At 36.4% G+C, this 51017-nt stretch carries 59 protein-coding genes and 1 pseudogene; 17 read left to right on the top strand and 43 right to left on the bottom strand.

Translation table 11 applies throughout. From position 1 onward, the window contains the following. Positions 1-89: 89 nt before the first annotated feature. From D8S85_RS21350 to D8S85_RS21255, 17 genes are all read right to left on the bottom strand, one after another. On the bottom strand, positions 90-1307 hold the full coding sequence (locus D8S85_RS21350) for an IS256 family transposase (protein ID WP_127075809.1): 1218 nt from the start codon (positions 1305-1307) through the stop codon (positions 90-92). Between the two features lie 171 nt (positions 1308-1478). Continuing rightward, the gene (locus D8S85_RS21345) at positions 1479-2882 is read right to left on the bottom strand and encodes a mobilization protein (RefSeq protein ID WP_094389027.1); all 1404 of its coding nucleotides are present in this window, start codon (positions 2880-2882) and stop codon (positions 1479-1481) included. 282 nt (positions 2883-3164) lie between these two features. Then, entirely contained in the window at positions 3165-4277 is a 1113-nt protein-coding gene (locus D8S85_RS21340) for a DUF6371 domain-containing protein (protein ID WP_127075855.1), read from the bottom strand. 188 nt (positions 4278-4465) lie between these two features. Beyond that, positions 4466-5620 carry an AAA family ATPase gene (locus tag D8S85_RS21335; RefSeq protein WP_127075853.1) on the bottom strand — a complete coding sequence of 385 codons (1155 nt, stop codon included), beginning with the start codon at positions 5618-5620 and terminating at the stop codon, positions 4466-4468. A gap of 5 nt (positions 5621-5625) precedes the next feature. Next, positions 5626-6000 (bottom strand): helix-turn-helix domain-containing protein, encoded by a 375-nt coding sequence (locus D8S85_RS21330; RefSeq protein WP_007758558.1) that lies wholly within the window; start codon positions 5998-6000, stop codon positions 5626-5628. Between the two features lie 210 nt (positions 6001-6210). Beyond that, positions 6211-7041, bottom strand: coding sequence for a transposase (locus D8S85_RS21325; RefSeq protein ID WP_127075851.1), 831 nt, complete (start codon positions 7039-7041; stop codon positions 6211-6213). A gap of 241 nt (positions 7042-7282) precedes the next feature. After that, positions 7283-8401 (bottom strand): site-specific integrase, encoded by a 1119-nt coding sequence (locus D8S85_RS21315; protein ID WP_127075847.1) that lies wholly within the window; start codon positions 8399-8401, stop codon positions 7283-7285. 140 nt (positions 8402-8541) lie between these two features. Further along, positions 8542-9477, bottom strand: a complete 936-nt coding sequence (locus D8S85_RS21305) for a helix-turn-helix domain-containing protein (RefSeq protein WP_127075843.1) — start codon at positions 9475-9477, stop codon at positions 8542-8544. A gap of 350 nt (positions 9478-9827) precedes the next feature. After that, complete coding sequence (locus tag D8S85_RS21295; protein ID WP_240648967.1) at positions 9828-10097, bottom strand: hypothetical protein; 270 nt, start codon at positions 10095-10097, stop codon at positions 9828-9830. Continuing rightward, positions 10097-10711, bottom strand: a complete 615-nt coding sequence (gene traK, locus D8S85_RS21290; protein WP_127075841.1) for a conjugative transposon protein TraK — start codon at positions 10709-10711, stop codon at positions 10097-10099. Before traK ends, D8S85_RS21295 begins: the two co-directional genes overlap by 1 nt. 30 nt (positions 10712-10741) lie before the next feature. Further along, positions 10742-11764: a plasmid transfer protein gene (locus D8S85_RS21285; RefSeq protein WP_127075839.1), complete on the bottom strand. Its 1023-nt coding sequence runs from the start codon at positions 11762-11764 to the stop codon at positions 10742-10744. Beyond that, positions 11757-12413, bottom strand: coding sequence for a hypothetical protein (locus D8S85_RS21280; RefSeq protein WP_127075837.1), 657 nt, complete (start codon positions 12411-12413; stop codon positions 11757-11759). The genes D8S85_RS21285 and D8S85_RS21280 overlap by 8 nt, the downstream gene beginning before the upstream one ends. 1 nt (position 12414) lies before the next feature. Next, the gene (locus D8S85_RS21275; RefSeq protein WP_004295374.1) at positions 12415-13089 is read right to left on the bottom strand and encodes a hypothetical protein; all 675 of its coding nucleotides are present in this window, start codon (positions 13087-13089) and stop codon (positions 12415-12417) included. A 10-nt stretch (positions 13090-13099) separates the two neighbouring features. Further along, positions 13100-15940, bottom strand: a complete 2841-nt coding sequence (locus D8S85_RS21270; protein ID WP_127075835.1) for a TraG/VirB4 family ATPase — start codon at positions 15938-15940, stop codon at positions 13100-13102. Between the two features lie 5 nt (positions 15941-15945). After that, positions 15946-16245: a hypothetical protein gene (locus tag D8S85_RS22190; protein WP_004295371.1), complete on the bottom strand. Its 300-nt coding sequence runs from the start codon at positions 16243-16245 to the stop codon at positions 15946-15948. 1 nt (position 16246) lies between these two features. Beyond that, on the bottom strand, positions 16247-16561 hold the full coding sequence (locus D8S85_RS21260) for a DUF4134 domain-containing protein (protein WP_004295370.1): 315 nt from the start codon (positions 16559-16561) through the stop codon (positions 16247-16249). 19 nt (positions 16562-16580) lie between these two features. After that, positions 16581-16922, bottom strand: a complete 342-nt coding sequence (locus tag D8S85_RS21255) for a hypothetical protein (RefSeq protein WP_007559113.1) — start codon at positions 16920-16922, stop codon at positions 16581-16583. A 145-nt stretch (positions 16923-17067) separates the two neighbouring features. Between D8S85_RS21255 and D8S85_RS21250 the strand changes: the two genes are divergently transcribed. The 15 genes from D8S85_RS21250 to D8S85_RS21165 all read left to right on the top strand — a co-directional run bounded on the left by D8S85_RS21250 (position 17068) and on the right by D8S85_RS21165 (position 29016). Then, positions 17068-17661 (top strand): recombinase family protein, encoded by a 594-nt coding sequence (locus D8S85_RS21250; RefSeq protein WP_007559111.1) that lies wholly within the window; start codon positions 17068-17070, stop codon positions 17659-17661. Positions 17662-18084: 423 nt separating this feature from the next. Continuing rightward, positions 18085-19095 carry an ArdC family protein gene (locus tag D8S85_RS21245; protein WP_127075833.1) on the top strand — a complete coding sequence of 337 codons (1011 nt, stop codon included), beginning with the start codon at positions 18085-18087 and terminating at the stop codon, positions 19093-19095. Positions 19096-20473: 1378 nt separating this feature from the next. Beyond that, positions 20474-20689, top strand: coding sequence for a hypothetical protein (locus tag D8S85_RS21230; protein WP_007559101.1), 216 nt, complete (start codon positions 20474-20476; stop codon positions 20687-20689). Between the two features lie 71 nt (positions 20690-20760). Further along, positions 20761-21150 carry a hypothetical protein gene (locus D8S85_RS21225; protein ID WP_007559098.1) on the top strand — a complete coding sequence of 130 codons (390 nt, stop codon included), beginning with the start codon at positions 20761-20763 and terminating at the stop codon, positions 21148-21150. Between the two features lie 242 nt (positions 21151-21392). Further along, on the top strand, positions 21393-21584 hold the full coding sequence (locus tag D8S85_RS21220) for a hypothetical protein (RefSeq protein WP_007559094.1): 192 nt from the start codon (positions 21393-21395) through the stop codon (positions 21582-21584). Positions 21585-21596: 12 nt separating this feature from the next. Beyond that, positions 21597-21803 (top strand): hypothetical protein, encoded by a 207-nt coding sequence (locus tag D8S85_RS21215; protein WP_127075831.1) that lies wholly within the window; start codon positions 21597-21599, stop codon positions 21801-21803. 30 nt (positions 21804-21833) lie between these two features. Next, the gene (locus D8S85_RS21210) at positions 21834-22052 is read left to right on the top strand and encodes a hypothetical protein (protein ID WP_004295363.1); all 219 of its coding nucleotides are present in this window, start codon (positions 21834-21836) and stop codon (positions 22050-22052) included. Positions 22053-22076: 24 nt separating this feature from the next. Then, the gene (locus tag D8S85_RS21205; protein ID WP_008765228.1) at positions 22077-22388 is read left to right on the top strand and encodes a hypothetical protein; all 312 of its coding nucleotides are present in this window, start codon (positions 22077-22079) and stop codon (positions 22386-22388) included. Between the two features lie 33 nt (positions 22389-22421). Continuing rightward, positions 22422-22904, top strand: a complete 483-nt coding sequence (locus tag D8S85_RS21200) for a hypothetical protein (RefSeq protein ID WP_007559088.1) — start codon at positions 22422-22424, stop codon at positions 22902-22904. Beyond that, positions 22894-23106 carry a hypothetical protein gene (locus D8S85_RS21195; RefSeq protein WP_004295360.1) on the top strand — a complete coding sequence of 71 codons (213 nt, stop codon included), beginning with the start codon at positions 22894-22896 and terminating at the stop codon, positions 23104-23106. The genes D8S85_RS21200 and D8S85_RS21195 overlap by 11 nt, the downstream gene beginning before the upstream one ends. Positions 23107-23268: 162 nt before the next feature. After that, positions 23269-24426 (top strand): replication initiation protein, encoded by a 1158-nt coding sequence (locus D8S85_RS21190; RefSeq protein ID WP_007559085.1) that lies wholly within the window; start codon positions 23269-23271, stop codon positions 24424-24426. A gap of 1104 nt (positions 24427-25530) precedes the next feature. Further along, entirely contained in the window at positions 25531-25887 is a 357-nt protein-coding gene (locus D8S85_RS21180) for a plasmid mobilization protein (RefSeq protein WP_007557662.1), read from the top strand. 433 nt (positions 25888-26320) lie between these two features. Next, positions 26321-27883 carry a relaxase/mobilization nuclease domain-containing protein gene (locus D8S85_RS21175; RefSeq protein WP_007559083.1) on the top strand — a complete coding sequence of 521 codons (1563 nt, stop codon included), beginning with the start codon at positions 26321-26323 and terminating at the stop codon, positions 27881-27883. Positions 27884-27899: 16 nt separating this feature from the next. Then, positions 27900-28523 carry a ParA family protein gene (locus D8S85_RS21170; RefSeq protein WP_004295355.1) on the top strand — a complete coding sequence of 208 codons (624 nt, stop codon included), beginning with the start codon at positions 27900-27902 and terminating at the stop codon, positions 28521-28523. A 58-nt stretch (positions 28524-28581) separates the two neighbouring features. Continuing rightward, complete coding sequence (locus D8S85_RS21165) at positions 28582-29016, top strand: hypothetical protein (RefSeq protein ID WP_007557648.1); 435 nt, start codon at positions 28582-28584, stop codon at positions 29014-29016. Between the two features lie 291 nt (positions 29017-29307). Here D8S85_RS21165 and D8S85_RS21155 read toward each other — a convergent pair whose 3' ends face one another. The 13 genes from D8S85_RS21155 to D8S85_RS21095 all read right to left on the bottom strand — a co-directional run bounded on the left by D8S85_RS21155 (position 29308) and on the right by D8S85_RS21095 (position 38821). Continuing rightward, positions 29308-29694: a helix-turn-helix domain-containing protein gene (locus tag D8S85_RS21155; RefSeq protein ID WP_007559164.1), complete on the bottom strand. Its 387-nt coding sequence runs from the start codon at positions 29692-29694 to the stop codon at positions 29308-29310. Next, complete coding sequence (locus tag D8S85_RS21150; RefSeq protein ID WP_004295345.1) at positions 29687-31642, bottom strand: type IV secretory system conjugative DNA transfer family protein; 1956 nt, start codon at positions 31640-31642, stop codon at positions 29687-29689. Before D8S85_RS21150 ends, D8S85_RS21155 begins: the two co-directional genes overlap by 8 nt. Before the next feature lie 3 nt (positions 31643-31645). Then, complete coding sequence (locus tag D8S85_RS21145) at positions 31646-31870, bottom strand: hypothetical protein (RefSeq protein WP_004295344.1); 225 nt, start codon at positions 31868-31870, stop codon at positions 31646-31648. Positions 31871-32044: 174 nt separating this feature from the next. Next, positions 32045-32488 (bottom strand): hypothetical protein, encoded by a 444-nt coding sequence (locus D8S85_RS21140; protein WP_029429444.1) that lies wholly within the window; start codon positions 32486-32488, stop codon positions 32045-32047. Positions 32489-32498: 10 nt separating this feature from the next. After that, positions 32499-32771, bottom strand: coding sequence for a hypothetical protein (locus D8S85_RS21135; protein ID WP_004295341.1), 273 nt, complete (start codon positions 32769-32771; stop codon positions 32499-32501). Beyond that, a complete protein-coding gene (locus D8S85_RS21130) occupies positions 32762-33040 on the bottom strand; it encodes an HU family DNA-binding protein (protein WP_004295340.1) in 279 nt (92 codons plus the stop codon). The genes D8S85_RS21135 and D8S85_RS21130 overlap by 10 nt, the downstream gene beginning before the upstream one ends. Before the next feature lie 11 nt (positions 33041-33051). Further along, entirely contained in the window at positions 33052-33405 is a 354-nt protein-coding gene (locus tag D8S85_RS21125) for a hypothetical protein (protein ID WP_004295339.1), read from the bottom strand. Beyond that, positions 33402-34238: a topoisomerase C-terminal repeat-containing protein gene (locus D8S85_RS21120; RefSeq protein ID WP_127075827.1), complete on the bottom strand. Its 837-nt coding sequence runs from the start codon at positions 34236-34238 to the stop codon at positions 33402-33404. The genes D8S85_RS21125 and D8S85_RS21120 overlap by 4 nt, the downstream gene beginning before the upstream one ends. Continuing rightward, a complete protein-coding gene (locus D8S85_RS21115) occupies positions 34239-34946 on the bottom strand; it encodes a hypothetical protein (protein WP_005647345.1) in 708 nt (235 codons plus the stop codon). It abuts the gene before it with no gap. Further along, complete coding sequence (locus D8S85_RS21110; RefSeq protein WP_005647342.1) at positions 34927-35430, bottom strand: PH domain-containing protein; 504 nt, start codon at positions 35428-35430, stop codon at positions 34927-34929. The genes D8S85_RS21115 and D8S85_RS21110 overlap by 20 nt, the downstream gene beginning before the upstream one ends. Continuing rightward, positions 35427-36536: a toprim domain-containing protein gene (locus tag D8S85_RS21105; protein WP_127075825.1), complete on the bottom strand. Its 1110-nt coding sequence runs from the start codon at positions 36534-36536 to the stop codon at positions 35427-35429. Before D8S85_RS21105 ends, D8S85_RS21110 begins: the two co-directional genes overlap by 4 nt. Positions 36537-36540: 4 nt before the next feature. Then, positions 36541-38100 (bottom strand): DUF3945 domain-containing protein, encoded by a 1560-nt coding sequence (locus D8S85_RS21100; protein WP_127075823.1) that lies wholly within the window; start codon positions 38098-38100, stop codon positions 36541-36543. 1 nt (position 38101) lies between these two features. Next, on the bottom strand, positions 38102-38821 hold the full coding sequence (locus D8S85_RS21095) for a DUF4099 domain-containing protein (RefSeq protein WP_205702836.1): 720 nt from the start codon (positions 38819-38821) through the stop codon (positions 38102-38104). Positions 38822-38861: 40 nt separating this feature from the next. On the opposite strand from D8S85_RS21095, the gene D8S85_RS21090 reads away from it, so the two are divergent. Beyond that, on the top strand, positions 38862-39527 hold the full coding sequence (locus tag D8S85_RS21090; protein ID WP_127075819.1) for a M23 family metallopeptidase: 666 nt from the start codon (positions 38862-38864) through the stop codon (positions 39525-39527). 46 nt (positions 39528-39573) lie between these two features. On the opposite strand, the gene D8S85_RS21085 is transcribed toward D8S85_RS21090, so the two are convergent. The 12 genes and pseudogenes from D8S85_RS21085 to D8S85_RS22180 form a co-directional block, all read right to left on the bottom strand. After that, entirely contained in the window at positions 39574-40440 is an 867-nt protein-coding gene (locus D8S85_RS21085; RefSeq protein WP_008765240.1) for a zeta toxin family protein, read from the bottom strand. Next, complete coding sequence (locus tag D8S85_RS21080; RefSeq protein ID WP_005647331.1) at positions 40427-40687, bottom strand: hypothetical protein; 261 nt, start codon at positions 40685-40687, stop codon at positions 40427-40429. The genes D8S85_RS21085 and D8S85_RS21080 overlap by 14 nt, the downstream gene beginning before the upstream one ends. Before the next feature lie 21 nt (positions 40688-40708). Continuing rightward, positions 40709-41188, bottom strand: a complete 480-nt coding sequence (locus D8S85_RS21075; RefSeq protein WP_005647329.1) for a DUF3990 domain-containing protein — start codon at positions 41186-41188, stop codon at positions 40709-40711. Continuing rightward, positions 41185-41634, bottom strand: coding sequence for a DUF3791 domain-containing protein (locus D8S85_RS21070; protein ID WP_004295329.1), 450 nt, complete (start codon positions 41632-41634; stop codon positions 41185-41187). The genes D8S85_RS21075 and D8S85_RS21070 overlap by 4 nt, the downstream gene beginning before the upstream one ends. Before the next feature lie 1122 nt (positions 41635-42756). After that, a complete protein-coding gene (locus D8S85_RS21055; protein ID WP_008675920.1) occupies positions 42757-43398 on the bottom strand; it encodes an OmpA family protein in 642 nt (213 codons plus the stop codon). Positions 43399-43400: 2 nt separating this feature from the next. Next, positions 43401-44060, bottom strand: coding sequence for a hypothetical protein (locus tag D8S85_RS21050; protein ID WP_127075817.1), 660 nt, complete (start codon positions 44058-44060; stop codon positions 43401-43403). Between the two features lie 10 nt (positions 44061-44070). Further along, a complete protein-coding gene (locus tag D8S85_RS21045) occupies positions 44071-44574 on the bottom strand; it encodes a hypothetical protein (protein WP_005780944.1) in 504 nt (167 codons plus the stop codon). Positions 44575-44600: 26 nt separating this feature from the next. Further along, on the bottom strand, positions 44601-45359 hold the full coding sequence (locus D8S85_RS21040; RefSeq protein WP_229537829.1) for a hydroxylase: 759 nt from the start codon (positions 45357-45359) through the stop codon (positions 44601-44603). Between the two features lie 132 nt (positions 45360-45491). Continuing rightward, positions 45492-45719: pseudogene (locus D8S85_RS22185) on the bottom strand (hypothetical protein); the annotation flags it as partial. 18 nt (positions 45720-45737) lie between these two features. Next, positions 45738-46577 (bottom strand): conjugative transposon protein TraN, encoded by an 840-nt coding sequence (gene traN / locus D8S85_RS21030; protein ID WP_004295380.1) that lies wholly within the window; start codon positions 46575-46577, stop codon positions 45738-45740. A gap of 1 nt (position 46578) precedes the next feature. After that, complete coding sequence (traM, locus tag D8S85_RS21025) at positions 46579-47688, bottom strand: conjugative transposon protein TraM (RefSeq protein ID WP_127075813.1); 1110 nt, start codon at positions 47686-47688, stop codon at positions 46579-46581. Between the two features lie 565 nt (positions 47689-48253). After that, complete coding sequence (locus D8S85_RS22180) at positions 48254-48475, bottom strand: Abi family protein (protein ID WP_004356044.1); 222 nt, start codon at positions 48473-48475, stop codon at positions 48254-48256. 243 nt (positions 48476-48718) lie between these two features. On the opposite strand from D8S85_RS22180, the gene D8S85_RS21015 reads away from it, so the two are divergent. After that, entirely contained in the window at positions 48719-49693 is a 975-nt protein-coding gene (locus D8S85_RS21015) for a CfxA family broad-spectrum class A beta-lactamase (RefSeq protein ID WP_127075811.1), read from the top strand. A gap of 106 nt (positions 49694-49799) precedes the next feature. On the opposite strand, the gene D8S85_RS21010 is transcribed toward D8S85_RS21015, so the two are convergent. Beyond that, positions 49800-51017, bottom strand: coding sequence for an IS256 family transposase (locus D8S85_RS21010; RefSeq protein WP_127075809.1), 1218 nt, complete (start codon positions 51015-51017; stop codon positions 49800-49802).

Here is a 51017-nt window from a genome sequence, read left to right as displayed (position 1 = left end):
TTTGTTGTGTCGGAGTAGGCGGCCATGGCCGCCTACTCCAACCGCTAATTTATCAAACCTATCAAAGAACTCCAAATAATAGTGTTTTTTCAGGACAGTATCCTGAACCTGTCCGGGAACAGGATGGCCAGTTGCTGGGCAGTCTGACCCCAGTTCTGGACAGGCTGCGTCCACTTGCGTCTGATTCTTGTAAATGCCATAAACACAAGTTTTTCGAGGGCTGTGTCGTTCGGAAAGACCCCCTTGTTCTTGGTGACCTTACGCAACTGGCGGTGGTAGCCCTCCACGGTGTTGGTGGTGTATATTATGCGCCGTATGTGTTCGGAGTATTGGAAGTACGCGCTGAGCCTTTCCCAGTTGTCACGCCAGCTCTTGATGACTATCGGATAGTCCTCGCCCCACTTCAGTTCCAGCTCATCCAGAGCCTGTTCCGCCGCATCCTTGTTCACCGCCTGGTAGACCTGCTTCAGATCCTTCATGAACTCCTTCTGCCGCTTGCTGGCCACATACTTTATCGAGTTGCGTATCTGGTGGACTATACACAACTGCACCGTGGTCTCGGGAAAGACGCTCGCTATCGCATCCGGGAAACCCTTCAGCCCGTCAACGCACGCTATGAGGATGTCCCGGACTCCTCTGCTCTGGAGGTCGGTCAGGACACCCAGCCAGAAGTTCGCACCCTCGCTCTTGGATATGTACATCCCGAGCAATTCCTTGCGGCCTTCCGAATTGATTGCCAGAACATTATATATGGCTCTGGTCACAGGACGGTTCTTCTCGTCCATCACCTTATAATGCACCGCATCAAGCCATACTATGGGATAGACGCTTTCCAGCGCCCGGCTCTTCCATGCCTGGATCTCCGGCAGCACCCTGTCCGTGATGCTGCTGATCGTCTCCGCCGATATCCTGTTCCCGAACTGCTCCTCCAGTATGTCGCTTATCTCCCTCGTGCTGTTCCCGATGGCATACAGCCCTATTATCCTGTCCGCCAATGAGTCCGCCAGTATCTTCTCCCTCTTCCGGACAACCTGCGGGTCGAATGTCCCGTCCCTGTCCCGCGGCGTGTTGATCGTTATTTCGCCCATCGAGGTCTGGACCTGCTTGCTCATGTGCCCGTTGCGCCGATTCCCGTACTCCCGTTCTACTCCTTCCAGATGGCTGTCCATCTCTCCTTCCAGCGCGCTGTTAAGCAGATTCTCCAACAGCGGTGCCAATACTCCGTCCTTGCCGGATAGTGGTACTCCCGCCTTCAATTGTTCTATGGCGTTCGCCTTGAACTGTTCGTAATCAAATCTTTCGCTCATAATAAAAAAGTGTGTCTAAAGTTATTATTTTTTACCTTACTTGACACACTTTAATTTACGCTCTCCAGTAAAATCTTAAACTGCACTTGCTTTGATAATTAATGATTAGTAATCTAAAAGCACTCTAATCGTTATCGGAGTGCTTTTAGATTACTAATCAAATTGCTTCTATTATAATTTGAATCCTCTACTTTTTCTTTCTTCCTGTTGCGGCACTCTTGCTCCATATCTAAGCCTGTGCCATTGCTCCCTGAACCAGTCGGCAATCGGCTTCCTGTTTATTGTCAGGTTCAGCCTGCTTTCATCGTCAGGGTCATTTTCCACCCTTAAAATATCATCCTTTATATCAAAGTTCCGCCTGTGTTGCTCGGAATAGATTTTACCGCTACATTTCAGGGCTTCTTTTTTGACTATAAGACTTTCAGTCATTTCTTTAGAGAATCCCAGCATGGCACAAAACTTTTCCATGCGCAGCATTTCCCTGAACATCGGAAACCACCTAAAAGCCTTGTCTATGATTCTGGCGAGCCGTGACAGTTCTTTTTCTTTCATGTCAAGTTCCTGCCTGTGCATTTCTCTGAGATTGTGGATTTGCGTATCATGCTGTTTCTGCATCTGCTGTACTTGGCTCTGCAATTTTTCAATATTGGTGTTCCGTTTTGAAACCTCGTCTTGCAGTTTTTCGTTGGCACGTTCCAGTTCTTTCAGTTTTCCACTCCCGAAAAGAGAAGCAACTCCACTAGTTATGGCTGTCGCTGCCGTGGTGGCTGTCTTCTTTAACTTGTCAGTGCGTATTTCTGATTTCACCTGTTTCAGTTCCTGCTCGGCAAGATTTATCTGTTCTTCTTTGTGCCGTTTGGCTGCATCCATGCGTTGCAGTTCAGCTTTCTGCTTCTCAATGATAAAGTCGTTCCGTTCCAGATGCTCCTTACCAGTGACAACCTTTGACTGCCCGCGTTCCATCAGCAGGATGTCGGATGCAAGGGTCTGCATCTGCATCATGTCATCGTCATTGAGCTTTCGGCTCTTTCCTGTTTCGTGGTTCATCCAGTCGAAAACGATATGGGCATGATAGTTCGGCTTGAACCATCTGTCCCCGACTTTGAAGCTTTCCCTGTCTTCCGCTTCCGGCTGACCGTTCAGCCAATGCCCTTCATCCTTGTGCAGGAAGATTTGCAGCGGTGTGATTCCCCAGCGTCTTTGACACTCCTCACCGAATTTACGCACGTCTGCCAGTGTGGTGTCCGACCTGACAAGCAGCACTCCTTCACGTATGGGGGAGCATCCCGCAATCTTGACTATTTTACCGTTCTTGCCTTTGCGTTCACGCTCCTTTTCCTGCATGGCACGTCCGGTCTTTTCCTTTACCATCTGTCTGATATTGTCATAATGCGTCCGCAAATCCGGACTGCCGAAGTCGGGATTTATCCACTGTTCGTTATCGGTGGATAGTTCAGGAACGACATAGATTCTGGACTCTCCGATGTGGCGCATGTATTCGGCAGTCCTCCTGTTGTGAGCCTCGCTCGATGCGATGTTGCAGGGCTTGATATGTATGCTTGATTTTGTTGCCATAGATACTTGTTTTTTGGTTTGTACTTTATTGTTAGCTTTTCCGCTGTCCGTAAACGCATGGGGTTCTTAGGGGTGCAACCCATAAGCGGAGATTGCAAAGAGAGGGTCACTCTTTGCTCTGGGTTCTCAGGGGAGAAACGCCCTGAGTGGGTTATTAGGGTAAAACCCTAATCCTCTCGGGAGAGCCCACAACTACGTAAGCGAAGCGTGTAGTTATAGTGGGCTATATCAATGGCAAGCCATTGTCCGTACACTACAACCTTCGGTTTCCGCTCTCCTCCGTTAAGGAGGGGTTCCGTCACCGCTGCCGATTGAGGATGCACCGACCAGCACAAGCCCCAGATCATCTATCAGCTTTTGAAGGGCGGGGTTCTTTTCTATCATCCTTTGCAGGATTCTTTCCGCTTCCACCAGATGGTCGGCTGTACAATTTATCCTGCTTTCCCGGATCTGGAAGATTATCCAGTCGGCTATGTCGATATGTGCCGCCTTCTGCTCCGGCGTTGCGTTCTTCTCTATGAGGTCAGACACCATCACCTTGCAGAAGGTCATGCCGTCGGCACGCTCTTTCCATTCGGCATAGGCATCGGCATCCGGAAAGAGAAGCACGGTCCGCCCGGTCAGCACACGGAGCTTTTCCTCCCGCAACTGGCTTTTGCCTCCTGCCGCCAGCCATACATAGCCGGGGAAGAGGGCGGAACCGATAACGGCACTCTTCTCGGATTCCACCAGAACCGCCACCTTGTCAGGATAGACACTCAACAGGTGTTCCCCGAAAAGGCATTGGGAAAGCTGCCATCCCTCCGCCAGTACCCGTTGCCTTTTCAGTATGCTGTGTATCCAGTTCACTGCCGATGTCTGTCCGTCCTTTACACGGTGTCCGTCCCCGGGATTGTACTGCATCACCTTGCCTGTCCGTACCTTGTTCTCCCGGTCAATCTGCCAGAAGATGACCGCACCGTCACGGGTAGCTCCCAGACGGTAATCCTCCATCAACCGTTCCAGCACTTCCTTTGCCTTGCTGCCGTAATAGGAATCAAGCAGTACTGAAAGGAAACGGCAGAAGTTGCTATGCAAGCTCTGCGATTTCTCCACATAGTGTGGCGGTATGTAACCGATGGCTGTCTGTTGCAGCGGTTGCTTGGGCTTCTGCGCCATACATTGCCTGCCGGAAGAGAAATCACCGGCGGTCCGGCATTCGGGGTGGTCGTGAAAATACTGTCTGGGCGTATAATGATACCCGCAGCCGCTTTCGTGGTTGCATCTGCCGACTGACGGGTGAAGGGGCGTACCGCTTTCGTCCACGTAGTAGGCAAAGGAACGTCTGTCCCCGCAATTCGGACAGGTATGCCGTGTTGACGTTCCTTTATATTTCTGTAATGAATAGTTGCTCATGACTTTTTTTGATGATTGGTTTTCTACTGTTTGTCCCGTTGTCCCACTGTCCCGCCCCCTAAAGGCTGGGACAGTGGGACACTTGGGACACCCCGGGACACTCTGGAAAATCAGGGCCCGGTTTGTATGCTCCCATGTCCTGTAAATGATACGGTCGGCTGTCATACAGCCGTGTGCAGGCTGCTTTTTCATGGCTTGTCCTCCTTTTCATGTCCTGCAAACAGATCCGCCTGCCTTGCTTCTCCTGCTGTCCCGCTTGTCCCATCTGTCCCATGCTGTCCCACCTGTCCCATTGTCCCGTTCTCCTTGGGACGGGACAGCGGGACACCCGGGACGGCCGCGTTCCTGTCCTCCTTGCTGCGCTGGATTATCCGGCTGACGGTGGACTTGCCGCAATTGACCTGCGAGGCTATCTCCCGGACTGACTTCCCTGATTGGGACAGTTGCAGGATAAGGCAATCCCTTTGTCCCGATTCGTTGTCACCCGGTTTCTTCAGGTGTTCCTTTTCGGTTGAATAGCCCCTGAACACGAATTGCAGGAAGGCGTCCGTTTTCTCAATCTCATAGACAATCACATTGTCGGCATCGTACGAGAATGTCCCGTAACGGACCTTGAGCTGCTTCACATAGCGTAGTCCCCCGTCCAGTGCGCTTTTCCCGATGACAAACACGCTGTCAAAGAAATTGTAGAGCCGCTTGCTTCCGGCAAGGTCGTTGGACGTGATGGGACAGTCCAGTGAACGCTTTGGGGTGTGTGCCAGGACTAGGATGGAAAGCCCGTATCTCTTTTTGAGATTGTTGAGCTGTATCATCAGCCGTCCCGCCGCATCGCCTTTCTCCATGGCACAGCACAGGTAAGTAAGGTTGTCAACGATGAAGATCCTGCAGCGGGTCTGCTGTGCCATCTGTTCGATGCTGCCGATGATCGTCCCTTCAAAGTCGGCATCGAGAAGGGCGTCGCAGTCAAGCGATACCCGGTACAGCCTTTCGGGAAAAATGTAAGGCTTTCCGTACTCGTCGGTATAGCGGAGCTGGAACTGCTTTTCAGAGAGTTCAAAGTCCAGATAAAGCACGTTGTCAGTCCGTGCTATACGGTCGGCTATCTGGACGGCAAGGATGGATTTCCCCACGTTGGAATCTGCAAAGAGGCAGGACAGTTCCCCCTCGTACCAGAAGCTGTCCCACAACGCACGGGGCGTGGGCAGCTGTGATGCTTCGAGTATGGTCCGGTTGGCGGTCTTTATGCTCATTACACCGATATTTTCCGGCATACCGTTCTGCATCTGGGCTGCCCTCGTCAGGTCGCCATGTATCATGCTAATATAGTTCTTGTCCTCTTCCATGGCTCTTACCAGTTACGTTGACCGGGCTTGCGGCGGTGGGAGGAGGACATGGACTCGCTGAGTTCCTCATCGGACAGGGGTACGGGATTCTTGCGGGAGGATTCCAGCCATCTGTCCAGTTCGTCACGGTAAAGGCAATAGCGTTTGCCGGGCTTGGTGGCCGGAATGCTTCCGTCCGACAGTTTCATGTAGAGCGTTCCCTTGGGAATACCGAGATATTCCGCCGCTTCATCCACGGACATGGGGACATGGGTGTCCACCGCCTTTGCATTGTTCACACTGCGCTGCTCGGTAAGCAGGCTTCTCAAGCTCATCACTTCGTCCCGAAGCTGGGCTACGACCTCGGGAAGGTCGTTGAATGTAATCACTGTTTTTTCCATTTGCGTACTCGCCTCTTTTGTAAGGCTTGGCGCAAAGGACCGCAATGATATGGCCGTGAATATCTTCACGAAAGGTCATTGCAAAATAATTCCCGAATAACGATGTCCAACCGTGAATGAGGGGCAAAGTTATTCGGGAAACAATGAGATACAGGCTGTTACGTATTGCCTGATACTTGTCGTTATTGTTGTTATATCCCCGGGAAACGGTCAACTGTTCACTTCCCGTACATAATCTTCGGGATAATGGAAGTCCAGACTGCCGTTTTCGGGTTCGTCAATGGGAATCAGCGTCTTTGACGGATCGACCTTGAAGTTCTTTATGGTCGCTATATCCGTGTCGGCAAATTCACGTGGAAAAAGGGTCTTGATAAAATTGGCACGGTTGTCCCCGTTGTAGTATTTCTTGTACATGAAACGCTCGGAGATGTTCCACACGAAATGGCGGAGCGGAATGTTGGTAATCTCTCTGGTCAGCCGTCCTGTTATCGGCTTGGGCTTGTAGCTGTGAAGGCACATCCACTTGTTGACCTCGGCACAGATATGGTTGACGGTCTCCTTGTCGGCAATACGGGGCATGACGAAGTGGATGTACTCCATGACCATGCGGATCCGTTCCGCTTCTTCCTGCTTCTGTCTGTCCTCATAGCTGGCACGGTTCTTTTCGTGAAGTTCCGGGGCAATGGCAATCTCTACCGGTTTTATATCCGGGGTTGCTTCCCCGCCTGTCGGCATCGGTGTCGGAGCAGCAGGTTCATGCGTATCCTGTGGCTGTTCTTCCTGAGCCTTTATGATTCCGGCAGATGCCTTTTTCTTGCCGGACTTGAGTTTCCAGATCTCGTATGAGTCGAAAATGACCGTCTGGAAAGAGAGATAGAGCAGCCAGCCGAGAATGTTGCTGCATACAAAGACTATCAGCCTTACAAAATTGTCCTGATTGAAACTTGCGGAGACAATCAGTGTGATAAAAAAGGAAATCAGGCAGATGGCAACGCCGATGAATCCCAGAATGATGTATTTGTCCTTTATCGTTGGTTCCATATCGTTTTTTTCGGTTATTACTTGTAACTGTCAGGTCTTTGCAAATTTAATTGTATTCTTCCAATTATTGCTCTTTAGCTTTGGTTGGCGGTTTCTTTTTCAATGTTTTTCACCAAAAGCCCGGAATCATACCCGAATATCATACTATAATGACTTTTTAGGGAATGGTGCCATTAGAAACAGAGGGAGCGGTTAAAGCCTGCACGCAATAACCGCTCCCCCTGAATACCCTGAAACAGGCCTATGCCTCCTTGCGTTTCAGGGTTATCTTGTCCACCACGTCACACATCTGCTGTGCAGCCATCTTGGAATAGATCTGTGTGGTGGTAATGTTCTTGTGTCCCAGACAGGCTTGTATGACAGCCATGTCCGTGCCCATTTCCACGTGCAGGCTTCCGAATGAATGCCGGGTGCAATGGAAGGTTATCTTCTTGGTTATGCCTGCCGCTGACAGCCAACGCTTCAGGGGCCCCTGCAGCATCTTATCCTTGAAGCCCTCGAAGATAAGCCCTTCATGCCGCTCCCCGAGCAGTCCGTAGGCTTCATCGCTGATGGGATTGTGAACAATCTGCTTCGTCTTCTGCATACGGGTGGTAACGAACATCTTGCCGTTGGTGTACGGCTGTATCTGCTGCCAGGTAAGCTGCCTGATGTCGCTCTTCCTCAATCCTGTCAGGCAGGCGAAAAGGAAAGCCCTTTTCAGAACCTCTTCCTCGCATGGCGTTTCGGCAAGCCGTATCAGTTCCTCCTGGCTCAGATGCTCCCTCATGGTGGGAATACTCTCGATACGGTCCAGAAAGCCGTTGGGATTCTCCTTTATCTTCCTGTCACGGTAGGCCGTGTGCAGGACGGCACGGAAAGCCGACCAGTAGCCTGCCGCAGAATTGATATGCAGCTTTTGGTTGGTGTGTATGGTCTGGGGAGCGTTCAGCAGGTACTCCATGAACTTGCGGCACAGGTCCACATCCACCTCTTCAAAGGTACATTTGCCGCCCACGAACCGCTCGAAGTGCTTGTAGACGTGCTGCCACTTGATATTTCTCCTGTCTGCCAGTTCCTTGAAGTAGGCGAGGAAATCCCCCTTCATCTTAGCCTTGTCAAAGAAGCCGTTGTTCTCGTTGAAGATGGCTTCGTAACGCCTGTTGCGGAGTATCTCCGCCTTCTTCATCATGCGTGCGTTGAAGTCACGCTCCTGCTGGTTGGCAGGCTTGGCAAAAATGTAAATACCCAGAGCTTCACGTGTTATCACTTTCATGGTGGTGTTGTCACGGTAGCCGGGATAATAGTCCAGACACAGCGAATACTGTGTACCGTTCTTGATCTTGCGCTTGCGCAAGGTTACTGTCTTGCATTTACTCATATTGGTGATGTTTTAACTGGTTGTACACTTCCGGAGGTGTCTCCGTGTTTACGGTGGCAAAGGAACAACGTGAAACAGCCGTGAATATCTCCACGACAATCATTTTGAAATAATTTTCGGGTAATGGCGGTTGCTTGCGGTTATTTGTTCCTTTCAGCCATGACACGCTCCACGTCGGAGCGCAGAAGCAGGTTCTTCACGCCGACCTTTATCTTTTCGATGTGCTTAACCTTGACGATATGGCAGATGTTGGCTGAGGAAAGCCCGTAAATCTGCCGGACCTGTTCCACGGTGTAATAACGCTCGTCGTTCACAAGATCGGTTCTGCGGAGTTCGTCCAGATGGGACTTGGAGTAATAGGTGCGGCCGTATTCTCTTATGGTCGGTATCCTGTGCCGGTAGGCATATGCCCGGAGTGCGGCAGGCTTCATGCCGAACAGCTCTTCCGCCTCTCCGGTCAGGAGCCAGTCGGTGATACTTTCCATATCAACAGCCGCACAGAAGAACTCGTCAACATGCTTCTTGCTGTAATAGTTCTTTCCAGCGATGCGGCAGATGGGAATGCGGTTGCGTTTGGCGGTGGTATAGAGCCATGACTGTTTGACCTTATAAAGGGACATCACCTCTTCACCGGAATAGAAGTCCAAAATCTCATCGCCTCCCTTTTCCCTTTTTTCTTTTTTGCCCGGAAAGGAAGATGAAGCGGATTTTTTCGGTGTGGAAGTGCTGCCGGGCAGGATGCGGTGGTAGGGATTGCCCTCCAGCATCCGCTCGATGTCGGCTCTGCGGATGAATGCCATGCGGTTGCTGATGCGTGAGGCTTTCAGCTTGCCCATGGCTACAAGTTTATAGATGTACTGTCGGGAACAGCCCATGAGTATGGCTGCCTTGGAAAAGGTGAGATACTCCTGATGCTGTATCTCCATGATTGGCCGGACGGCCTTGAAGAGGTTATTCTTCTGTGTCATTCTGGCTCGCCGGGCTTCTGCCTGACAAGCCTCGCTGCAATACCTTTGCATTCCGCTGCGGGTTACAAAGGACTTGCCGCAAAAACTGCATTTTCGGGTTGCTTTCATACTGCTTTATCGTTTACTGGTTCATTTCTCCAATCCTGTATTCCTCTGAAGTGGTGAACGGATGTAAACGGCAGTCAACGGTTGTCGCCTTTCTACACGATGTGACCGTCGCTGAATGTCGGGGCAGGTATTGTCGCTTGTCGTAAACGGTTGTAAACTCTTGTCAACTGTCTGCACGGTGTGACAAAAAACAAGCCCCGCAAATTCTCCACGTCAGAAATACGTCTCAAAAATATGTGGAAATTTGGGAAGCATCAAAAAGCAGTCGAAATGTGTTAATTTTTAGAATGTGTTGATAATTAAATGTTTATGCTTGGATATTTCTGATTGTTTTTGGTTGTTCTACGCTTCTAAATACTGCTTTTTTCTTCGTTGAAAACTTGCATTGGCTTTCTTTCTGGACGCATTACTAATGATAGAATTGTGACGAAAGAAAGGAATGAAATCGTAATTCCAAACATAGCTTTACGGTGTATATCAGCCCACGCTAATAAGCGTTCACAAGCGTTATTAACTCCGAACTTTTGAAATATTTTAGTAAGAAGAACAACTGTAGCTTGCTCGGATTTAGTCTTGATAGTTTCTTTTCTATCATTCTTTTTATGTTTAAACAGTTTCATTAAAAATTCTTTTTTACTTTATAATCAAGGTCTTTGTTGAGTATCGTTTTCCAATCTGTGATAATAAGTCCATGAGGATTATTTTCAGTGCGTGGAATTTGTCTTAATTTCCCTGTAGTTACAAGTTGCCTTTTAAGAATAGAAGTTTCTCGCTCTATACGTTGGATGCCATAGTATTCAAAAGATAGGTTATTCATGTCTATCTTGATACTATCTGTCATAATTGTTACTGTTGCAGAACTCGCTAATATAGTGTTGAAATATCCTTTTTCTTTTAGATTATTATATTGTTTTAATCCGCTATCATCAATTAGATACATGGCTTTTTCCATGTTGTATTTTATGAATTCATCGTCTGGGGGTAGTGTGAAAAATAAAGTGTGGAATAGATTTATGTGGCTTTTACATTCTACTTCTAGGTTGACTTCTGTACCAGTTTGCTTCACTAGTACAGGGACATCATTATCTAAAACATATATTTTTTTTCTTTCAGCTTTTACTAAAGAGAAACAAAAGGCTAGTGCCATGCCTGAAATAACTATACTTGTTGCAAAACAGCCAATGGATAAAATTCCGGCTAGTTTGATTTTATTTTCTAAGTTTTTAATAATCATAATAGTGTGTTTAAATTTTAATGAATCTTTTTACATAGCTGCGCTGGCTCCACCTGTGGCTGGAGCTGCTACAGTTTTGGTTGCAATGGCTGCTCCTCCAACCATCCCCCCTATAGCTTGTCCTACTCCAGTTGTACTTACAATCCATGTAGAAACAAAAGGTATTGTAAGCATAGCAAATGCTCCAAGTAATGCTGTAAGAAGGAAGCTGTTGACACCTCCAGAGGTCATTCCGACATACATAACAAATGCAGCTTCATTTCTAAGTGTATATTCTAAAATTTCAATTTCTCGTTCTAATCCATATTGCATAGCAACTAATGAAACTGATAAAACAATATATCCAATACAGGAGTATAAACTAACGCTAATAAAACGTGCTATCCATTGTATATAAGCATCTCTAAAAGCTGGTAAAATTGAAAAAGCAAAAGAAAGTGGTCCAAGTATTATTAGAATAGCTCGAAATAGAATCTGTAAGAAAAACACAAAATAAATACAGACTTGCCAAAATGTGACTATTAAGAATTCTGCGAAATTAAATAATAGCATTTTGAATTTTGCTACTACATAAACATATAGTCCAGCTATCTTATCTCCAACGGCTGAAAAATCTATTCCCATTATAGACCATTTATCTTTATTCGTTTCGTTTTCTGCTCTTTCTACTTCGACTGATGTTGCTAATAATTCCATAGAAACGCTGTCTATAAGAGCATATCTATTTCGTGAAAGCATTTCAACTTCATCAATTTGATTTTCAAACATAGATTTACTAGTTGCTGTAAGAACTTCTCCCGGATAACTAATAGTTTCTATAAAAGGATTCCACAACATTAAAATTAAGCCGAAGGCAAAAGGTCTGAGTAGCGGAATAATTTCAAGTTTTTTATCTCCACTCATCATCTTAAATGATTCAAGACCAAAATACATTAACATAAAAGCTGCGGCTAATGCTTGTGAATCTGTTATAAATTCTCCCATTAAAACAGTCAGCTTATCATTTATTCCTTCGAATAATTCTAATAAAAATTTGTCTATTAACTCATTCATGGTTCATTATTGTTTTATTTATATTATTCAATTTTGTTATTAGCGAAAGAACCTCTATTAATTCTTTATCAAAATCTAAATAAGCTTCTCTCTTTTTAGAGTTACTCATATGTGAATCATGGATTATATCAATGTTCTTTTTTATTCTAGTAACTTCATCAGTTATAACTTCAACGTGTTCTTTATTACCGCCATTAGAAGAATATTCGACAAGTTTTTTATTTATATCATTAAGAATATCATTTCTGCGATTTTTAGTTAAAGTATATTGATAATCAATTTCTTTATCTCCAAATTTGAAGAGCTCCTGTCTATATATGGTATCAACATTATACCCTTCTTTTTCTGTTTCTGATTTATTGTACTCTACGGCTGCCATCATGGGAATTTCTTGTAACTGGAAATTACGTCTATCTTCCTTCCCGTATTTGTCGTGTAACCCTAAGCCCGGCAAAGGAATTTTAATACCCAAAACCTTTTTATACCATATCCAGTAATGATACCATTCTGGTTGTAGTCGTACTCTATCCATAAATTCCATATTATTAAGTACACTCCATTTCCCTTTATCCTTTACTGGCATTTGGGAATAGATATTAGAAGTTCCAATAATCAACATTAGGGAAAAAAATAAAAGCACTCTTTTCATATTATCTTTTAGGTTTTACTTTATAATTCTGTAATAAATCATCAACTAATTTTGAACGATTATCTTTGTATTTAAATACCCCCGGAGCTAATGTTTGTAATACTCCATTTCTTTTTGCTGTTTTCATCTGTCGGCATACAGCGTATGCTATACCTCTCATGTTTCTTAGTTCATTAATAACATACTTAAGCAAGTCTATTCTTTGCTTATTATCCATAAGGTTTACATCTGTCCCGACAATAGCGACCTGATAAATGTATTGTGTCAAATCCGCAGTGCGATTAACTAATTCTAGCTCTGTTTTTGCTGACACCAATAATAAAGCCGGGTCACCTACAGCAAGTTCAACCATTTGTTTTTGATATTTACCAATATCTGCTGCAATATCTGTACAGTAGATAATATCTTTTCCTGTTTTTATGATGGCTTCTACAGATTTTAGGCTATTATAAAATTTGCTTTGGAAAAATTCAATCTGAACCATTTTTTCACTGATTTGTTTTTGTATAAGGCTTATTTGAGCTTCATTCTCTTTCACTTTAGAGAAAGAAGTATGTTGCACCTTATGATTAGCTATAAGTGTTTCCATACAGGTTATATCCAAGACTGCCTTTTGCGAATATGCAACTTGGGTTAAAGTAGATGCTACCACTAAAATAAATAGGATTTTCTTCATGATATTATCTTTAACTGTTTGTAATCCATTTGTATTTATCTAGGATATACTTATATAATGGTTGTTCCCCTATGATGTTAAGTATATCTTTTAGGCTTCCATCATCGGAGTGATACCCTAGTACCTTATTGACTTGTAAAACCCAATCCATATTTTTTAATTTGGAAGATTTTAGGTCTATTATAAAATTATCCAATCCTGTTTGGAAACTACCATAAATGATATGATAATATCCAACAGCATCTTTTTCAATTCGTTCTGTAGTAAATGTGAAATATTCGTGTAGAGAAACCTCTACTCCAAATACATTTCCATAATTTCCTCTTTTTATAAATACTTCATTAAACCGATTACGGTTTTCTTTATTGGGAAGTTGATTTATGGTAAATATTTGCTTTTGATTTACTTCCGTTAAGGATAAAAGATTTGCTATTTCTTGATATTTGTCTATAAATTTACTTTGGTCTAATAGGCATATAATATCGGAGTTGCTGATTATAGAGTTTTTGACTACAGGATTACTAATTATGTCCTCCAGTTCTTGAGTAACAACCATTGCCATACCCCAAAATTTACGAACTGTTTTATACAAATAGAGTATATAGCCAGCCATCATAGGGCTAGCTATGGCTTTCCATGCTTCTTCAATTATTAATGCCTTTCTGTTCTTTTTTAATCTCATTTTTTGAATAAAAACGTCCATAATAATTAAGGTTACTATTGGAAATAATTCAGGGTCATCTTTAATTGCATCAATTTCAAAAACTATAAAGGGTTCTTCAAAAAGGGAAGTGTCAAAATCCTCATTAAGAGTTTTTTCTAACTGTCCTCCTTTATAGAATTTTTTTAATAGAAACTTATAGTTAGTAATATCAAAATCAATTTTGTTCTCTTTGCAAATAATAGGTATAATGCGTAGGGAAAATTCGTAGAAAGAGTTAAAAGATAAGCTTTCAACTTTTATTTCTTTCAATATATCTTCCTTCTTCTGGATTCGTCTTTCTATTATAGAAAGTAATCTAGTTTCAGGATTATCAAGCTCTTGGCGTGTAAAGCCTTTTTCGATAAGAATGTTTTGTATCGCTTTTTCTGCGTTGGTTTTTTCTCCGCCTTCTCCTTTTTCTACTAGTTGCTGTAATTTCTCTATTTTTTCGGAAAGTATCTTGCGTTCTTCTTTTTCCCTTTCGTTTTCAAATTCTTCTTCATTGACTTGAAATTCGAGTAGTAAATTTTCACGTATGGCTTCTTTTTCCGCATCTGAATAACCATTAAAGGGATGAAAGTAGAAAGAATAGTATTTTTCTATGGTAATATCCATAATTTCTTCTTCTTGCTTTTTGACCTCACCATTTGCACCTTTCCATATCAGGAAAATTAATGATTTAAGAAAGTTTTTCTTTTCTACATTATACTCTTCTTCAGTAATTCGGAAAGGATTCATAGATATAGGCTTGCTTTCAGAATAAGTAATGTATTTGCCATGATAGTATTCGCACATTCCTGAATAACTATGCCCTGTATCTACCAATACAATATCAGTGTTATCTAAAACCCATTGTCTTACTTTGGAGTTGACATAGAAAGACTTACCAGAACCACTTGGACCTAAAACAAAGAAGTTGGAGTTATTTGTATATTTTTTCTCACCTTCTTTTCCGGACATATCTATTCCAACAGGCAATCCTTGTCTGTCAGTAAAATAGGTAAGAAAAGGGCTGTTTTCTGTTACTTGTAATTTTTCCTTAAATAAAAGACAAATTGCAGCATCGGAAGTTGTTAGAAATTTGTCATAACTGTTTAGGTTGATTGCGTTTCCTGGCAGTGCACATTCGAATAATTCTAATTGGTTGAAGCATTGTTTATTAATAATAATGCCACAATCAAAAAGAGATGTTTCAACATAGTTGATAGCCTTACTAATATCATCAAGACCAGCAAGAATGATATTATAATGTGCATATACAAGCATTTGCCCTTCTCTGGCAATATCCGACTGCACTCGTTCTATGTCTTCTACACATAAATCATTTGCAGGGTCAGGCATTCCTTTATGTTTTTTCTTTTTGCCTTCTAATTTGTTTGCTTCGTTTCGTTGGTCTGGAATATTTATTACTTGATTATAGATAATTGTGTCTATACTTGGTGTATCATGCAAAAAAGAGAGTAAGTCAACAGGAAACCTTAGCCCAATATTGACCTCTTTATATGGTTTTATAACAGAAGGAAAATTAACTTCGTCAATATCTACAAGAGAAATGCACTGTACGTTTTTTTCTCCAATTATAAGATTTTCTTCTCTTGCTTTGATATTTTTTAGGCTTACTGTTTGCTGATTGAAATTGATAGATAGAAATCTTTTTATATATATTTCTATTTCATTTTCATTTAATAGTTTAGCTCTTATTCCTCTGTTAGCGAATAGTCCTAATACTTTTGTGATGTTTCTAATAAAAGTATCAAACCTTCGAGGGTCAAAAGAAAAGAATTTAGACCTTTCTACTTCTCCTGTAATAACAAGATAAGTAGAAATATCAGTATATATTCGTCCTTTAAAATGTTCAAAATAACGATTTGATAAATAGTCGTTCTTCCTATTCTGGGGTGGTAAAAATGATTTTTTACATAGAATATCCTGTTTTTGTATTGTATATCCAGTTCCTAATACTTTGAGGATATTAGTAAATAAGTGGTGAAAATCATAGTAAGCATCCATATCTGCTGAATACTGTATTATAGGATTTTCACATTTAATGATAACAGAATAGTCGCCCCTTCGGTTATAGAATATAGGAGTATTGTCTATTGTTTCAATACCAATATAAGGAGCTTCAAATTCACTTTTCTTTTTCATAAGCTTTATTTTTTTCTATCTCTTATAAAAGTGCGTGATACTATATATATGCCTTTTCGTTTATCTTTCCTGTGAAGCCCTTTTCTTTGTAATTGCGATGTTATTCCTAACCCTCCAAACATAACTATTACAAGAGTTATACCTCCCCACATAAAAGAAGCCAGAGTAGAAACAATAGCACATAAAAGTAAAGCACTAATAATACAAGCTCCACCGATATATATGAACTTGCCTTTAAATCCTTTGAAAATAAGGGGCTTTTGTAGCCCCTTATATACATTGTAACTTGGATACTCTTTCGACATATTAGATTCCGAAGAATGCTTTTACGACAACACCTGATACAACCAGAAAGATACATGACCCCATCCAGCCCATAACAGCCTTTTGTACATCTTGGTCACCAGAGTTCCATTTTAAATAAACTCGCACTGCTCCAACTAATCCTACTAGACCTCCTAGTATCATCATCATGTTTCCTAGGGGGTCCATGTAGGTTGCAAGTTCAGAACTAGCTGCATCAATTCCCGCAGCACCTTGTGCAAAAGTGTTAGTTACTACCATTATGCTAATGGCTAAAGCGAATGCTCTTTGAGCAATTTTTGAAAAAAACTTTTTCATTTGAATAAAAATTAGTTGTTTATTTGTTAAAATTTACGTGTGAAAACATGCTTTTCCCTTTAGCAAGAAGTTGTTCCATTGGAATACCTTGTGTTTCAACTTCCATTTCAATAGATTCATTTACAGATACATAATTCTGTTCAGATTCTTTTTTTTCATCTTCTTTTTCGTATGAGCCTGTTTCAAAATCTTCATCTACAACTTTGTGAGGTATTTCTTCTTCCTCTCCTATTGAAATAATTTCTTCTTCTTCACCTGTATTGGTTTTGCTTTGCTTTAGGAAAGCATCATACAGGATGTTTGCAGCGTAGTAAACTACATAAATGGCAAATACAGCCATGATAAATTGTGAATAACTCATATTCTTAAATTTAAAAGTTTCATTAATCGACCCTTTTTCTGTACTTTTGATTTATAATAGTACTAGAGGTAATAACAGGGGGGAAAGCCCTAGTTTAAAATAGTTTCGCGAATAGTTGAATTTATGAAACTTGGATTTAAATAAAATGGAGATAATAGGCTACGCTCGTGTTTCAACGAGGGAACAGAATTTAGATTTGCAGCTAGATGCTTTAAAAGAAGCCGGATGCAAACTTATATTTGAGGAAAAAGTATCAGGAGTAAAGGATAGACCCGAATTAGATAAAGCCCTTGCATATTTGCGAGAAGGTGATACTTTTGTTATCTGGAAGCTAGATAGATTAGGACGTTCTTTGAAAGATTTAGTTTATATAGTTGATTGTTTGCAGAAAAGAAAAATTGCATTCAAAAGCATAGTTGATGGTATTGATACTAATAGTGCTTTAGGAAGATGTCAATTTGGAATTTTTGCTTCATTGGCTGAATATGAACGTGAAATAATAGTAGAACGAACTAGGGCTGGATTACAAGCTGCAAAAGAACGAGGGAAACTTACGGGACGACCTATAGGGTTATCGGAAGATGCAAAGAGAAAAGCTATAGCAGCAAAGCGTTTATATGAAAATCGGGATTATTCTATAGATGAAATATGTAGAATTTTACACATTGGAAGTAAGGCTACTTTGTATAGGTATTTACGTTATGAAAAAGTAAGATTGATGAATAGAAGAAATAAATAGGGCGTTACCTTTCAGGTCGGGCTTTTCGCTGCAAGTCCTCGCTACGCTGTGGGCTTTCCGCTGTAATCCCTAACGCATTTTCCCACCCACCCTTCTAAGGTATATCCAATGCTTTGCTTTTTTCACCGCTTCTATGAAGCACCTACAAAAGCAAGGCATTGGATATTCGGTTTTATAGACTTCATGTTCCCAAAGGGAATATTCCGTTTATAAAACCTTATCTCTCACCCAAAATATATAAAACTTTAGGGAAAAGATAATACCTTAAAAATCAGCCAATTATAAACTATTTTTAACAAAAATAATTGTCTTATTATTTGCGACATTTATAGAAAATTACTATCTTTGAGTATTGAAAATAAAGAGATAAATAAACTTTTAAAGCTGGTTTGGCTGCCAGTATAAAGAACAGCAAACAAAATTATGAAATCTACTTTTGATAAAAATGCAGAGAAGTTTGTAAACCTTATGGTTGAAAAAATTGAAAGCTTGTCTATGAATTGGCAAAAACCTTGGTTCTCTAAAGTCAACTCTAAACAGAACTTTTTACCACAAAATTTAACAGGTCGTACTTATAGTGGTGGAAACGCTTTTTTACTTTATTTTTTGTGTGAAAAATATAATTATCAAACTCCTGTTTTTTTGACATTCAATCAAGCACGAAACGAAGGTATTAATGTTCTAAAAGGTGCTGTTGCTTTTCCTGTTTATTACACATTATTTTGTGCTTATCATCGTCAGACAAATGAAAAAATTTCATATGATGAATATAACAAATTATCAGAAGAAGAACAAAAAGAATACCGTTTAGCAGCTTATACAAAATATTTCCAAGTTTTTAATTTAGACCAAACAAACTTTGCGGAAAAATATCCCAATAGATGGGATATATTAAAGGCTAAATTTTCAGGAGAGGAACAGCCACAAGAAGAGAAAGAAATGTATGTAAATCCAATACTTGATGAAATGAATAAGAATCAAAATTGGGTATGTCCTATTCAAACGGTTTCTAGTGATAGTGCGTTTTATTCAATATCAAATGATAGCATTACTTTACCTTTAAAGAGCCAATTTAAGGACGGAGAAAGTTTTTATGGTACAGAATTACATGAAATGGGACATAGTACAGGTGTTAAAAATAGACTAAATCGAAAAGGATTTTATGAAAATGATAAATTCAATTATGGGCGTGAAGAACTTGTAGCAGAATTAATATCGGCTTTGTCTGGTGTATATTTGGGTATTTCTGTAACCGTCAGAGAAGAAAATGCGGCTTATTTAAAATCATGGTGCAAAGCAATAAAAGAAGAACCTAAATTTTTATTTACTGTATTGGCAGATGCTATTAAAGGTAGTAAATTCATAGCCCAGCATCTAAATATAAGGCTAGATGTGGGAGAAGTTGAAGAAGAGAAAAATACAAAGGTTGCTTAAAGATTCCTTCCCCCCTCATTGGGGGGAGTTCTTTTTTCAAACGCCAAAAAAGAACCAAAAAGGCTTAATCGCTTCACTTTGTTACGCTCCAATAGTTTTGCTATCGGTAAACCCACCCACCCTTCTAAGGTATGTTTCTTTATCCCTTCTGCAATCCTTAGTAAAGTTCCACTACCTTTTAGGTAACTCCACTTTAGTAAGCATTGCAGAAGCGGAAACATGACGCAAATTAAAATACATTCTCACTTTGAGAATACATTTTAATGCGTCTTGTTGTCTAACCCAATAAGAACTATAGGGAAAGAAATTCATACCGTACTTTTCGGAGTTGCGGCATTGATGGGTAAACATGGCATGATGAAATGATACCGAATTATCATTCCTGGCACACCCTGTAGAACGACCTTTTGATACCAAATACAAAAAGCTGCCGGAAGCCGGACACAAAAAATTGATACCATAAAACTATAGGGAAAAAGAACAAAGAGAAAACACTATATATAAATAATATATGAATATATAATATATGAACCTATAAACATATAATATATGATTAATATACTCCACTTCCAGAAAGAGCAACACGAAAAATCTTCTTTTCCCTAAAGTTCCTTGTGTCGTTTCTCTCTATACTTGAATACAGGAAAACGGCTGCATCATAAAAGAAAAGACACCGACACCATTCAGGAACTACCGCCCATCGGCAAAAGGATTGCATCTAATTGATACCTTTTCTGCCTGCACTGGAGAGAAACCGGGAAGGTATTTGATACCGTACTTTTCCGGGTTCTGCCCGGCATGGACGATAAGAGAACATTATTATGATACCAAAAACCTTAGGGAAAAATAAAACCTCGGCAGTCTATAAACCTAAAACCATTTTTAACAAAAATAATTGTCCTATTATTTGCGACATTTATAGAAAATCACTATCTTTGAGTATTGAAAATAAAGAGATAAACAAACCTTTAAAGCTGGTTTGGCTGCCAGTATAAAGAACAGCAAACAAAATCATGAAACATTGCTTCTTAAATCCATTTCGTAGCCAACTGTTAGTGCTATTTTTCAGTATTAATTCATTAATCATTTTTTTATGAAAAAGAGTTTACATTACGCTTAGACGATGCAGCCTGCGCAGAGTTAGAAAATCTAAAAAAATTATCTGGTGAAAAAACAGATGCTAAAGCTATTAGATTTGCTATTCAGAATTATGCAACTTTGAATGATAGGTATATTGAAACACAACGGCAAATAAGGACGTGGAAAGATAAATATGCAGCGTTAAATAAAGCTGTTGATGATTACTTGTCTTCTTTTGAAGCATTGAAGAAAACTACAGATTGATAGTCAATTATTAGAAATGTGAAAGGATTAATTTATGATTGGAGTAGAGAAGAAAATTTTCAGATTATCTAGTTCTGTGTTAAATCGTACTTTTAAGCAGGAAAAGAGTATTTTTTGTTCAATGGTGTTACGATTGATGGATACAGAAAACTATGCAAACAATTATTGCGATTCGCTAAGTCTTGTTCTTGAACTATTTCCAGAGATTGATAGGGAAAAGCTAGAAAAAGAATTGGATAAATACGTTTGATAGTATTTGAAATCAAAAATGGGCTATTAAACTAGTTAATAGCCTTATTTTAATACATAAATTCATGAAATATGGCAGCGGATATGACAGATGAAACGATTGCACAATACATGGAACGCATCGAGAAAATGAGCATAAAAGAAATTCAAAAAGAAATTGAATTTCTGGAAAGCCCCGGTTACAACTGTGAAGGACTGGTATGTGCAGACGGAGTAATTACTCCCCGGACAAAAATGCATCGTAAGGTTCTTTGGTATAAGAGAATGAACCAAAAGAGCCTAACAGCCCTGCAATGGGCAAAAGAAGGATATGTTGTAAATCCGGATGCAATAGGAAGAAAGTGGAAAAACAATCCTCACAATTCAAAGGCTATAATATATTATGTATCAGATGAAGTACATGAGGACAAAGAAGCGGCTAAAGAATTTCTCAAATCGAGGCGTAAGGAAAAGAAAGAGTAGTCTTTAGTTCACAGGTCTCTTTTCCAGATATATAAGTCAAGATAAAATGGGATTATCATACCAAATAACGCATAACAGAATAGTAATGAATCAAGAAAGAACATTAACCTTTGGTAAGTATAAGGGAACACATCGAAGTAATATTACTGGAGGCTTCTCAGCAGGTGACTTCGGTGGTTTAATTTATTCAATCGAAAATTTCAATGAAAGTGAATATGAGTTTTAACCAATAAAATGAAGATATGAATAATGAATTTATTGATGGTATTTGGTTTGCTGTTCAGCATATTGTAGTAGTCAGAGATATGCCAGCAATCGCAATAGGGATAATTAAGGAATCGAATCTTTCCATTGATGATTGTAAGGCTGCGCAAAAAAGGAGTGGTTCTTTTCACAATCAGATGATGAAGTTTATTGAAACAGAATTAGCGTAAAACAGTATAAATATGAGCAAAATTGAAGAAGCCTTCAGAGGCTTAGGAAGAACAGAGAAAGTGAGATTCATTTCGCAGAACATCGAGTATGCAAATGCGCTTGCAGTAGCCAGTTATGTAAAAGGTTATCTTTTCGATGTCCTTAATGATGTCGGAGATGATGAGTATATAGCAGCGTATCTCAGAGAAAAGGGATATGAAGTAAAAAAACAAGAATAATCCTCAAATCGATATATAAATAAACGAATTATGAATGAAAGAACAATCCAAATAGACGTAATTGGAAAAATAGAAGGTACTCAATTTATGAAGTGTAAGCTATATACAAATGAAAATATTGTCATTATCATGATGAATGAATTTGATTATGAACGGTTGAAAGAAGAAGGAATCTTCATAAGAGATGGCAAAAGTCGAGATTCAGCCGGGGTGTTGAATACAACCAATACTTTCATCGAAAAAAATTAATACTCAAAACAAAAAAGAATGATTATGGATAAAAAAGAAAAGAATTTTGCCACATACAAAGAATTTGCAAAGATGCTTCGGGAAGTGGCAAACATATACTCTAAACTGGGTGACGAACCATTGTTGAAAGAAGGATATGAGTATAACGCCATTAGAGATGCTGTTCAGTATGTAACGAACAAACACGATTTTGGTTACTTTATACAGCCTTGGAAGGATGAGTTTCTACGTATGCCTTTTGATGTGACGAAGCGAAAAAAATGGGCTGATTATGTGGCTGAATGCCATGCTACAGGAAAGGAAATAGATTACGATAATTATGATTGGGATAAATGACCATAATTTTTCGAATAGTGTGAAAGGGAATAGATGTCATATAATCAAAATATAGATAGAATGTTTATTGAATATAAGGTATATCGTAGGGTGTCAGATTTGAAGCCTTTTATATCTAGGGATGAACTCCCTTCTTGTCAGATGATTGGGAAAAAAAAGTTTGTAGGAAAAAAAGCAAAAATGGAGGCTGTTTATAGACTTACAGGGAAACGTTTGCCAGAAGACTATACAACAGAGCAGGTAAACAATTTTCTTACGGTAGAGCTTTTTAATACGTCTTTATGGCATAAGTATAGAAAGATTTACAATGAAGTTTCCAATGAAAAAGAAATTGTTGTTGAGAACTATAGTTATCAATATACATTAGTTGTAGAATTAGCAAATAAATCGAATTTATCATTGGATGAAGGAAAAATTGTACATTTTGTTATGTGCGAACTGTTAGGAAATCCTTGTGAAACGTATAAAGGGATGAAAAACCCTATAATTTCTTTACGAAAAGATTATGATAGATAAAGCAAAAACATTAGATGAATGCTTTAAGGAACTAATTCTTAAAAGAGGTTGGTCTAAAAATAGTCCATATGACCGCCGAACTGCATCAAGGCATAAAAAGCAATTCCTTGAAGGAACGTTGCCCGATGAATTTAAAAGAGTATATTTGCAAAGTGCTGGTTATACAATAGTGCAGCCGGAGCTTTGGCGACAGGAATTATAAAACAAAGAAAATGGACTGGAGGAACATAATAAGAAATCTATTAGAAATTATCATTGCTATTTTTAGAATGATTTTCATAGGGCTATTTTATATAGCCAAGTTTATGTTTGTGTTCTTTATTCTACTTTTTTTTGGAGTATTAATCAGTCAAAATAATAAGCGATGGTAAATAGAGAAATAAAAGCCCGAAAACGTGCGGTGAAAGAAGAAAAAGAAGAAATAGACGGTGAGATTGTTAGAATTAGGAAAGGGCATCCTCGTACAAATCTTCCTGTGAAACTCCCAGAAAATCCCACATGGCTGAAACAACCTAATGTAGTTACATTAATGGCTGGTGATTTTAAGACAGTACAGATTAGAATCTTAATTGCTGTTATAGAGAAATTACAGGATGTCATAGAATTAAGTATTCAGCATCTAGATAAATATGGTACATCTATTCCATGCGAGCAATTATCTTTATTTCAAGAATATTCAGACCGTATAAGAGTAGATATCGCATATCGGGATTTGGGCGTTAATCCAGACCAATACAAGGAAGTAAAAAGCATGGTTCGTAAATTAATCAGTATTCCTGTAGAGCTTGATGTTAAAGACCCAATAACAGGTGAGGATAGTTGGTCTATTACTGGTTTATTCACTAAGGCAAATATACCTAAAACTCCTTATTCAAGAGGTTTTTCTTTAGAAATGGATAGAGAGGTTGCTAAAGTTTTCATTAATGTTGATAGAGGTTTTACACGCTATATAAAAGAGATAGCTTTAAGAGCGCAAAGTAGATATACAATAAGAATGTATATGCTGATTAGCTCATGGAAAGAAAAAGGTGGTTTTTCTATCTATGTGGATAGATTTCGGAAATTCTTAAAATTAGAAGATAAATACCCCGAATTTAAAGATTTGTATAAACGTGTAATACGCCCTGTTTACGATGATTTGTTTGAACAGGCTGATTGCTGGTTTGAAATGGCAGAAGTTTATCGTAATTCAGGCGATACACAGCCTTATAAACTTAATTTCAAAGTTATTAAGTCTGCATTATCAAAGAAGGAAGAAGAACTATTAAAAGGACAAAAGAAGATGATAACGAATTTTTGTTCTTTGCACTTTGCAATGAAGGACGAGCATTTGCAGCAGTTTATTCCACAGATTACATTAAGCAACTATAAAGCAGTAGTAACTAAGATGCTTTATCTAGGCGAATATGTTAGAGATAACTGGAATAAAATTTCAAATAAAGCAGAATATTGTTTATCCGTATTATTAAAAGAAGTAGAAATACTCCCCGGAATGATTGGAGAAGAAAAAGAAGATGAATAAAAGTTGGGTTTTTGTCCCTAGGAGGGGGCTAAAAGTTGGGTTTTTGTCCCTAAGAAGTTGGGTTTTTGTCCCTAAGAAGTTGGGTTTTTGTCCCTAAGAAGTTGGGTTTTTGTCCCTGATTTTTTACCATTATCTGTTGTTTTTCAGATAGTTACCCTTTCATTTTTAAGGGTACTACCATCACTAGCTGATAAAAAAAAACCTGATAATCATACCAAACACAAAAAAGGAACTTTTCTTATTACATAAACCCATAAAAAAGGAACTTTTCTCATAATCTTAACACAAACTTTAGGGAAAAGAACACCTATTAACAAAAAAAGACACTATATGATACAACTAATCAATCGAAAGTTGGGTTTTTGTCCCTATCTAAAAAAAACATATTTTAAAAAGTTGGGTTTTTGTCCCTATGCTTTTTTGATATACTGTAGGGAAAGAAATTGATACCGAATTATCATGCTCGATATGTTCTGAAGAACGCCTTTTTGATACCAAATACAAAAAGCTGCCGGAAGCCGGACACAAAAAATTGATACCATAAAACTATAGGGAAAAAGAACAAAGAGAAAACACTATATATAAATAATATATGAATATATAATATATAATATATGAACCTATAAACATATAATATATGATTAATATACTCCACTTCCAGAAAAAGCAACACGAAGAATCTTCTTTTCCCTAAAGTTCTTTGTGTCGTTTCTCTCTATATCTGAATACAGAAAAACGGCTGCATCATAAAAGAAACGATACCGACACCATTCAGGAACTATCGCCCATCAGCAAAAGGATTGCATCTAATTGATACCTTTTCTGCCTGCACTGGAGAGAAACCGGGAAGGTATTTGATACCGTACTTTTCCGGGTTCTGCCCGGCATGGACGATAAGAGAACATTATTATGATACCAAAAAAACTTATCTAATTGTATTTTTTTCCCTTTTGTTTGGGAGGGTGTTTAGTAATTTATATATTTGCGTTTGTAGAAATTAATAGCAAGATGTGTTTTTGTGGACACAAAAACCAAATCTTGCCTGATAAATCAGGAGTTTAGCCCCCTCGCAACTTGGGGGCATATATTATTTAGTATCATAGTATGAAAGCAAATAAAAGAGATAGAATAGTGAAAGTTCGCTTAACGAATTTAGAATATGAAGAACTAACTAAAGCTTCTAAATCTAGCAAATGTATGTCAGATTATTTTAGACAGAGAGTCTTTAGGAAAGGAGTTGGTCTTATTGACCCTAAAGAATTTATTCGTTCGATGGATGAAATTTGTTTGGAAATGAAACGTATAGGAAATAATATAAATCAGTTGGCTAGGTATGTAAATATTCATAAGGAAGAAGTTAATCAAGAGGTTCTTAATGAGGTAGAAAAGAAAATGGCAGACTATGTAATTATGCAAGATAAATTGAATGTTACTTGGCGTAAGTTGATGTCAATCAAATAATATATGTATATATAATATTTATATATATAATTTTAGTGATAAAGACAGCGTTACTATTTCTTTTCCCTAAAGTTCCTTGTGTCGTTTCTCTCTATACCTGAATACAGGAAAACGGCTGCATCATAAAAGAAAAGACACCGACACCATTCAGGAACTATCGCCCATCAGCAAAAGGATTGCATCTAATTGATACCTTTTCTGCCTGCACTGGAGAGAAACCGGGAAGGTATTTGATACCGTACTTTTCCGGGTTCTGCCCGGCATGGACGATAAGAGAACATTATTATGATACCAAAAACTTTAGGGAAAAATATTATATATATAAATAATATATGAATATATAATATTTGAATATTTATTATATGAATAAATTATATTGAAATATTCTTTTATTGAATATTTGTTTGTATATTTGCGGTGTGAAGTTATAAATATGGTAGTAGTAGTTTTAAAAGCGGCAACTTCTTTCGCTGGTATTGATTATAATGAGCGAAAGAATGAGGAAGGCAAGAGTGAACTTCTTGTTGCAGAAAATTTTGCTATGAATCCAGATAATTTGAAGAAGTCGGATTATATAGCTTATATGGAATCTGTCTGTAGGACTAATCCAGCGGTCAAGGCAAAACAATTTCATGCAGTGATTTCATGTAAGGGGCGTGAATATTCGGCAGAGGATTTGAAAAATGTAGCTTTGCAATATATAAATAAAATGGGTTATGGAAATAATCCTTATATGATATATTTTCATTCTGATACAGAAAATAATCATGTACATATTGTTTCTACACGAGTACAGAAGAACGGACAGAAGGTAAAAGATAATATGGAAGCTGTGCGCTCACAGAAAGTCATAAATCAAATAATGAATGTTGATTTAGCTTTGAAGGCTAAAGATGATATTTCAAAATACATGGAGTTTTCTTTTTCTACAGTGCAGCAATATAAGTTGTTACTTGAACAATCAGGATGGAAATTAAGAGAAAAGGATGGATTATTAATTTTGTATAAGGGTGGTGAAAAGCACGCTTCAATTCAATTAGAGCAGATAAAAGATAAAGCTAAACAATATACACCTGATGAAGAAAGAAGAAAACAGATAACAGCTCTTTTATTTAAATATAAGCAAGGACTTTCCTATACAGAACTTCAAACTTTGATGAAAGATAAGTTTGGTATAAATTTAGTCTTTCATACAGGAAAAGGACATACTAAACCTTATGGATATACATTAATTGATTATAGAAATAAGAGAGTTCTGAAAGGTGGGGAAGTTATGGATTTGAAGGAACTTTTAGTAGAGCCTAATAAACAAGCAAAAGTTGAACACTGTAATAGTATAATTAATCTTCTTTTGAAAGATGGAACAAAATATACAATGGATAGTTTCAAGAAATTAATGTTAGATTACGGTTATAGGTTTTCAATGAATGGCACAATATTTATAAATGGTGATGATAAGGCTTTATTGGTTCTTGATAAAAAACTGTTGAAAGAACTTAGATATAATAGCAGAGTGTATGAAGCAAATAAATTTAATGTTGCTACACTTAAAGAAGCCGAGTTGTTAAGTAGAATTTATCATGTGAAAAAAGATGATATTTTGATTCAAGAGCATATGGATAAAAAAAATACTGTCTATACTGATATGATAAATAGTTATTTGGCTCATAGTTCAGATTTACATTCTACATTAAGAGAAAAAGGAATTCTTTTTGTTGAAGATGATAATTTAGTTTATCTAATAGATAAAAAGAATAAAGTAATCGTAAGTACTGATGATTTAGGAATCAATATTATAAAAGATGGCTATAGTAAAGATAGGATTACTCTAGTTACTCTTGATAAGATGGAAAGAATAAATGTTGAACAAGATTCAGAACTGGCAAGGGGATTTAATCTGATTGATGCTATTTGTGATATTCTTAGCCAGCATATAAATGTACAGCAAGATAAATCTCCTAATAGGAAAAAGAAAAGAGGACAGCAACAAAATTAATAAATATAAGTAAGATATGATAATATTATTTGGGAATCAGAAAGGCGGTTGTGGTAAAACGACTAATTGCATACAATTTGCCAACTATCTAGTAGAAAAAGGAAAAGAAGTTCTAGTATTGGATTTAGATTTTCAGCGTTCATTATCGGATAGAAGAAAAGAAGATATTGCGACCTATGATAATGAACCTAAATATGAGGTTATACAAACCGATATATCTAATGTTGCTAAAATTATTAGTGATTTTACTAAGGTTGAGCAAGGAAATCTATTAATAGATTTGCCTGGTAAGATTGATGATGATGCTCTGGGAACTATTCTTAAAGCTGCGGATATAATAATATGCCCATTTAAATACGATAAATTTACAATGGATAGTACAGGTTTTTTTATCCAAGTGTTACAGTATTTAAATGTAAAAGCCAAAATATTCTTTTTACCTAACAATATGAGAACTGCGGTAAGATATGAAACAAAAGAACAGGTAGTTGATATTCTTAAGCAAGTTGGTTTTGTTACAGATGAAATACCAGCTTCTGTTGCTATGGAACGTATAAATACATTAGCAATTAGTAATGAGTGTATTGATAAGGTGAAGAATGCTTATGATTATATCATTCAAGAAGGAGCAATAAAATAAAATATTCTTTTAATAGATATTTGTTATAAAGTTATTCATTTATTGTATATATTTGCACATGGCTGATAAATTAAGGAAAAAGCAAAATGAAGGTATTTCTAGTGTTCTGGAAATAGCTAAAATGATAAGAGGTGAAGAATTGCATGGGAGTAGTATAAATGAAGCTCCTATTCAAGAAGCTAAATATGAAGTTGAAGAGGAGAAAGAACCACTTCATGTAGAAATGGAAACAACTTCTTCGGAAGTTTTTAATTTTAATGGCTCTAGTGAAATGGATTTGACGGACTTATTAGAGTACATTAAAGGAAAAAATTATAATTGCAAGGAAGTTCTATATGTTGATACAGATGTAAAAGAGGTGTTTGGGTTGCTCAAAGCTAAAGCCAAAATACCTATTTCATCTTTAGTTTCGTTTATTTTGGAAGATTGGTTAACTAAACACCGTAGCGACATAAGTTCTTTGATTAAGCAAAAAAAGAACCGTTTTCTTTAGTACAGAAAAAGGGTCGTTTTGTGAAACAAAAGATTTTGGTTAGGCTAGTTTAGAAAACACTTTTCTTTTTTTGTTTTATGGTATCAATTTTTTGCGTCCGGCTTCCGGCTGCTTTTTGTATTTGGTATCAAAAGGTCGTTCTGCAGGGTGTGCCAGGAATGATAATTCGGTATCATTTCATCATGCCATGTTTGCCCATCAGTGCCGGAACTCCGAAAAGTACGGTATCAACAAATTCTTTAAAGTAATATTGAAAATAAAAGAGAGTATTTGGTACTCTCTTTTATTTTATTAAGGCTGTAATAAATTGATGGCTTTTTGAAGATTAGCTTCTAGCTCTTTTTTAGCGTTTGACATAGCATCCTCATAGTTTTTTTCTGATTGTCTTATAATTTCTATTATAACAGAATTATAATTGGCTTTTTGTGCTTCATCTTCTTCTGTATTAGAAATCAGATAAAACTTTTCACTAAATATTAAATCTATAAAAACATAGTTAGAATAAAAATTCAGCACTTGAAATAAAAGTTTTAGGCTGCCCCCTTTTCCTAGTTCAAGATTTGAAATCGCATTTTGTTTACAGTTCAGCTGTTCTGCTAATTGAGCTTGGGAATATCCTATATGCTCTCGGATTTGCTTTAACCTTGTGCCTAAAATTGGTAATGTAATGTTATACATATTGTTCTATTACTGTTTCTACTTCGTCGTATATTCTCTTAAAGTTTTTTTGCAGTAATTTCTCTCTATTATCTGCTGTCCCAAAGTTATATACTTTTGGCAGTTCTTTGTAGGCTTCTTCTTCTTTCTTAATTTTTTTTAAATCTAAATTGGTTTTGCAATGGTACATCGCTGTTGGAAAATTATCTTCTTGTCCAAAATCTAATGCAACTTGCCCTACTAATGTACCAGCTTGTAATGAAGATATTTTGGATGCCGGGATAACAAAATCCATTTGTTCATTCATATTAATTGTTGTTTCGTTTCTTCTGATAGTAACACCTTCTTTTACTTGCTTAACTTTTCCAAATAGTTTTTGTAGCCAATCTAAAGTTTCAGGAGCTTTAGCTTGCCCGGATAAAGTGTTACCTATAATAGAAGTTATAGTTTTTGCGGTAGCTTTGCCGTATTGTTCTTCTAATTGCGGTAGTTCCTGTAATCCCAAACAAATTGAAACCTTATTGCTACGTGCAGTAGAAAGTAGTGTTGCAAGTTGATAAAAATATAATGTGGGACATTCATCTACTATGATTGAAGTAGGGTAGTTACCTTTTGTATTGACAAGTCTAGTTAATCGGTTAATGATAAGTGCATTTAAAGCACTATTCATGCTTTGTGTTTTAGGGTTATTTGCAATGATAAGATAACTAGGGTCTTTTTTATCTGATACTTTTAAATTGAAATCATTGCCACTAAATACCCAAAAAGATTCTTTAGTTGCTAGTCTTGATAACTGTACTTTTAGACTTGCCATCTGTCCTTCTAATTGGTCCACTGCTCCTGATTTATATGCAGCTTCAAATGGGGAAACTAGTGATTTTAATTCAGGTTCGGAAAAGAGGACTTTAAAAAGTACGTCATATTCTTGATTAAGGAAAGCCAGTACATGCGGTAAATCTGAATATTTGCCATTCTCGTATCTAGACCAAAAATAAATAGAAGCTGCTAACAAGTTTACTGCTGATGTTTTAAAAAAATCGCTATTACCTCCACTTCCTTTGTCGCCTTTTTGTAAACTCTCATATAATGCTTCTGCCGTTTCTGTTGCATCTGCTAGGATTTCTATATATTCTCGTTTCAATGGGTTTATTCTTCTACTATATTCAATATCAGAAAAATTAATGACATTGAACTTGAAATTACTTGGTATTTTTCCTAATTGCTTGTTCTTTTGATAATTATAATATGCAATTTTGGCAAGTTCAGGAAATTTGAAGTCGTAAACAACTTCTGCAAATCCTTTAGCTGAATGTTGTCTTATAAAAGAATTTATAACAGAAAAAGATTTACCACTTCCAGGCGTTCCTATTACGAAAGTTCCACGAAAACAGTTGCATATATTCAGCCACCCATTATGCCACTTTCTATTGTAGAAAAACTTCATCGGAATATTGACAGAGAATTCTGTTTCTACCTTGTCTTTAGATTGTTCAAAGCTTTCATTCTCTATATTAAATCTATCTTTCATAAAGTTTGATTTAATACGTTTGGAAATGTTATCTAGAGCTGAATTTATTAATGTCGCTCCAATTATTGATAGTATAATGTAAGCTATATTATACCATTCTAAACTAGTTTCTCCTTTTTCTTTAAAGAAAAGAAAGCATATACTTCCAAAGAACATTATGAATCCAAAGATTAAAGGAAAAATGATTTGTTTAGTCGGGTCTAATTCTAAATCCTTTTTTGAACGTGTTCCAATGCAAGTAACCATTATAATAAAGAATGTAAATAGTTTACTATAAAGAATATTAGAATAGATAGGAATTTTTGCCATTTTTGATAATAAGGGCATAATTTGTTCACTAAAGGGAAAATGAACAAATAGTAGAATCTCTATGCAAACAGTTATATAAATGAATGCTTGCATGAATCCATATAGTTTTTGTAATTCTTTGCTTTCTTCCATGATTTAATCGGGTATTTTAACTTTTTCAGGTTCCTCACATTGAAAAGCCTTGAAATCTTCTATAGCTAATTTCAAGTCTTCTAAAAAATTGCTATTGCAACCTTTTTCTACTGCTATCTGGTAATATGCTTCCATTGCTTGGACGGAACAAATATCTGTTCCGCATATTACAAAAGCTGGAATGTCTTCTAATAGGCACTTGTGTAATAATCTTTTTTGGTCTTTCATTTTATTAATTCAAATGAAAATACCACTCTTTTATGCAGTGAGAGTGGTATTGGTTTTTATTTTTTGGTATCATAATAATGTTCTCTTATCGTCCATGCCGGGCAGAACCCGGAAAAGTACGGTATCAAATACCTTCCCGGTTTCTCTCCAGTGCAGGCAGAAAAGGTATCAATTCTACTGGTAATTTTCCTGTCCGAATATATGTTGAACCATTGCATAATTTTCACCACTGTTAGACTTATGCAGCTTATCATCAATAAAAATTTTTACTTCGACTGTCTTAGGTAGCTGTAAATTTTCAAGGTTTTCTTCATCTTTAGGTATAGGGTAGGCAGATAGCCATAAATATGTTCCTTGTTTGGCTTCTTGCTCAAATGTGAATGGACTTTCTACAATAATTTCTTTGGCAGCTTCTTCGGGAGCTTCGGAAGAAATATCTACTCCTACTGTATAATGTATTAGAAGTTTGAAATTTTCTGGGTCGCTTACGGTAGCTTCATAACGTACTTTTCCTGTATCTCCTGTAGGTGGAGTATCAGGGTCGTTGTTATCGTCTTTATTGCATCCAGACAACATAAGGCTTAAACCAATCATTACTAATGATAAATACTTTTTCATATTGTTTCTTTTAAATAGTTGATAATTCAATGTGTATCGTTCCATTTGCAGCATTATATGCTACTTCCTCAATATTGGTGAACCGTCTTATTGATTCTTTCCATTCTTCTGTTTGTGGATTGTGGTAATATTCTTCTTCTAATAGACTTATCAAATTATTTATTTGTTTGTCAGATAGATAAATCTTTTCTCCAACCCTTGGAACTACAGGTAATTGGATTGGTATAGAAATATTGTTCACACCATCTATAGGAATATGGATGTTTATTTCTATCATAGCCATTTCATGTTTAGTATATTTTTGGACGGCTTAAATTTAACAACTTCCTTTTCTGGAACTTCTACAGGTTCTCCAGTTGCCGGATTTCTAGCTATCCGAGCTGGTTGAATAATCTTTTTGAAAGTACCAAAATCTTTTATAGAAACATCTTTTTCTCTTAGATTTTGAGATAATTCTTTGAAAAAACTATCAATTATTTCTGCTACTTCTTTTGTTGGTTTATTTGCCTTTTCAGCAACCATTTTGATTAAATCAGTCTTATTCATTTGCATATCAATAATATTTAATTACTTAAATCACTTAAACAAATTTCAGGAATAATTTGGGTATAGTCTTCTGTATCTGGTCTATAATGTATTGATTCAACTATATTGACCTCACAGATAACATCATATACCCATGCTTTAAAATTTCCTTCTAAATCATCCTCACCATCATTGAATTTATTAAAATCACTTTTAGCTTCATCTGTTAGATATTCTAATAAATTTTGATAGGTAAATTCATTCTGAAACATTATAATGTGAGGTGAAATTTCTTCGCCTATCCTTGGAAGATGCGGAAAATTCCAATCACCCTTTACCTTCATTCCTCTCTCTTTAAAAAAATGGCTATAAATTATAAATTCTATTTTCATATTAGTTTTATTTTAAAATCATCGTTCAGTACAAGCTTTCTTTCCATCGGTTGCCCGTTTTTATCATGAAATCCAGTTAACACAGGTGTTTCTTTTTTCTCGCAAAGTTCTATTGCTTCTTCGGGAGTTATAGAACGTCCTGACATTTCACGCCAAATGACAAAATCACATTTTATGGCTTCATTTCTATAGTTGGAACAATTATAGGCTTTTTTGTTTATATATAAGTTTCCTCCACACTTAGGACACTTACACAATGTATTGTCAAAAGAAATATCTAAGTTCTCTGTTAGAACCAGCCGTGAAGAAAAATCATTTCCTTCTCTTGATTTAAATCCAGTCATAAACGGTGTTTTTTTTCCTTTGGCAAGTATTTCTGCTGCTTCCAATGGTATTTCTCTTTGTGCAATAGTTTTGGGTATATAGAGGTTACAAACTCTGTTGTTGTCCTTGTCCTTTTGCGAATACCCTTTACAAGCATATCCATTTAGTAAAATTTCAATTTCTCTACCACACACAGGACACGGAGTTTCTAATACTTCATTTACGAAAGAAGGAATAACGATTCCATTTTCGATAGTCAGATATGCAGAAAAAGGAACTCCTTTTTTATTATGGAAGTCATGAAATATATCTGTTTTCCCTGTTGTTATTAATTGTCTGGCTATTTCTTCTGTAATCTCTTTTCCCCAATATGAATGATAAATATTAAATGTACATTTGTCATTCATGTTTTTGAAGTAATTACAGGAATATCCTAAACTACCTTTCATTATGTGTCCTTTCTGGCAAATAGGGCATAAGCCTAAATCTTTGATTGTATCATTATCCATTTAATATCCTCCTTTACTAATCCATTTAATGCCGTTTAAAATATTATCTACTTTTTGTTTCCCACTATTTACATATTTAAATTGTCCGGGTACAAGAGTTTTTAGTACTCCAGCCCTTTTAGCGGATTTCATTTGTCGGCATACAGCGTATGCAAGTCCTCGCATTCGTCTAAGTTCATTGACCACATGAATACATAAATCTATCCTTTGCTTATTATCCATAAGATTTTTTTCACCGCCTTGCAATGCTATATTATTTATGTATATCATTAAATCTACACTTCGACTGATAAGTTCATACTCTGTTTTTGCAATTATGGTTAATAATTTGGGGTCTCCAACTGCATATTTAGCTGCTTCGGATTGATACTTAGCTATGTCTCTAGCTAAGGTTGAAGCATAAATAATATCCTTTCCATTTTTCACAACTGCATTAACTGTAGAAAGATAGTTGTATGTCTTTTCCTGTAAGGATTGAATTTGACTCATTTTTTGTTGAATTAAAATTTGAAAGTTACGGATTTTTGTTTCCTCACTTTGTATATCTTTCAGTACACCTTGTTGCGCCTGATGGGAATAAACCAATGTTCCAATCATTGCCGGGTCAATGACAATAGATTGTGCTAGTCCTTTTATGTTGCCCAACAGTAACATTAGGGAAAAAAATAAAAGCACTCTTTTCATATCATTATCTGTTTGTAAATTCATATATTCCTTTTTTCTTTTTTTGTTCTTCTACTCTATTTCTGATAGTTTGAATTATATCACTATTAGCTTTAAGACCATTCATCAGTAGTTCTGGTGTTGATTTATCGCCAGAATAAATGTAGATATTGGTGTTGTTTATTAAAGACTGGATAAAACTTTGCTTTTCTTCGTAATCATATACCCGATATAATTCTATGTAGTTAATCCTTTTTGAAAGTACTCCTTGATATATTTTTATTTGCTCTCTAGTTATAATCCATTTTGTACAAAGTAACATTGAAATATATCTGTAGAAAATTATAAATATCAACAATACTAATATCGTTCCACTGATAAATTTTAATAATTCATGTTCTCTTATATATTTACTAAAAATGAACACGAAAATCGCTAATGTGATTAAAAGGAAATTCTTCATTAACCAATATCGGAATTTAGGCTTTAATATAATATCATCAGAAGCTATGTTTGTTCCATCATTCATAACTTAATACTTTTTTTTTGTTCATGTTGTTTCATTAGAATTTCATTGAAATCTTTTGCTTTTTCTGCTTTATGAGAAATCATAGGAGCTATTATTTTGCTTTTTTCCCTAAAACTTTCTAGTGAAACGTCATTTTTGTTAATAGTGAATTCTCTCCCCTTAGTTTTAAACAGCACATCATCTTTATTTTCTTTTATTGTCACTTCTGTATTACTAATGATTCCAGACACTTTAATGTCATACAAATTACCGTTTAAATCATTATCAAAACAGGTATGTACTTTAGCTTGTGGGTATCGCAATAAAGTGTTTTTTATTTGATTAACTGAAATGTACCCTCCTACACTACAAAAAACACTTTCTTCTAATTTGATTTTGTTAGCATTGAGCTGATAGAAGCTCATAGCATCTAAAGCGGATTCTGCAAAGTATATATGTTTTGCCATTTGGGGGTGTGGGCAAAAATCAGCAATCCAAAGCGAGTTGCTTTTATCTCCTCCGGCAGCCATCCCTTTGAATCCATAGTTTCTTAATTCGTAATTTGTTACTTTGTTGTCTTTATCTTTTGGATTAATATAGGGAAAACCTATATTATAATAATTACCGTTTCCTTGTAAGTCTTTAACCCTTGTGATAAATGGTAGAAACTTTTCTACGACTTGATGATTTATATTTCTTTCATTTGTGAGAAATCTTAAATCAGCGAGTGTAGTAGGAAATTCTTTATATCTATCTCTGTCAAAAGATTTGTTTTCTGCTTTTACAACTTTGAATGCTTCATATTTAGGACTATAAGGCTCATTTGCGTAATGTCCTAAAATCATATTGATTCGCACAAATGTATTTTGATGTTGGAATTGTGGGAAGTCGTTAATATGATTTTTGATGAACTGAATTAAATCTCCACCTTTATAATTCCTATCATAGTAGTGTTCTTGTACACTATGAGGATTCTTGATGATGATTTCATCCAACTTGTTACCTGCTCCGTCTGTCAGTTTAAAAACAGGCGAAACCTTTCCTTTGCTAATGTCTTGTTTATATCCTAAATCTTCAAGTATTTGAATGATGGATATTTTAGCCTTATAATCGTCAAATGTTAGCATAATATTATAGTTTCATTGTTGGAGTATCATTATTTTTTCCGTAGGTTCTACCATATCCGAGAATAGATGCTTCTTGCTTCGCTGTTGCTTTAATAGAACTATCTATTTTATCCATTTGGGTAGATATTTGTTCTCCGACAGTTTGTTTAGTAGCTTCCCTAGAGCTGGAATATGTTTTTTCTACTTCCTTGTAAGAAGCATAATCTTTAGAAAGTTTATGTTTCTCTAAAAAGGCAGCCATTTCGGTGGGTTTATCTTTAAAAATTTCATCAATCCCTTTAGCTCCTTTTTGGGCTACAAACTCTAATCTTTCTTTATCAGATATATATCTTTCTTTCCCTATTGTTTGTTCTTTCTTTTCAGTCGCTTTAATTTCTATAGTATTTGCATCTTTGATTGATAATCCATTTCTGGCATTCAAATCTAGTTTTACTTTTGCAGCTTTGTTTAGTTCCTCGTTTACAATGGTAATTTCTTTTCCATTTTTGAGATTTTCTTGCTGCATAGGAGTAAGCTCTATTCCTCCAAGTTTTTGGGGAATATGAATGTCTTTTGCTTTTATTGATACTATCTCATTAGTATCTTTGTCACGTTGGTGCAATGTTCTTTCTCCTTTTGAATTAGTCTTTACTACGACATTATCAGCTTTTAGGGCTTTTATTTCATCCTTAGTAAAGGATAAATCATTTTTTATTTCTTGTCGTTTAGGAATGAGCAAGATAGCAATCCCAGCGATTGGGTAAACTACTGTAATAGCTGCAATTGCTAGTTTTCTAGCATTGATACCATCAATTTTGATGCGTTTACCTTCTTCTTTGAAATCAATTTCGTTGGCTTTTAATTTAGATTTATTTTCAGGTGTATTCTCGGCTGTTATATATTTAAGAGTTGTTGCTTTCCCTTCAAAATGGAGTTTTCCATTTTCTGTTTTATAAGACACTTTTTCATTGTCTAGAAGTGTTCTATTACCGGGAGTATCTTCAATGGAAAAATTTAGCATACCTGTTTTTTTCCCATTTTTGATGTTTGCAACATCTTCGGGGCTTAAATTTTCCGGTTTAACTCCTACTTCATTAAACTTGTTCCAGTCTATATCAACATATGAACCTTTACCATCTAGGGTTTGGTTTTGTTCATAAGCATATCGATAAAGGTCTTCTCCTTTATATGCAATTTTATTTTCAAGGTCAATGACTGTAAATCCGTCTTTATATCCTTCATTCTTGTTAGTACCTTGTTTTATATCATCCCATTTTATAATTGCAACATTGTGGTTTTCTCGTAAATATTGGCTATATTCTTGAAAATTATTGCTAGCTTGTTCTTTATCAAAGAAACTGATTATTCTTTCTTTAGATTGCTCTAATAAAGATTCTCTATTATCTCCTAAATTGCCAAGTTTAAGTGTATTCAGTGGATAAGTATATGTTTCATTACCTTTGGAAAAGGTAATATCACCATTCCGATATTCTTCTGAATATCCAAGAACTGCTGCTATGGCTCGGAATTGTCCGGCATTTTCATAACTATATTGCAGGGCTTCAAAACTTTTCTTTTCTTCCATTTTATAATTTGAATTTATGTTCTACTTTAGATTGAGATTCATTTCCAAGTGACGGCTTTTGTCCTTTCATGTATTCTATATATTCATTTCTGTTTTTATCAGTATGAATAGTTCCTATAATTTGTGGGTTATGTCGGTCATAAGCTATTTTCTGTTGCTGCTCGAAGTCTAGGAATTTTATTCCTCTTGGATTATTTAAATCTAATCTTATGGCAATTTTTTCTTTGTCAACGTTTAAAATCAATTCCTTACCTGATTTTAGAGTTTCCTTTTGTTGCTTATCCAGCTCAACACCTTTTATGTTTGAAGGTATTGAAATACTTTTGATTTTTGTTTTAAGCAATTCGTTTGTTTCAGGGTCTAATTGTACGAGATATTTTTCATTGTTAATAGTTTTTGTTATTATCTCGTTATCTTGAAGTCGTTCTAACTCCTTTGGTTTAAGGTTTATATCATTCATTATTTCTGGTCTGACTGGATGAACTTTAACGCCAGCATTGTTGCTATCTTTCCAGTACAAACTTATTTTTCCTTTCATACTTATTTCTTCTCCATTATTATCGTGAAAAGAAAGGTCTAGTAAACTGGTTCTCTTTCCAGATAATAGAGCTGTGATATTTGCCTTATCCAAAGACCATATCTGTTTTTTTGATATTCCTATTAGTTCTAATTCTTTATATGGAATATCATTTTCATTAAAAATAGCTTGCTTTTTATCCATGTAATGTATATTTTTGCCCAAAAGTAATAAAAATATCAATATGAAGAATAAAATTATCATGTTTTTTACTTATTCATTGTTTTTTTCAGTGAATGGCTACTGTCAGTTTAATACGGTATTACAGAAAAAGGATATTCCTAAAGCGGAACCTGTATTAGCAACGACAGAAAATAAATTGATAGAAGAAAAAGAAAAGGCTGTTGTCGTCAATGATGCTTTGACTACAGAACGACTTGCATACTGGAAGCAAAGAAGGTATTTATCTTTGCCCATTGATTCAATGGTGATAACTTCCCATTATGGTAAAAGAAAAGACCCATTTACTGGAAAAATAGCAAATCATAGAGGGATAGACCTTAAAGGCAACAACGACTATGTTTATTCGATAATGCCGGGAATGGTTGTAAAAACAGGAAAAAATAAAGGGTTGGGCAATTATGTAGAAGTGCGTCATGGTGATTTTACTTCTATCTATGGGCATTTATACAGTGTGCTTGTAAATGCGAAACAAGCTGTTGAAGCTGGGCAACCAATAGGCATTAGTGGAAGTACCGGGCGCAGCACAGGAGAACACTTACATTTTCAAATGGAATACAAAGATAAAACTATAGACCCTAAGCCAATTCTTGATTATATTAATGAGGTAATCAGAACCGTTAAAGGACAAATTTCACAGCAAATAGATAATGAGTTAAGACGCAAATAAATAGAAAAAGAGGATTGGAAAAGCCAGTCCTCTCTTTTTGGAAGAATCAGAAGAAACCTTTTTTTAATCCTTTTTCTTGTCTTTGAACTTTTTCTAGTGAAGATTGAAGTTGTGACAGAGCTTCTTTCATTCCTTTTTTTACTTCAGGATTCGTTACGGATTCAATAAGCTCTTTTCCTCTTTGAATGTTAGTGTTAAGTATTTCTTTATTCTTCATCTGTTTTGAACGACTTTCATCTATAAAAATAGATGGCATACTTTTGCAACTCCATTCACCATTTACTAGATTGAAATCTTTAATTCTTTCTTTCGCTAAGTAGGTGTGGATAGAAATCTTATCTACAGCCTTATCACTGTATAATTGATTTGCAGATTTCATTAGTCCATTTACGGCTTTGTTATGTGAATCAATATCGGCTAATCGTCCTTGTCCTTTACTTAGTACTTCTTCTTGATACCTGTTGTAAAGTCCTAGTTGGGTAAACTCCTTGGGGGCTGCAATAATATATGCTTCAACTCTAAATCCTGCATCTTTAAATTTTTGTGCTGTCTTTAAAGGTACATCTGGATTTCTCATAGTTCCTTCTATAATAATATTGCATTTCCGTTTAATGGCTTCTTCTATTAGTTTTTCTGTAAAAACGCTAGAAAAAATCTGGGTTTCAATGGGGTATTTAATAGGGTCTTTTATTAGTTCCTTATTGGGGTGAAACTGTCTGTAAAGGTCACCATTAACAGTGAGAAAATCTAAGTTAGGATGGTCTTTCTTTGCAACATTTATAAGAGTGCTTTTTCCGCAAGCTGGTTGTCCACCTAAGATTATAGCAATAGGCTTTTGTGATGATATATTGATGTCCTCAAATAAGCCATCTTTTTTTTGTTCAAAGATGGCTTCTACTTCATAGCGTTGCATAATATGCTTTCAATTTAGGTGCGTAATAGTTTTGTATCTTATCCATGACTGATAAGCGCACATTTTCAGAAACTTCAAACTGCAACAATCCATTTGCTATTTTTTCTTCTGTGTTGAGAACAGAAAGTTCTTTTTGCAGTATTTTTTTTCTGTTTTCATCCTTCTCTTCTGATATTTCATCTATCTTCATCATGCGGAGTGTCCCGATAATGTCGAGCGCAACATCCAAGCTCATTTCTTTATTCATGGTTCATTATAGTTTTATGATTTATACTTCAATAGATTCTGTGAATTTTAATAATGGAATAACTTTCACTGTATGAAATGAAAGTTGGTTAAAAAGCTTATGGGTCTTTAGCATTTCAATTGCTGCATCAGCCGTAACAACACCTTGTTCATAAAGCCGGATTGTTGCATATAACTGGTCATTGGCAACGGGTCCCATTATTAAATCATAGCTGTTTTTTCCTTTTCCTCTGCGGTTATTAACTACAAACTCCAGCCACTCTTTTGTAGCCCCATCAAATCGAAGGACTGAAAACTCTCTATCAAGAATATTATCGGGGACTTCATAAACTGAAACGACCGCTTTTTTACCATGTTCCCGATTTCTTTTGAGTATTGCCCACTTCTTAGCCTGTTCAAAATTAGTTGTCGTATAGAATCCTTTTCCAAAGTCAGTAGCTTTACGCCCTTTCTGTATATTAGGGGATTTGACGGTAACTGTTGAGCCGTGATATAGTTTCATGCCTTTTTATTGATATAAGTTATTATAGTATCTAATATATACTCTGTATCTTGTGTGTGCAGCATTTCAAAATTTTCATATAGAAATTCAAAAACGCCATGATTGGAAAACAGCAAAAGAGTTTCTTTAGCACTTATATTTTTAGTTTCCCTGTAATTTTCAGCACAAAACATTTGAAAAAGCAATATCTTTGGATTGTCCTTTTGTACTTTCTTCTGTTCTGTTTTCTCTTTTTCTAATGCTTCATAAAGTGATAATGTACTTGAATACCATAGTTTTGTATTCTCGTCCAATAATGCCTTGTACAAATTGGAAGAATATATATAGTATAACGCATCTTCTAAAGGTAGCGTTTTTCTTTTCATGACTGTATCAACCAATTCTCTCATAACAAATGGGAGCATAGCCGAACCAAGTTCATTTTGATATGTTTGATTAGTTTCCATAACTATTTATTTTCTAATTTTATATAGCTATCTTGCTGATGTATTTAGCAAAGATAGAGAAAAAACAATTATCATAGACCTATTGTATTGATTAGTTTGTAAATAGGTTCTTTGTATTTCTTTAGATTTTTAATTTGTATAACATACTTATTGATTCCTAGCTCATTAAAGATTTCTGCGTACATTTTTATTATGGATTTTCTGTAGTAGATGGTTAATCCTAGTATTGCAATGCAAATAAAAATCAAATAGACTAGTTCACTATACGCATAGATTGCTAATACAAGAACCCCACCAATAGCCCATAAAAGGCTACTTAAAAGAAATCTTAAGATATTCATAATTTTGTTTGCTGTTCTTTATACTGGCAGCCAAACCAGCTTTAAAGGTTTGTTTATCTCTTTATTTTCAATACTCAAAGATAGTGATTTTCTATAAATGTCGCAAATAATAGGACAATTATTTTTGTTAAAAATGGTTTTAGGTTTATAGACTGCCGAGGTTTTATTTTTCCCTAAGGTTTTTGGTATCATAATAATGTTCTCTTATCGTCCATGCCGGGCAGAACCCGGAAAAGTACGGTATCAAATACCTTCCCGGTTTCTCTCCAGTGCAGGCAGAAAAGGTATCAATTAGATGCAATCCTTTTGCCGATGGGCGGTAGTTCCTGAATGGTGTCGGTGTCTTTTCTTTTATGATGCAGCCGTTTTTCTGTATTCAGATATAGAGAGAAACGACACAAAGAACTTTAGGGAAAAGAAGATTCTTCGTGTTGCTTTTTCTGGAAGTGGAGTATATTAATCATATATTATATATTATTTGTTTATATATTATATATTCGTATATTATTTATATATATAATATTGTATTTTGTTCCTGTTCTTTTTCCCTAATGTTTTATGGTATCAATTTTTTGCGTCCGGCTTCCGGCTGCTTTTGTATTTGGTATCAAAAGGTCGTTCTGCAGGGTGTGCCAGGAATGATAATTCGGTATCATTTCATCATGCCATGTTTACCCATCAATGCCGCAACTCCGAAAAGTACGGTATCAATTTCTTTCCAGACTATTAATAAAGACCGAGAGTTTTATCTCCCGGTCTTTATTAATAGAAATCTCTCTTTTTAATATTCATCATTTGTGATAAATATTTCTACTCTCCTATTTTTAGCACGTCCAGCTTCACTTGTATTGTCTGCAATGGGTTCGCTATATCCTTTTCCATCTTCTGTTATGTTGTTTGTTTCTATACCAGCGGTTCTAAGGTAATTTCCTACTGCTGCTGCTCTATTTTTAGAAAGTATGATATTGTATTGTTTTTCTCCTATATTGTCAGTATGCCCAATTATTTTAATCTTAGTATTGGGTATTTCAGTAATGATATTACATAAGTCAGAAAGCATTTTTTGAGCTTCTTCATTTAATTCATATGAATCAAATTTGAATAAGATTTCACTTTGAGCTGTTGCTTTAAACTGTTCTTTTCCATTTTTATCTTTATAGCTGGAGATTGATAAGCCATCAATAGCTTTTAGTTTATTTCTTCTAGCTTCTATCTTTTCTTGGATAGCTTTATCTCTTTCTTCCTTAACTAATTTTGCACTTCCACCAACTATTGAAGCGGTTGAATAGTTGCTATTATTTTCTATCATGTCTTTTTCTTTGTCGCTTAGTTCAGCGTTACTGAAAGTTATCATATGCGTTGAAGTACATGCGGTAAAAAATGTAATAACGAAGGCTGCTAGTATAATTATTTTCTTTTTCATGATTATCTTATTGCTATAATAGGTCTGATTTTAAATGAATTTCTTTTGCTTGTACTGGTTGCTCTTCCTTTTGTTAATGAAGAAATTAGTGCAAACACTTTAGGAGTATCTTTTCCTGCTCCATCTTCTGTAGAACTCCAGTACCAACCATCAAAGTGCGTTCCTCCAATGATTGAGAAAGAAGAATATATCTTTTCAAGATTATTAGAGATTGCTTTGTTTTGTGCGATAGAGCCAATAAACCAACCTGTAACACCTTTTGGCGCATATTCTATAGCTTTTTGAGCTGCTGGATAAGCTAAGCTATCCTTTATAGCAAAGTTCATTATTGCGGCAGTATTAGCTGCTCCATCAAAGCTGTTTTCATCTTCCGAAACATTAGCTATATCCTCGTCTGTGTCTATTAAAGGATTTTCTTCTAAATCTTCTAATGAAACGGCATAAGCGGTTTCTTTTATATTTGGATTATTCCCATCATTACACCAAAATACAACTCCAATGGCTTCTTTTTCACTGGGTGAAAAAAGCGAGGGATGCACTATACTTCCATCACTACATAAGATACTACCCGGCTGTAATGATGTGTCTATAATATCTTCGTGTTTTGTACATGATGATATTACCCCTATAATGGATAATAGAATTATATATATTTTTTTCATACTTATTTATTTATTTATTTATTGGAAATTTAACACCTACTAATAATCCATTTCGGAAATGGTCACGTGTCCAAAATACAAAATCATTTTTTTGCATTACAAAGACTTGCATTCCATTTCTAAATGAATAGCTATATTCTAAACCTATATCAATGGAAGCCTGAAACCCTTTTCTGTTAGCTCCTAAATCTGCTCCAAACCTCCATCTTAAATTACTGTTTTTGCCTCGTGAGATTGTAGGTTTATATGCTGCACCTATGCCGAATGTTTTATAGCTCCAGAAACTATCAGAGCATACCTTATTACATACCGGGCATTTATCATATGCTGTAGCTAAATCAATATATAGTTCATAAGCATTGTGATATTTACCTTCAAACTCCAGCCCTACAACTGCATTGACAGTATTTTTCCATTGCCAACCTCCTGAAATATTAAAAAACTTATCACCATCACCAGCCATTGACTTTAGGGAAATAAATGAAATCATAATAAGAAATATAATTTTCTTCATTGTGTTATTATTTAATATTGTTAGTTTCATTTTTTTTCTGTGGATTCATACATGATTTTCGAAAAATCAAGACGCCCTTTGTTTATTAGAAATTTTATAGGAATGCCATCATCATAACTATCATATAAGGATTCTTCATCATTCTCTTTTTTTATATTTGATTCCAAGAACAAAAAACCATTTTTCTGTAATTGTTCCACTTGCCATATTACATTATCGAAATAGTGAAGTAGGATAAATTGGGATGTATTAGGGGAATATTTTCCTTCTGTGAACAAATAGAAGAATTCTTTAGTATATAGCCTTCCTAAATATGTGGTTAATTCATTTTTGATTCCAGTGAATTCCGAACCAACATTTAAGGTATGACACTCATTCAATCCTCTTATAAATATTTCAGTTTCCCTATCACGCTTTAGCATTTCTGACAAAATACTTATATCAGGATTACATACGGTTGCTATGATGTAAGCAAGATTACAATATTCTTTAGGATAGTGTTTGCAGTAATAGTATATGGTTGCTGCAAAAATATTTTCCGCTGTCATTTTGAAGTATAAATATTCATCCCATTTATAAGTTTCTCTATACTGCATTCCACTCTTCTCAATAGCAAGAAATATATCTTTGGATATTTCTATAGCTTTGGGAATACTATTTATTTTCTCTTTATCAATGGGGTTGTCAAAATAGAAATCCTCGTTCCAGTTAATGGAACGTAATTTATAACCAAGACTTGGGGTTATAATTGGAGTTACTTCTTTTTTCTCATTGAGAATATTCATATGTTTTATTTTTAATTATTAAAACCAGAATTTATATATAGCAATTAAAATTAAAAAACCGAGAAGGAGTATCTGTGTTAACAAAATACCTCGCTTTAAAATGTAATATTCTTCTCGCTTCTTGGATTCTTCTTTTAATGTTTTTATTAGTTCTTCTATAGACATCTCAAGTTGGCTGCCTTTTTCCATAGCCTTTTCTATGCGCTTTGTATAGGCTTCGACACGTTTCAATTCTTGATATACCAGTTCTACCGCAAGCTGCGGGTTTACTTTCGGCGTGGTGTCTTTCCTTTTCCGTGGGCTGTACTGTCCCTGCTTAACGGGGGAAGCGGTTGCCTCTGGGCGTGAGTTTGTTTCCATATTAATTCCTGTTTTTATTTATTCGGTAAAAGCATCTGCATGAAGAATGTCTGCATAATCAATTCTTAATGTTATAGTACGTCCTGAAATCTGTTTTTCAGATATTTCTATGGTAAGAACTTTTTCGTCTGGGAAAGTAAATTTTTCAAAGACAAAAATATTTCGATAGTTCTTCTTGAAAACAAGATTCTTATTAACTTGCATCAATGGAAGTATTTCTATAGATTGAAAATTAGTAGCCTTTGTTTGTTTTTTATCTTCTATTTTGAAGCGTATTTGGTCTATATCATATCGTATTTTTGTTTTATTAATCATAGAAATATCAATAAAGAAATACTTATCTAATGTGTAGATATTGTTTAGTACAATTTTCATTAGGTTACTTTTACTGGAAACATCATAGAATTTATTTTTTGAAATAAACATTCTATGTGCGTAATCATACATTTGTGCTTTGGTTAAGTTCACTTCTGGATTCATATAGCTACGTAAATCAGCATAAGGGATATTAAAGCGAGTGTATGCTTTTGCTAAATCGCTACTATATACTAGCATATATTGTACGAAAAATCTTTCTGTAACAATGGTGATAACTCCACTAGCTCCTTCTTTTGTGGGCTTTATTCTAAGAGAGTTACCAGTAGGAATATCGCCAACAATATCATTGACTGATATATCAACATATTTTATATCTTCCATAGCTATAAAATGCGTTGAAACATCTTTGTTGACATATATAACCTTTAGTTCTTCTGGGTTTTCACCTGCAAGCTCGATGTTTTCTCCAATAGGGGTGTTCTGTGCATTTCCTGTAATAACAGAAACCATTGTGCATAATGCAATAAAAATCTTTCTCATATTATTGTTCTTTATCTTTGTTGTTTACTAAAAAAACTTGTGTGTTATATTTTAATTTGGCTTTGTTTTTTTTGATGTTTTTGGAAAGAGCTTGGGTTGTACTACGGTAAGCATCTTGTAAAGCACCTAAAGCGAATTGTTCTACTCCTTCTGATTGGCTGTTCATTTGTATAGTTTGGCTTCCTATTTGCGCTCCAACATCTTTACTCAAATCTCTAAAAGCTGATGAAGGAACAAAGAAACCTTCTTGTCCGTCATTATCATATACAGATAAATCTACTTTCATTTGTCTGCCATCAACCATTATAGAGGAAATATTAATGTGTACTCTTTGAGCTTTAAAGCCAGATACATTCCCATATAGGTAAGTGCCTTTAGTTAAAAGAGCGTCATTAATCATTATATCATCTAAAAGCCGTATGCGTACTCGGCTACCATCTGTTACTTTTAAAGTTTCATCTAATATAGCTGTGATTAGTGAAGTTTTTTGTTCTTTCCCTACAGTATTAAAATATACTTCTGCGGGATTTTTCGCTTTTACAACTTCTATAGCCTTTTCTTTTGGCTTTTCATCTTGTTTTTTTTGAGGTGTTCTAGGACGTGGATTTTGCAATGAATCTATATAAGCCATTTGCATTTTAAAAAGCTCCATTTCTTCTTGCATCTTGGATTTTTCAGGAGCTTTCCTAGTTTCTGTTTGACTTGATTCATCTATAGTAGGAAATCCTTTTATTTGTTGTTCCAATTCCTTTTCTCGGATTCTAGAAGCTTGATTTAAACTGTCAATTTGCCTTATTTCATCATTGGAGTAAAGAGAACCAGAACTTTCAATTTCGCTAACTTCTTCTTCTTTATCTATGGTTTGTATTGATGAATAATCAGAAGATTTATTGAAAGCTCCTTTGAGTGATTCAAATTTACTTTTTATCTCTCTTTTTTCTAAATTAGCATCAGGAATATCAAGATTTAATTCTTCCGTTTCTACTAATGTAGTTTCTTCTGCTGGGGCAGAGTTTATCATATCCTTAACTAGCCATCCTATCCCTAGGATAAAAGGTAGGATGAGTATAGGAATGATGTACTTAGGTTTTTTAATATTAATCTGTTTCATACGCTATTTATTTAATTTATGGTATAAATCTTTTATTCGTACAGTGTCTTCTGGAGTTAATTTCCCATTTTTTCTTAGCTCATTAATTTCATTTTGCATTTTAATTACTTCTAGCAACTCGTCAACTCCTACTCGTTTTTTTTGTAGGCTACTATCAATGTTAATTTGTATTTAATCTAAGTATTTACAACCGATTATTACTCAATATTTTATAGATAATAAGTCAGAAATATGGTTGTTATTTTTAATTGCACATTCTAAAAGGTGAAGATTTAACGCTTTTATTGATTATTAACTCAAAAAGGACATCAACTTGGGTCGTTTCTTCTCTTTTCCTTGCTATTCGTTTCCGATATTCCACTTTTGTTTTGGTCTATCTCATATGTACTGCAAAGGTATTGATTTTTGTTTGATATTGCTCCTTGCTTGCTCCTTGTCGTAGATTAATTTTCACACAGGAATTTTTGTTCTCTTTCTATAGGGGCTTGAAACAATCCATTTATTGGAAACAATTAAAGACGGAGCTGGTTTGCCCCAGTGCTTTTTAAGAAACAGGGCAATTATTTTATCTCCACAAAGGCTCTTGTTCCCAATTATGAGGAAAGCCTAATAAACGGGTTCTTACTGATGGGTATTTCGATAAAAGCTGCTTGAAATCTGCAACAAAAGTGTTGCCCATAGAAATGGAGTTAAGCCAATACACCACATAGCAGAGTTGCGGATAAAGTGTTTGTTCACGGAACGAGAAATCCGTAATCCATGTGTTTGGCATACGCATAGGCATCATTGGCTTGACAGGAAAGACCCGATTTGACAGTCTTGAATGATGGGCGCAGCAATTACGAAGTACGGGTCTGGGTACGGATTAAAAGGCTAAGTGATTATTTTCAGTCATTTAGCCTTTTTAATTATCTAATTTTTCCCCACAGCTGTCTATTTATATATTTTAGAAACATATTTTTCCGTAAAGTTATGTACCTTTGTCGGCAAATAAAGATATTCTCGTCAAACAAATATAAATAATATAAACATGGGAAAAAACAGAAAAAAACAAATCGTAGTTTTGTGTATAGCTTTAGTTTGCATTTTCATCTTGGTATTTTCATTGTTCCATAAATCAGCGACAAAAGATAGCGCAAATCCTCCTTTAACAAATGTTTTGACTGATAGCATTTCTCAAATTGTCTCAGCTTGTCCTGGCGAAATTGGTGTGGCGGTTATTGTTAATAACAGAGATACGGTTAAGGTCAATAATAAGAGTGTTTATCCTATGATGAGTGTGTTTAAGGTTCATCAGGCATTAGCTCTTTGTAATGACTTTGACAATAAAGGAATTTCACTTGATACCTTAGTAAATATAAATAGGGATAAACTTGACCCAAAGACTTGGAGTCCTATGCTGAAAGATTATTCAGGGCCAGTCATATCATTGACAGTGAGAGATTTGCTGCGTTATACTCTTACTCAGAGTGACAACAATGCAAGCAACCTTATGTTTAAGGATATGGTTAATGTCGCTCAAACAGATAGTTTTATAGCCACACTCATTCCTCGTTCAAGTTTTCAGATAGCTTATACGGAAGAGGAAATGTCGGCTGACCATAACAAGGCTTACTCTAACTATACATCTCCTCTTGGTGCTGCAATGTTGATGAATCGTTTGTTTACTGAAGGTCTTATCGATGATGAGAAACAAAGTTTCATTAAGAATACGTTAAAAGAATGCAAAACAGGTGTAGATAGGATAGCAGCTCCACTTCTTGATAAAGAAGGGGTTGTTATAGCGCATAAGACAGGTTCAGGTTATGTTAATGAAAATGGTGTTCTTGCAGCTCACAATGATGTTGCCTATATATGTCTGCCTAATAATATCAGTTATACCTTAGCGGTATTTGTTAAGGATTTCAAGGGAAATGAATCACAAGCGTCACAATATGTTGCGCATATATCAGCTGTAGTATATTCTTTATTAATGCAAACTTCAGTAAAAGGGAGTGTAAACTGAACTGTGTCAAGTTTAGTTTTGTTGTGTCGGAGTAGGCGGCCATGGCCGCCTACTCCAACCGCTAATTTATCAAACCTATCAAAGAACTCCAAATAATAGTGTTTTTTCAGGACAGTATCCTGAACCTGTCCGGGAACAGGATGGCCAGTTGCTGGGCAGTCTGACCCCAGTTCTGGACAGGCTGCGTCCACTTGCGTCTGATTCTTGTAAATGCCATAAACACAAGTTTTTCGAGGGCTGTGTCGTTCGGAAAGACCCCCTTGTTCTTGGTGACCTTACGCAACTGGCGGTGGTAGCCCTCCACGGTGTTGGTGGTGTATATTATGCGCCGTATGTGTTCGGAGTATTGGAAGTACGCGCTGAGCCTTTCCCAGTTGTCACGCCAGCTCTTGATGACTATCGGATAGTCCTCGCCCCACTTCAGTTCCAGCTCATCCAGAGCCTGTTCCGCCGCATCCTTGTTCACCGCCTGGTAGACCTGCTTCAGATCCTTCATGAACTCCTTCTGCCGCTTGCTGGCCACATACTTTATCGAGTTGCGTATCTGGTGGACTATACACAACTGCACCGTGGTCTCGGGAAAGACGCTCGCTATCGCATCCGGGAAACCCTTCAGCCCGTCAACGCACGCTATGAGGATGTCCCGGACTCCTCTGCTCTGGAGGTCGGTCAGGACACCCAGCCAGAAGTTCGCACCCTCGCTCTTGGATATGTACATCCCGAGCAATTCCTTGCGGCCTTCCGAATTGATTGCCAGAACATTATATATGGCTCTGGTCACAGGACGGTTCTTCTCGTCCATCACCTTATAATGCACCGCATCAAGCCATACTATGGGATAGACGCTTTCCAGCGCCCGGCTCTTCCATGCCTGGATCTCCGGCAGCACCCTGTCCGTGATGCTGCTGATCGTCTCCGCCGATATCCTGTTCCCGAACTGCTCCTCCAGTATGTCGCTTATCTCCCTCGTGCTGTTCCCGATGGCATACAGCCCTATTATCCTGTCCGCCAATGAGTCCGCCAGTATCTTCTCCCTCTTCCGGACAACCTGCGGGTCGAATGTCCCGTCCCTGTCCCGCGGCGTGTTGATCGTTATTTCGCCCATCGAGGTCTGGACCTGCTTGCTCATGTGCCCGTTGCGCCGATTCCCGTACTCCCGTTCTACTCCTTCCAGATGGCTGTCCATCTCTCCTTCCAGCGCGCTGTTAAGCAGATTCTCCAACAGCGGTGCCAATACTCCGTCCTTGCCGGATAGTGGTACTCCCGCCTTCAATTGTTCTATGGCGTTCGCCTTGAACTGTTCGTAATCAAATCTTTCGCTCAT

This window comes from Butyricimonas faecalis, assembly GCF_003991565.1.
Classification (GTDB): domain Bacteria; phylum Bacteroidota; class Bacteroidia; order Bacteroidales; family Marinifilaceae; genus Butyricimonas; species Butyricimonas faecalis.
Note: the sequence above shows the minus strand (reverse complement) of the source record. Positions and strands in the feature narration are given on the sequence as shown.

Bases quoted from the DNA above. Each gene is read 5' to 3' on its own strand.
- D8S85_RS21350 (WP_127075809.1), bottom strand. From the start codon at position 1,307: ATGAGCGAAAGATTTGATTACGAACAGTTCAAGGCGAACGCCATAGAA.
- D8S85_RS21345 (WP_094389027.1), bottom strand. From the start codon at position 2,882: ATGGCAACAAAATCAAGCATACATATCAAGCCCTGCAACATCGCATCG.
- D8S85_RS21340 (WP_127075855.1), bottom strand. From the start codon at position 4,277: ATGAGCAACTATTCATTACAGAAATATAAAGGAACGTCAACACGGCAT.
- D8S85_RS21335 (WP_127075853.1), bottom strand. From the start codon at position 5,620: ATGGAAGAGGACAAGAACTATATTAGCATGATACATGGCGACCTGACG.
- D8S85_RS21330 (WP_007758558.1), bottom strand. From the start codon at position 6,000: ATGGAAAAAACAGTGATTACATTCAACGACCTTCCCGAGGTCGTAGCC.
- D8S85_RS21325 (WP_127075851.1), bottom strand. From the start codon at position 7,041: ATGGAACCAACGATAAAGGACAAATACATCATTCTGGGATTCATCGGC.
- D8S85_RS21315 (WP_127075847.1), bottom strand. From the start codon at position 8,401: ATGAGTAAATGCAAGACAGTAACCTTGCGCAAGCGCAAGATCAAGAAC.
- D8S85_RS21305 (WP_127075843.1), bottom strand. From the start codon at position 9,477: ATGAAAGCAACCCGAAAATGCAGTTTTTGCGGCAAGTCCTTTGTAACC.
- D8S85_RS21295 (WP_240648967.1), bottom strand. From the start codon at position 10,097: ATGAAACTGTTTAAACATAAAAAGAATGATAGAAAAGAAACTATCAAG.
- traK (WP_127075841.1), bottom strand. From the start codon at position 10,711: ATGATTATTAAAAACTTAGAAAATAAAATCAAACTAGCCGGAATTTTA.
- D8S85_RS21285 (WP_127075839.1), bottom strand. From the start codon at position 11,764: ATGAATGAGTTAATAGACAAATTTTTATTAGAATTATTCGAAGGAATA.
- D8S85_RS21280 (WP_127075837.1), bottom strand. From the start codon at position 12,413: ATGAAAAGAGTGCTTTTATTTTTTTCCCTAATGTTGATTATTGGAACT.
- D8S85_RS21275 (WP_004295374.1), bottom strand. From the start codon at position 13,089: ATGAAGAAAATCCTATTTATTTTAGTGGTAGCATCTACTTTAACCCAA.
- D8S85_RS21270 (WP_127075835.1), bottom strand. From the start codon at position 15,940: ATGAAAAAGAAAAGTGAATTTGAAGCTCCTTATATTGGTATTGAAACA.
- D8S85_RS22190 (WP_004295371.1), bottom strand. From the start codon at position 16,245: ATGTCGAAAGAGTATCCAAGTTACAATGTATATAAGGGGCTACAAAAG.
- D8S85_RS21260 (WP_004295370.1), bottom strand. From the start codon at position 16,561: ATGAAAAAGTTTTTTTCAAAAATTGCTCAAAGAGCATTCGCTTTAGCC.
- D8S85_RS21255 (WP_007559113.1), bottom strand. From the start codon at position 16,922: ATGAGTTATTCACAATTTATCATGGCTGTATTTGCCATTTATGTAGTT.
- D8S85_RS21250 (WP_007559111.1), top strand. From the start codon at position 17,068: ATGGAGATAATAGGCTACGCTCGTGTTTCAACGAGGGAACAGAATTTA.
- D8S85_RS21245 (WP_127075833.1), top strand. From the start codon at position 18,085: ATGAAATCTACTTTTGATAAAAATGCAGAGAAGTTTGTAAACCTTATG.
- D8S85_RS21230 (WP_007559101.1), top strand. From the start codon at position 20,474: ATGATTGGAGTAGAGAAGAAAATTTTCAGATTATCTAGTTCTGTGTTA.
- D8S85_RS21225 (WP_007559098.1), top strand. From the start codon at position 20,761: ATGGCAGCGGATATGACAGATGAAACGATTGCACAATACATGGAACGC.
- D8S85_RS21220 (WP_007559094.1), top strand. From the start codon at position 21,393: ATGAATAATGAATTTATTGATGGTATTTGGTTTGCTGTTCAGCATATT.
- D8S85_RS21215 (WP_127075831.1), top strand. From the start codon at position 21,597: ATGAGCAAAATTGAAGAAGCCTTCAGAGGCTTAGGAAGAACAGAGAAA.
- D8S85_RS21210 (WP_004295363.1), top strand. From the start codon at position 21,834: ATGAATGAAAGAACAATCCAAATAGACGTAATTGGAAAAATAGAAGGT.
- D8S85_RS21205 (WP_008765228.1), top strand. From the start codon at position 22,077: ATGGATAAAAAAGAAAAGAATTTTGCCACATACAAAGAATTTGCAAAG.
- D8S85_RS21200 (WP_007559088.1), top strand. From the start codon at position 22,422: ATGTCATATAATCAAAATATAGATAGAATGTTTATTGAATATAAGGTA.
- D8S85_RS21195 (WP_004295360.1), top strand. From the start codon at position 22,894: ATGATAGATAAAGCAAAAACATTAGATGAATGCTTTAAGGAACTAATT.
- D8S85_RS21190 (WP_007559085.1), top strand. From the start codon at position 23,269: ATGGTAAATAGAGAAATAAAAGCCCGAAAACGTGCGGTGAAAGAAGAA.
- D8S85_RS21180 (WP_007557662.1), top strand. From the start codon at position 25,531: ATGAAAGCAAATAAAAGAGATAGAATAGTGAAAGTTCGCTTAACGAAT.
- D8S85_RS21175 (WP_007559083.1), top strand. From the start codon at position 26,321: ATGGTAGTAGTAGTTTTAAAAGCGGCAACTTCTTTCGCTGGTATTGAT.
- D8S85_RS21170 (WP_004295355.1), top strand. From the start codon at position 27,900: ATGATAATATTATTTGGGAATCAGAAAGGCGGTTGTGGTAAAACGACT.
- D8S85_RS21165 (WP_007557648.1), top strand. From the start codon at position 28,582: ATGGCTGATAAATTAAGGAAAAAGCAAAATGAAGGTATTTCTAGTGTT.
- D8S85_RS21155 (WP_007559164.1), bottom strand. From the start codon at position 29,694: ATGTATAACATTACATTACCAATTTTAGGCACAAGGTTAAAGCAAATC.
- D8S85_RS21150 (WP_004295345.1), bottom strand. From the start codon at position 31,642: ATGGAAGAAAGCAAAGAATTACAAAAACTATATGGATTCATGCAAGCA.
- D8S85_RS21145 (WP_004295344.1), bottom strand. From the start codon at position 31,870: ATGAAAGACCAAAAAAGATTATTACACAAGTGCCTATTAGAAGACATT.
- D8S85_RS21140 (WP_029429444.1), bottom strand. From the start codon at position 32,488: ATGAAAAAGTATTTATCATTAGTAATGATTGGTTTAAGCCTTATGTTG.
- D8S85_RS21135 (WP_004295341.1), bottom strand. From the start codon at position 32,771: ATGGCTATGATAGAAATAAACATCCATATTCCTATAGATGGTGTGAAC.
- D8S85_RS21130 (WP_004295340.1), bottom strand. From the start codon at position 33,040: ATGCAAATGAATAAGACTGATTTAATCAAAATGGTTGCTGAAAAGGCA.
- D8S85_RS21125 (WP_004295339.1), bottom strand. From the start codon at position 33,405: ATGAAAATAGAATTTATAATTTATAGCCATTTTTTTAAAGAGAGAGGA.
- D8S85_RS21120 (WP_127075827.1), bottom strand. From the start codon at position 34,238: ATGGATAATGATACAATCAAAGATTTAGGCTTATGCCCTATTTGCCAG.
- D8S85_RS21115 (WP_005647345.1), bottom strand. From the start codon at position 34,946: ATGAATTTACAAACAGATAATGATATGAAAAGAGTGCTTTTATTTTTT.
- D8S85_RS21110 (WP_005647342.1), bottom strand. From the start codon at position 35,430: ATGAATGATGGAACAAACATAGCTTCTGATGATATTATATTAAAGCCT.
- D8S85_RS21105 (WP_127075825.1), bottom strand. From the start codon at position 36,536: ATGCTAACATTTGACGATTATAAGGCTAAAATATCCATCATTCAAATA.
- D8S85_RS21100 (WP_127075823.1), bottom strand. From the start codon at position 38,100: ATGGAAGAAAAGAAAAGTTTTGAAGCCCTGCAATATAGTTATGAAAAT.
- D8S85_RS21095 (WP_205702836.1), bottom strand. From the start codon at position 38,821: ATGGATAAAAAGCAAGCTATTTTTAATGAAAATGATATTCCATATAAA.
- D8S85_RS21090 (WP_127075819.1), top strand. From the start codon at position 38,862: ATGAAGAATAAAATTATCATGTTTTTTACTTATTCATTGTTTTTTTCA.
- D8S85_RS21085 (WP_008765240.1), bottom strand. From the start codon at position 40,440: ATGCAACGCTATGAAGTAGAAGCCATCTTTGAACAAAAAAAAGATGGC.
- D8S85_RS21080 (WP_005647331.1), bottom strand. From the start codon at position 40,687: ATGAATAAAGAAATGAGCTTGGATGTTGCGCTCGACATTATCGGGACA.
- D8S85_RS21075 (WP_005647329.1), bottom strand. From the start codon at position 41,188: ATGAAACTATATCACGGCTCAACAGTTACCGTCAAATCCCCTAATATA.
- D8S85_RS21070 (WP_004295329.1), bottom strand. From the start codon at position 41,634: ATGGAAACTAATCAAACATATCAAAATGAACTTGGTTCGGCTATGCTC.
- D8S85_RS21055 (WP_008675920.1), bottom strand. From the start codon at position 43,398: ATGAAAAAGAAAATAATTATACTAGCAGCCTTCGTTATTACATTTTTT.
- D8S85_RS21050 (WP_127075817.1), bottom strand. From the start codon at position 44,060: ATGAAAAAAATATATATAATTCTATTATCCATTATAGGGGTAATATCA.
- D8S85_RS21045 (WP_005780944.1), bottom strand. From the start codon at position 44,574: ATGAAGAAAATTATATTTCTTATTATGATTTCATTTATTTCCCTAAAG.
- D8S85_RS21040 (WP_229537829.1), bottom strand. From the start codon at position 45,359: ATGAATATTCTCAATGAGAAAAAAGAAGTAACTCCAATTATAACCCCA.
- traN (WP_004295380.1), bottom strand. From the start codon at position 46,577: ATGAGAAAGATTTTTATTGCATTATGCACAATGGTTTCTGTTATTACA.
- traM (WP_127075813.1), bottom strand. From the start codon at position 47,688: ATGAAACAGATTAATATTAAAAAACCTAAGTACATCATTCCTATACTC.
- D8S85_RS22180 (WP_004356044.1), bottom strand. From the start codon at position 48,475: ATGATGCCTATGCGTATGCCAAACACATGGATTACGGATTTCTCGTTC.
- D8S85_RS21015 (WP_127075811.1), top strand. From the start codon at position 48,719: ATGGGAAAAAACAGAAAAAAACAAATCGTAGTTTTGTGTATAGCTTTA.
- D8S85_RS21010 (WP_127075809.1), bottom strand. From the start codon at position 51,017: ATGAGCGAAAGATTTGATTACGAACAGTTCAAGGCGAACGCCATAGAA.